The organism is Allobosea sp. LjRoot90, assembly GCF_964254315.1.
In the GTDB taxonomy this organism is placed as follows: Bacteria; Pseudomonadota; Alphaproteobacteria; order Rhizobiales; family Beijerinckiaceae; genus Allobosea.
The window spans coordinates 781,251-835,934 of the sequence record NZ_CAXUTF020000001.1 but is presented as its reverse complement, the minus strand read 5'-3'; the positions used below and the strand labels follow the sequence as shown (position 1 = coordinate 835,934).

Genomic DNA, 54,684 nt, shown 5'->3' with positions numbered 1-54,684 from the left:
GTCAGAACGTGTCGGGCGACAGGCATAACCCGCGAGGCATGTCGAGGCGAGGGTGGCGTCAGGCCGCAGCAAACAGATTGCCATGCGTGATGCGCAGCCGGATGCGCTCGCCGATCGCTGGGGCGACCTGGCTGGCGAGATCGACGTCGAGCCGCTTGGGCAACCCTTCGACGGCGACCTCGGCACGCCGCAGCGGCCCGTTGCGGCGCAAGTGCTCGACCACGCCCGGCAAGGCGAGCGGGGCGTCGTCGACGATGCGCAAATGCTGCGGCCGGACATAGAGCGAGGCTGGTCCGCCGAGATTCTGGCGCAGACCGCCGAGCACCGGCCGGTCCTGGAAGAAGGCCTGGCTGCCGACGACCTTGACTGGCAGATGATTGGCATCGCCGAGGAACTGGCAGATGAAGGGCGTCGCCGGATGGTCGTAGACATCGTCGGGCGAGCCGACCTGCTCGAGCCGGCCATCATGCAAGATCGCGACCCGGTCGGCCAGTTCCAGCGCCTCTTCCTGGTCATGCGTGACGAAGACGGTGGTGTGGCCAGTGCGCTGGTGCAATTGGCGCAGCCAGGAGCGCAGATCCTTGCGGACCTTGGCGTCCAGTGCGCCGAATGGTTCGTCGAGCAGCAGCACTTGCGGCTCTATCGCAAGTGCCCGGGCGAGCGCGATGCGTTGGCGCTGGCCGCCGGAAAGCTGGCTCGGATAGCGCTTCTCTAGGCCCGGCAGCTGGATGAGATCGAGCAGCTCGGAGACGCGCTTCGTGATCTCGGCCGGGCTCGGCCGCTCGGCGCGCGGCCGTGATTTCAGCCCAAAGGCGATGTTCTCGGCGACGCTCATCGTCTTGAACAGTGCATAATGCTGGAAGACGAAGCCGATCCGGCGTTCGCGCAGCGAAAGATCGCGGGTATCGGTCTCGCCGAAGAGCACGCGGCCGCGCTCGGCCTGCTCCAGGCCGGCTATGACGCGCAGCAGCGTCGTCTTGCCCGAGCCGGAGGGGCCAAGCAGGGCGACGAGCTCGCCAGGCTGGATGTCGAGCGAGACGCCCCGCAAGGCGGGGAAATTCTGGAAGCGCTTCTCGACGCTTTCAATGGTGACGGCGACCGACATGGGCTCTTCCACTCAGTGACGACGACTGGCGGCGATCGCATCAGCGAAACGCCATTCCAGGACGGTTTTCAGGACGAGCGTGACGAGGGCGAGGCCAGCCAGCAGCGAGGCTACGGCGAAGGCGGCGGCACCCATATACTCGTTGTAGAGAATCTCGACATGCAGCGGCATGGTGTTGGTCAGGCCGCGAATCCTGCCGGAGACGACGGCGACGGCGCCGAACTCGCCCATGGCGCGGGCGTTGCAGAGCAGGACGCCGTAGAACAGGCTCCATTTCACGTTCGGCAGCGTTACCGTCAGGAAGGTGCGCCAGCCCGAGGCGCCGAGCGTAAGCGCCGCCTCCTCGTCGGCCGAGCCGAGCGATTGCATGTGCGGGATGAGTTCGCGGGCAACGAAGGGGAAGGTGACGAAGATCGTCGCCAGCAGGATGCCCGGTACGGCGAAGATGATCTTGATGTCGTTCGCCGCGAGCCAGGGGCCGAAGTAGCCCTGGGCGCCGAAGAGCAGCACGAAGACCAGGCCCGAGATCACCGGCGAGACCGAGAAGGGCAGGTCGATGAAACTGATCAGCAGGCTCTTGCCGCGAAACTCGAACTTGGCGATCGCCCAGGCCGCCGCCAGTCCGAAGATGACGTTGAACGGCACCGCGACCGCCGCGACGAAGAGGGTCAGCCGGATCGCCGCCAGCGCATCGGGCTCGAGGATCGCCTCGCGGTAGGCGTGCCATCCACGCGCGCCCGCCTCGACGAAGACCGAGATCAAAGGCAGGAACAGAAACAGGCTGAGGAAGGCGAGCGAGACGGCGACCATCACGAACTGGACGAGGCGGGACTCGCCCGAGACGCGACGCGCCGCGCGGGCCGGAGCAAGATCCTCGATCTGATAGGGCAGGCTGGCCTCAGACATCGCCGAACCTCCGGCGGGCGCGAGCCTGGATCAGATTGACCAGCAGGATCAGCGCGAAGGAGAGCAGGAGCATGATCGTCGCGACCACGGCCGCGCCGGCATAGTCGAACTGCTCGAGCCGGATCACGATCAGGAGCGGCGCGATCTCGGAGACCATCGGCACGTTACCGGCGATGAAGATCACCGAGCCGTACTCGCCGACCGCGCGTGCGAAAGCGAGGACGAAGCCGGTCAGCAGAGCCGGCAGCACCGGCGGCAGCAGTACGTTGAAGACAGTGCGCCAACGACTGGCGCCGAGCAGCGCGGCGGCCTCTTCGATGTCGGCCGGCAGCTCTTCCAGCACCGGCTGGATCGTGCGGACGACGAAGGGCAGGCCGATGAAGATCAGCGCCACCATCACCCCGAGCGGCGTATAGGCGACCTTGATGTCATAGGGCGCGAGCAGCCCGCCGACCCAGCCATTGGGCGCATAGATCGCCGCCAGCGAGATGCCGGCGACCGCCGTCGGCAGGGCAAAGGGCAAATCGACCGCCGCATCGATCAGGCGCTTGCCGGGAAACTCGTAGCGGACGAGCACCCAAGCCAGGATCAGCCCGAACACCGCGTTGACCGCTGCTGCGAAGAGCGCACCCAGGAATGACAGCTTCAGCGCCGCCAGCGTGCGCGGCGAGGTCGCCACCGCCCAGATGTCGGCTGGACCGGCACTCGCCGCCTTGAGGAACAAGGCGGCGAGTGGAATCAGCACGATCAGCGACAGCGCCGTCACCGTGATGCCCAGTGCCAGGCCGAAGCCTGGCAGGATGCTGGGCTCGCGCCAGCGGGAGACCGTCGCCGTCATGGCTTACCGGGCCGGCTTGTAGAGCTGGTCGAAGGTGCCGCCATCGCCGAAATGAGCGGGCTGCGCCTTGGCCCAGCCACCAAAGCTCTCATCGATGGTGACGAGATCGACCTTCGGGAAGCGGGCGATATCCTTCGGATCGGCGGCTTCCGGATTGCGCGGGCGATAATAGTTCTTGGCGATGATCGCCTGGCCCTTCGGCGTATAGAGGAACTCGAGATAGGCCTGCGCCTCGGCGCGGGTGCCCTTGGCGTCGACATTGCCGTCGACAACAGTGACCGGCGGCTCGGCCAGGATCGAGAGCGAGGGCACGACGATGTCGAACTTGTCCTCGCCGAATTCCTTCAGCGCCAGGAACGCCTCATTTTCCCAGGACAGGAAGACGTCGCCGATGCCGCGCTGGGTGAAGGTCGTGGTGGCACCGCGCGCGCCGGTGTCGAGCACCGGAACATTGGCGAGCAGCTTGCCGATATAGTCGCGGACCTTGGCCTCGTCCTTGTTGAAGGCCTTCTCGGCATAGGCCCACGCAGCAAGATAGTTCCAGCGGGCGCCGCCCGAGGTCTTCGGATTCGGCGTGATGATCTGGACGCCGGGCTTCACCAGGTCGCCCCAGTCCTTGATCGCCTTCGGGTTGCCCTTGCGGACCAGGAAGACGATGGTCGAGGTATAGGGCGAGGAGTTCTGCGGCAGGCGCTTCTGCCAGTCGAGCGGCAGCTTTTTCGAGCGCTGCGCGACGGCATCGATGTCGCCAGCGAGCGCCAGTGTCAGCACGTCGGCGTTGAGGCCGTCGATCACGGTGCGGGCCTGTGCGCCGGAGCCGCCATGCGACTGCCGGATCGTGCTGATCTTCTTGGCGTTCTTGCCGTTCCAGTCGGCAATGAAGGCCGTGTTGATCTCGCGATAAAGCTCGCGGGTCGGGTCATAGGAAACGTTGAGCAGCTCGGTTTGCGCGCGGGCGCCGGTGACAACACCGAAGCACAGGGCGAAAGCTCCGAGCGTCAGGCCGGCTTGCAGCAGGCGGCGAAGTCTCTGTCGCGTCATCTCAGTGCTCCGTGCTGAACAGGTCCGGAAACCGTCGAAACGGTTCAAAACTGTTCTGAAAAACAAACAGAACGTACTGAATTGGCGGTCATCGCTCAACTGGTGGCGGCAGTAGAGCCCTTCCAAACTTTTCACGCCAGAGAGAAAACGCATCTCCTACGTTTTGGTTCGGATCAGCCTTGCGCCAATTTTCTGCTGGCGGCAGCCGGCAAGGCGGCACCCATCGCATGGCCGATCAGGACCAGAACCGGCCCCTTGCTCGGAAGCTCGCCAAGCCGCTCCGGCAGTTCCGCGATCGAGGTGGCGATCCGCGTCTCCGCTGGCGTTGTCGCGCCGAGAACGGCGATCGCCGGCGTCGCCGGATCGAGCCCGGCGGCGAGCGCCTTCTCCCGAAACAGGGCCAGCGTCGCCCGTGCCATATAGAGCGCCGTGGTCGCGGCAGGATCGGCGAGCGCCTTCCAGTCGAGATCCTGCGGCAGCTTGCCGTCGCGGGCATGGCCGGTGACGAATTGCAGCCGGCGGGCATGATCGCGATGGGTCAGCGACAGGCCGAGCGAGGCAGCCGCGCCCTGCGCTGCCGAGATGCCGGGCACGATCGCGACCGGAATGCCGGCGCGATGGCAGGCTTCGATCTCTTCGCCGGCGCGCCCGAAGATGCCGGGATCGCCGCCTTTCAGCCGCACGACATGCTTGCCCTGGCCGGCGAGCGATACGAGCATCGCGTTGATGTCGTCCTGCTTCACCGCAGGGCCATAGCCCTGCTTGCCGACCAGCATGCGCTTGGCCTCGCGCCGGGCAAGCTCGAGCACGCCGGCGGAGACGAGATCGTCATAGAGGATGATGTCGGCGCTCTGCAGCGCCCGGATCGCCTTCAGCGTCAGCAGCTCCGGATCACCCGGACCAGCGCCCACGAGCGTGACGCGGCCGTGCGGAGTGCCACCGCGCTCGATCTCGTCGAGCACGGCAGAGAGGCTGTCCCGGTCGCTCTCGTCGGGGCGGCGCTGCGGCTCGGCGAGGGCACGGCTGGTGAAGCGCTCCCAGAAATCGCGCCGGAGCGGGAAGGAGAGCTCGCGCGCCTTGACCAGCGGCCGCCAGTCATGCGCGGCCTGCGCCCAGGCCTTGAGGCCGGAAGGCAGCAACGCCTCGATCTTGGCCCGGATCGCCTGGCCGAAGACTGGAGCCGCGCCATCGGTCGAGATCGCCACCACGAGCGGCGAGCGGTTGACCACCGAGCCGAAGGCGAAGTCGCAGAACTCAGGCTTGTCGACGACGTTGACCGGCACACCGCTCTGCCGGGCTGCGGCTACGAAGGCCCGGGCTTCGTCGAGGGATTCGATGTCGGCAATGGCGAGCGCGGCGCCGTCGAGATCACCAGCCTGCCAGGCACGCGGCAGCACCGTCACCGTCCCGGCCGGCGGGTCGGCGGCGAGGCCGGCAAAAATCTCTGGGTTGTCGCCGGCAAGGATCAGCAGGTCACAGCCCGCCGCAGAGAGCAATTCGGCTTTCCAGAGCGCGCCCTCGCTCGCCCCCGCGAGCACGACCTTGCGCCCCTCCAGCTTGTGGAAGAGCGGCAGGGTCGCGAGCCGTTCGATCCGGCGTGGGGCGGTGGCTTCCGGGCGTCTTGCGCTCATCTTTGCGTCGCTGCGGCCTTCACGTCGGGTTGCGTCCGGGTGTCGCCCGCAGGTGGCATGAACAACCACAGACCGGCAAGCACCAGGATGATAAGCCGGAAGCAAAGATCGAACCAGCGCTCGCGCGGGCCGGGAGCGGAGTGGCTCAAGGCATCGTTCAACATGGCCTCCTCCCATTCATCGTCGCTATGGCGGTCGGCCGGCCGCCGCAGGCTGGGTTGGGCCGAACCGTGCATCGTCTCAGCTCGCCGCAGCATGTTTCAGCCGCGCCGAGCGGCGCCGGTCGAGGATGTTGCCGCTGTCGCCATAGCCGCGCTGATAGCCATGGCTGATCTGGCCGAGCGCCCGGGTCCATTGCTCGACCGGCTGGCGCGCGGCGCTCGCCTCGGGCAATTCGACCTCGTCGAAGCCGCAGGCGAGGGCATAGGCGAACTGGTCGACAATCAGCGGGCCGCTGGCGCGCAGCGTGCCGGTGAAGCCGTGGTTGCGGATCAACCGTGCCAGGCTGAAGCCGCGGCCATCGCCGAAGGACGGGAAGCTGATCGCGATCAGCGAGAGCTGCCGCATCAAGAGCTTGAGTTCCGGAATGCGGACGGTGTTGGGGATGATGACGCCGATGCGCTGGTCGCGCGTCTTCTGCGCCAGTGCCTCCGGCAATACCTCCCAGGCGACGAGCGCATGCGAGAGGTTGTCGATCGCGGCGCCTTCGCTGCGGGTCCAGAGCTCGGCCTTGGCGCCGTGACGATCAAGCAACGGCATGGCTGACCTCCTGGAAAGCCACCTTGAACGGCGCAAGCCCGATGCGGCGGACATTGTCGATGAAGCTCTCGCCCTGCTGGCGCTGGGCCAGGTAGACCGAGACGATGCGCTCGATCGCGTCCGGCACGTCCTCGGCCGCGAGACCGGGCCCAAGGATTTCGCCGATTGCCGCGTTCTCGGTCGCGTCGCCGCCAAGCGTGATCTGGTAGGATTCGATACCGCGCTTCTCGAGACCAAGAATGCCGATATGGCCGACATGGTGGTGGCCGCAGGCATTGATGCAACCGGAGATCTTGATGTTGAGCACACCGATCTCCTTCTGCCGCCCGGCATCGGCGAAACGCTGGGCCAAGGCCTGCGCGATCGGGATCGAGCGAGCCGTCGCCAGCGCGCAGTAGTCGAGGCCGGGGCAGGCGATGATGTCGGTGATCAGTCCGACATTGGCCGTAGCCAGTTCCGCTTCACCAAGGCGCCGCCAGACCGCGAACAGATCGGCCTGCTTCACCTGCGGCAGGACGAGGTTCTGCGCATGGGTGACGCGGATCTCGGACAGGGAGAACTCGTCCGCCAGGTCTGCGACGAGACGCATCTGCTCGCTCGTGGCGTCGCCGGGCGGCGCGCCGATCGGCTTCAGCGAGATCGTCAGCGCGGCATAGCCCGGCTGGCGGTGATCGGTGACATTGGTCTCGACCCAGCGGGCGAAATCGGGATTGCCGGCCTTCGCCGCCTCGAAGGCGCCGCTCGTCGCCGGCAGCGCCTCATAGGCCGGCGGTGCAAAATAGGCGGCGATGCGCGCGACCTCGGCCGGGTCGGCATTGACGGATGGGCCGTCGAGCCGGGCGAACTCCTCCTCGACACGGCGGGAGAACTCCTCGGTGCCGATCTCGTGGACGAGGATCTTGACCCTGGCCTTGTACTTGTTGTCGCGCCGGCCTTCGAGATTGTAGACCCGCATGATCGCCTCGAGATAGGCGAGCAGATCGGCCTTGGGCAGGAATTCGCGCACGACCTTGCCGATCATCGGGGTGCGGCCGAGGCCGCCGCCGACGATGACCTCGTAGCCGATCTCGTGCGTGTCCGGATGGCGCAGGATGCGCAGGCCGATATCATGCGCCTTGATCACGGCGCGGTCGTGCGCGGCACCGGTCACCGCGATCTTGAACTTGCGCGGCAGGTAGTCGAACTCGGGATGCAGGCTCGACCATTGCCGGATCAGTTCGGCGGTCGGACGCGGATCCTCGATCTCGTCCTGTGCCACGCCGGCGAAATGGTCGGCGGTGACATTGCGGATGCAGTTTCCCGAGGTCTGGATCGCATGCATCTCGACATCGGCGAGCAGGTCGAGAATGTCCGGAATGTCGCGCAGCTTCGGCCAGTTGAACTGGAGATTGGTGCGCGTGGTGAAATGGCCGTAGCCGCGGTCATAGCGCTCGCCGATCAGCGCGAGCTGGCGCATCTGCTTCGACGAGAGCGTGCCGTAGGGGACAGCGATCCGCAGCATATAGGCGTGCAGCTGCAGGTAGACGCCGTTCTTCAGGCGTAGCGGCTTGAACTCATCCTCGGTCAGCGAACCATCGAGCCGGCGGCCGACCTGGTCGCGGAACTGCGCGACCCGCTCACGGACGAAACGCTCGTCGAATTCATCGTAACGATACATGCGTCAGGCTCTCAGGAAAGCTTGGGCGAGCGGCAGTTCAGCCTGCTTGCCGAGGTCGCGCCGGATGCTGGGTCCGGTCGTCTTCATCCGCTCGCGGTAATGGCGCGGCACCGGCACGCCGTCCTCGATCGCGACATCGACGAGATAGGCGTCGACGACATGCTGCGCGCCGAGCTCGGCGGTGGCGAAGGCGTCGAGGCGGTCGGCCGTCGCCTCGTCATGGCCGATCAGCGCGGCACCAGGATCGCGGGACCAGCGCAAGGCTTCGGGCTCGCCGGTGGCGAAGACGACATCGCCATCCAGCAGGTCGTTGGCCAGCAGGATCACCGGCAGGGCAGGGCGCTTGGCGGCAGCCATGAATGATGCTCGCTACGTTCGCTATTCCGAACGTTTTACATAAGGCAGCGGCCTCTAAGCATCAATTCACGTCAGGTAGTGTGATTTTTCTTATTCCCGTTCCAAAAGAGGAAATCTCTCTTCGCGCTGCTGCAGCTAGGCGCCCGACCGGGAAAATCCTGCTGCAAACAACTCAGGACCGCAGACGCCGAACATGTGTCCGATCGCGCGCCTCCTTGAAAAGGCGTGGGTCGTCCCGGGCGGCCGCAGAGAGATCCGGGATGACGGGTGAGCTAGCAAGCTTATCCCTCCTCCCTCAGACCAATCCGCCCAGCCGATAGCCCACGCCCGCCTCGGTCTCGATCAGCTTCGGCTCGGCGGGATCGTCCTCGAGCTTCTGCCTGAGCTGGCCGACGAAGACGCGCAGGTACTGCACGTCGTGCTCATGCGCCGGGCCCCAGACGGCGGTGAGGATCTGCTTATGGGTCAGCACCCGGCCATTCCCGCCGGCCAAGCTGGCGAGCAGATCGTACTCCTTGGGCGAGAGCTTCACCGGAACACCCGCCTTGCTGATCCGGCGGTTGACCAGGTCGATCTCGACGTCGCCGACCTGCAGTGCTGGTTCGGAGCCCTGGCGTTCGAGCCGATGCCGCAGCGCGACACGCAGGCGCGCCAGCAACTCGCCGACGCCGAAGGGCTTTTCGACATAGTCGTCGGCACCGGCGTCGAGCGCGTCGATCTTCTCGGTCTCGCGGTCGCGGGCCGAGAGGATGATCACTGGGCCGTCATAGAAGGCCCGCGCCCTGGCGAGTGCCTCCTTGCCGTCCATGTCGGGCAGGCCAAGATCGAGTACGACGGCATCCGGCGGCTTGCGAGCGATCTCGCGCAGGCCGCTGGTGGCATCGTCGGCCCGGATCGGCTCGTAGCCGGCGGCATCGAGCGCCGGGCCGAGGAAGCGGTGGATCTGCGGCTCGTCATCGATGACGAGGATGCGCGGGCGAAAGGCGGTCATGGCTTGCTCTCTCCGCCTGCGGCGTCCTTGCGCAGGCTGATCAGGATACGGGTGCCGCCCTTGCTGCCGTCGGGGCGGTCTTGGATCGGGCTGGCAGCGGCGATGCGCCCGCCCATCGCCTCGACGAAACCCTTGGCGATGGCGAGGCCGAGGCCGGCGCCCTTGCCGCGCTCGCCGCCGCGATCGATCGATTCCTCAAGGCGCCGGAACTTCTCGAAGACGCGCTCCAGCTCGGCGGTCGGGATGCCACGGCCTTCGTCCTCGATCGAGATCACGACATTGCCACGATCCTCATAGGCGGCCGCCTCGATCAGTGCGCCGTCCTCGCTATAGGCGATGGCGTTTTCGAGGATGTTGACCAGCACCTGCTCCAGCAGCCCGGGATCGGCCCTGACAAGGGAGAGCTCTGCCGGAAAATCACGAAGGACCCGCCGTTGGCCGAGCCGGCGCGAGACGCGCGCAAGCGCCGCCGCGATCACGTCGCGGACATCGATCCAGTCGCGCCGCGCCACCAGCGCACCGCCTTCGAGTCTGGTCATGTCGAGCAGGTCGCCGACATAGCGGTTCAGCCGCTCGGCCTCCTCGCGGATCGAGAGCAGGAGGTCGTCGCGCACGGCCGGCTTCATGCCATCGCCATACTCGATCAGCGTCGTCGCCGAGCCGAGCACGGTGGCGAGCGGCGTGCGCAGATCATGGCTGACCGAGTTGAGCAGGGCCGAGCGCAGGCGGTCGCTGCGGCTCAGCGCCTCGGCGTCGACGGCAGCGGCGGCGAGCTCGGCTCGCTCGATCGCGATCGCGCCCTGATCAAGTAAAGCGAGCGCAAAACGCTCGTTCTCGGCCGTTGCCAGTGCCTTGGGCTCGAAGCCGACTACGCCGGACCGGGCCCGCACGCCCTGCAACGGTCGGAAGGTCCAGGCAACGTTCGGCAAGGTGCCGGTGCCGGCGCCTGCCGGCTCGCCGCGGTTCCAGGTCCAACGCGCCGCCGTCATGTCGGCGGTCGTGAGCGCTTCGAGCTCGGGCGCACCGGCGCTCGGGGCGATCTCGCCATCGATCGGCAGCAGCACGACGATCTTGCCGGAGGTCGCCGCCGAGACCTGCTCGGCCAGGATCGAGGCGACATCCTCGCGGCGCGCCGCAGCCGAGAGCCGGCGGCTGGCGGCGAGCAAAGCGGTGATCGCTGAAGCGCGCCGCGCCGTCGCCCGGGCCTGGTCGCGGATCCTCCCGGTCAGGCCGCCTGTCGTCAGCGCCACCGCGAAAAAGACGAGGAAAGTCAGCACATCGGCCGGGTGGCCGATCCAGAAGGACAGACGCGGCTCGAGAAAGAAGAAGTTATAGGCGAGGGCGGCGAGCGCGGCCGCCGTCACCGCCGGCCAGAGGCCGAAGGCAAGGCCGGCGCCGAGCACGCTGACCATGAACAGCATCGCGAGATTGACGTTCTCGACCCGCTTCTCGATCAGCTCGGCTAGGCCGATCACGACTCCGACCATGGCGCTCGCGCCGAGATGGGCGAACCAGTTGAACCGGGCGCGCGTCGCGCTCGCGACGACCGGCTGAACCGGCCCGCTCGTGACCTCTGTGATGATGTGCAGGGCGGCGCCGTTCTGCGCCTTCAGCAGCTCGGGGGCGAGAGAGGGGCGGAACCATGCGCGCCAGCCCTTGCGATGCGACTTGCCGACGACGATCTGGGTGACGTTGTTCCGGCGGGCATAGTCGAGCACGGCGCCGACGAGATCGTCGCCATTCAGCACAACACTGGCGCCGCCCAGTTGCTCGGCCAGCTTCAGTGCTTCCGCCAGATGCGCGCCGCGGGCGGAATCCGCGTCCGCCCGGTTCGGCCGCTCGACATGGGCGACCGTCCAGGGCGCATCCATCATCATGTCGGAGAGACGCCGCCCGGCCCGGATCAGGGACCCGGCCATGGCGTCGGGGCCGATCAGAACCAGGATTCGTTCGCCTGCCGCCCAAGGGCCTTCGACGCCGGCCCGTTTCATCGCCTGGCTGAGCTGGTCGTCGACCGTCTGGGCGGCGCGGCGCAACGCCAGCTCGCGCAGCGCCGTCAGGTTCTCCGGCTTGAAGAAATTGCCGGCGGCGAGCCGAGCGGTCTCGGGAACGTAGACCTTGCCTTCCTCCATGCGCTGGCGCAGCTCGGTCGGCGTGATGTCGATCAGCTCGATCTCGTCGGCTCGGCTGAGCGCACTGTCCGGCACGGTCTCGCGCTGGCGCACGCCGGTGATCTTCCAGACGACGTCGACCAGGCTTTCCAGGTGCTGGACGTTCAGCGTCGTCCAGACGTCGACCCCGGACTCGAGCAATTCCGCGACATCCTGCCAGCGCTTCGGATGGCGGCTGCCCGGCGCGTTGGAGTGGGCGTACTCATCGACCAGCAGCAGCTTCGGCTTCAGCGCGAGCGCGGCATCGAGGTCGAACTCCATCATCAGCCGGCCGCGATGCTCGAGCGGCCGGCGCGCCATCACCTCGAGCCCGTCGAGCAGGCCTTCCGTCTCTTGGCGGCCATGCGTCTCGACCACGCCGACCAGGACCTCGCCATGCTCCTCCTGGGCGCGCCGCGCCTGGGTCAGCATCTCGTAGGTCTTGCCGACGCCCGGCGCCATGCCGAGAAATATCTTCAGCCGGCCGCGCTTGCCGCGGCCGGCTGAAGCAAGCAGGGCGTCGGGGTCGGGCCGCCCTGCCTCGCGGAACTGGGATTCGTCGTTCGCCATCGATCCTAACGTTGCGGCCGCGGCCAGCGCACGTCGAGTGCCAAATTGACGGCGAGCACATTGACGCGCGGCTCACCGAGCAGGCCGAAGGTCGAGCCTTCGGTGTTCGCGGCGATCACAGCCAGGACCTCGTTCGGCTGAACCTTGCGGGCAGCGGCGATGCGCGCAACCTGTCGTGCCGCATTGGCCGGCGAGACATGCGGGTCGAGCCCCGAGCCGGAGGTGGTGACGGCGTCCACCGGAATCGGCGCCGGGCTCTCGGCGCGCAGCGCCTCGGCATCGGTCTTGATGCGGGCTGCGAGATCCTCGTTCAGCGGCCCGAGATTGGAGCCGGAGGAGCCGGCGGCATCGTAGCCGTCCTTGCCGGCAGCCGAGGGGCGGGGGCGCAGATAGGCCTCGTCCTTGAAGTTCTGCCCGATCCAGCGCGAGCCGACGATCTCGCCGGAGGCATTGCGGATCAGCGAGCCGCCGGCCTGGGCCGGGAACAGCGCCTGCGCCAGCCCGGTGACGCCGAGCGGATATGCCAGGCCGAGCAGGAGGCTGAAGAGAGCCATCGAGACGATGGCAGGGCGAAGATTGGCGATCATGACATGTGTCCTGTTCAAGCCTTCAGGCGAGCCCAAGGGCCGAGACGATGAGATCGATCAGCTTGATGCCGACGAAGGGCGCGATCAGCCCGCCGATGCCGTAGACGGTGAGGTTGCGCGAGAGCAGCTTGGCCGCGCCGATGGCCCGGTAGCGCACGCCGCGCAGCGCCAGCGGGATCAGCGCGACGATGACCAACGCATTGAAGATCACCGCCGAGAGGATCGCGCTCTGCGGGCTCGACAGGCCCATGATGTTGAGCGCACCCAGAGCCGGCAGCGAGACGACGAAGAGCGCCGGGATGATGGCGAAGTACTTCGCGACGTCGTTGGCGATCGAGAAGGTTGTGAGCGCGCCGCGGGTGATCAGCAATTGCTTGCCGACCTCGACGATCTCCAGGACCTTGGTCGGGTCGCTGTCGAGATCGACCATGTTGCCGGCCTCGCGCGCCGCCTGCGCGCCGGTCTGCATGGCGACGCCGACATCGGCCTGGGCAAGCGCGGGGGCGTCGTTGGCGCCGTCGCCGCACATGGCGACGAGACGGCCCTTGGCCTGCTCGGTGCGGATGATCCGCAGCTTGTCCTCCGGCGTCGCCTCGGCGAGGAAGTCGTCGACGCCGGCCTCGGAGGCGATCGCCGCCGCTGTGACCGGGTTGTCGCCGGTGATCATCACCGTCCGCACGCCCATGCGACGCAGGTCGGCGAAGCGCTCCTTGACGCCCGGCTTGACTACGTCCTTGAGATGGATGACGCCGACCAGCGCGCCGTTCTCGCTGACGGCGAGTGGCGTGCCGCCCGAACGGGCGATGCCGTCGACCGCCTGGCGCAGTTCCGCCGGCACCTGGTTGTCGCCAAGGTCGAGCGTCCTGATCACGGCGTCGACCGCGCCCTTGCGCCAGGATTTGCCGTCAAGGTCGAGGCCCGACTGGCGGGTGGTGGCGCTGAACGGGATCGCGGTCGCTCCAGCCGGAATCTCGGCGGTGATACCCTGGTTGCGGGCGAGCTCGACGATCGAGCGGCCCTCCGGGGTCTCGTCGGCGAGCGAGGCCATCAGCGCCGCGCGCAGCGCCGCATCCGGACGCATACCGGGAACCGGGATCACCTCGACCGCCATGCGGTTGCCGAAGGTGATCGTGCCGGTCTTGTCGAGCAGCAGCGTATCGACGTCGCCGGCGGCCTCGACGGCCCTGCCTGAGGTCGCCAAGACGTTCACTTTCAGAAGCCGGTCCATGCCAGCGATGCCGACGGCGCTGAGCAGGCCGCCGATCGTGGTCGGGATCAGCGTGATGAAGAGCGCACCCAGCACCATCGGATCGAGCGATACGCCGGAGAAGGCGCCGAGCCCGGTCAGGGTGACGACCGCGATCAGGAAGACCAGGGTCAGGCCGGCGAGCAGCACGGCGAGCGCCAGCTCGTTCGGCGTCTTGCGCCGGTCGGCGCCCTCGACCATCGCGATCATGCGGTCGAGGAAGGACGAGCCCGGCCGCGAGGTAACCCTGATCTTGAGCCAGTCGGAGACGACCGTGGTGCCGCCGGTGACGGCCGAGCGGTCGCCACCGCTCTCGCGGATCACAGGGGCGGACTCGCCGGTGATCGCGGCCTCGTTGACCGAGGCGACACCCTCGATGATCTCGCCGTCGGCGGGGATGACGTCGCCGGCCTCGACCAGGACGATGTCATCAGGTGCGAGTTCATGAGCCGGCGTCGGGATCATCGCATTGCGCGAGGCGTCGATGATCAGCTTGGCCTTGGTGGTGACGCGGGTGGCGCGCAGGGAATCCGCTGCCGCTTTGCCGCGTCCTTCGGCGATGGCCTCGGCGAAGTTGGCGAAGACCACGGTGAGCCAGAGCCAGATTGCGATCTGGATCGGGAAGGCCGCGGGCTGGCTATTGGCGATCGCGACAACGGCAGAGACGGTGGCGAGCGCAGCCACCACCTCGGTCGCGAGGATGACCGGGTTCCCGGTCAGTTTGCGCGGGTCGAGCTTGCCGAAGGCGCTTTTCAGTGCCGTCAGGACGATGGCTTGGTTGAAGGCGCTGGATTTAGCGAGTGAGACACTCATCGAACGAGTTCCTTTGTCGGCTCAGCGAGAGGCCGCAAGCACCTGGAAGTGCTCGACGATTGGCCCAAGTGCGAGCGCGGGGAAGAATTGCAGACCACCCAGGATCAGGATGATGCCGATGAGCAGGCCGACGAAGAGCGGCGAGTCGCTCGGCAGCGTTCCGGCGGTCGGCTTCAGCTTCGGCTTGGCGGCAATGGCGCCGGCCAGGGCGATCACCGGGATCATGTAGGCGAAGCGGCCGAGCAGCATGGCGATGCCGAGCGTGGTGTTCCACCAGGGCGCGTTGGCGGTGAGGCCGGCAAAGGCCGAGCCGTTGTTCCCTGCCGCCGACGAATAGGCGTAGAGGATCTCGGTGAGCCCGCGCGGCCCCTTGTTGAGCAAGCCCTCGAGCGCGACCGGCAGCACCGCAGCAATGGCCGAGAAGCCGAGGATGGCGAGCGGCAGGATCAGCACCGCCAGCATGGCGAACTTGATCTCGCGGCTCTCGACCTTCTTGCCGAGATATTCCGGCGTGCGCCCGACCATCAGGCCAGCGACGAAGACCGCGAGCAACGCCATCACCACCATGCCGTAGAGGCCGGAGCCGACACCGCCGGGCAGGATCTCGCCGAGCTGCATCAGGAACATCGCGACGCCGCCGCCGAGCGGCATGAACGAGCCATGCATCGCGTTGACCGAGCCGTTCGAAGCGCCGGTGGTCTGCGCCGCCCAGACGGAAGAAGCGGCGGCGCCGAAGCGCACCTCCTTGCCTTCCATGTTGGCGGGCGCGTCGGTGATGCCGGCCGCGATCATGGCAGGCTGCGGCGTCAATGTCTCGGAGGAGTAGATCGCGGAAGCGCCGAGGCCGACGAGGATCACCATCGCGGCGAGCAGGGCGCGCGCCTCCTTGCGGGCGCCGGCGACACGCCCGAAGGCAATGACGGTGCCGAAGGCGAGCGCGTTCAGCGACACGACCTCGATCAGGTTGGTCAGCGGTGTCGGGTTCTCGAGCGGATGCGCCGAGTTGACGTTGAACAGGCCACCGCCATTGGTGCCCCACTGCTTGATCGCCTCCTGGCTGGCGACCGGGAAGAGCGCGATGATCTGGTCGGCGCCCTCGAGCGTCTTGGCGGTGACGTTGGCGATGAGGCTCTGCGGCACGCCGGCGGCGACGAGCACGAGCGCGGTCACGATCGAGACCGGCAGCAGCACGTAAAGGGTGCTGCGGGTCAGATCGACCCAGAAATTGCCGAGCGTTTCGCCGCGATCGGCGGCGAAGGCACGCGCTACGGCAGCAGCGACGGCTAAGCCGGCGCCGGCCGAGACGAAGTTCTGCACCGTCAGGCCCAGCATCTGGCTGAGGCTGCTCATCGTCGTCTCGCCGCCATAGGACTGCCAGTTCGTGTTGGTGACGAAGCTGACGGCGGTGTTGAAGGCCAGATGCGGCGACAGGCCGTCGAAGCCCTGCGGGTTCAGCGGCAACTGCCCTTGCAACCGCAGGAGGGCATAGAGCAGCACGAAACCGGCCGCGCTGAAGGCGAGCACGGCCCCGGCATAGCCGAGCCAGTTCTGCCCCTTGTTCCGGTCGACGCCGAGCGCGGCGTAGAAGCCGGTCTCGACCGGCTTCAGCACGAGGTCGAGCGGCGTGCGCTCACCCGCCCAGACGCGCGCCATATAAATGCCGAGTGGCCAGCCTACGGCCACCGTCACTGCGATCGTGAAAACGATCTCTGCCCAGCCCCGCCAGTCCATGCGAGGTCTCCTTTTTCTTGTTGTGTCAGAAGCGGTCGGGGCGCAGCAGCGCGGCAACCATGTAAATCGCGAGCCCGAGGGCTGCGGCGGCGTAGAGCAAGGTCAGGCCCATGACGGTCAGACCTTGCGCAGCAGCGCTGCGTACCAGCCGAAGAGCGCGAAGGCCCCGGCTCCGAGCGCGAGAAAGACGATATCGGCCATGACAGATCTCCAGCCTGGTTCAGACCGGAGATGTGGTGCCGCACCTGCTAAGCGGTCGAGCGTGAAGGGCAGGCCGGGGCATAAGGGCCGCATAAAGATGCCTGCCTCCGAAAGAAGCAGGCGATCGCCGCGCGCAGAATGCGCGCCAGACGATTGGCCCAGCGGTCAAGTCATCGGGGAGATTTTAAAAGGCGCCTCAGCTCGACGCTTCGAGGCCGGCCGTCGTGATGAAGGCGGCGAGGGCGAGGCCTGCCCAGAAGAAATCATTGAGGACACCCTGCAGGGGCACGGCCCCCATGGTCACGGTTGAAAGGCCTCCGGCCAGGAACAGCGCCGAGGCCGCAACAAGGGTGTTCATGATGTCCTCCCGCATTTTTGGCTCGAACGCGGCGGGGATGATTCCGTTCCCCCGATTCGCGGCGGCATCAAATGACTTGTGTTGATAGGATCATCGCATCGCTACAATGTCCGTGATGTGACGGGTAGCTTCGGAGAAAGCCGCGATGACGCACCGTTTGACTGGCGCCTGTCATTGCGGCGCGATCGGCGTCGAACTCATGCTGCCGCGACCGCCGGAGGAGGAGGTCATCGGCGCCTGCCAGTGCTCGTTCTGCCGCAAGCACAATGCCCGGACGCTCTCGGATCCCGGAGCGCGTGCCCGCATCGTCGTTCACGAGCCGGCTCAGCTCCAGCGTTACCGGTTCGGCCTTACCGCCTCCGACGTCGTTCTCTGCCGCCGTTGCGGTGTCTATGTCGCCATGCTGATGACCGAGGATGACAAGGCCTGGACGACCATCAGCATCGACACGCTCGACGAGCGCGCCCGTTTCACCAAACCGGCCGAGCCCCGGGATTTCAGCGGCGAAGCGCTGGAGGGACGGCGCGAGCGCCGCAAGGCGCGCTGGATACCGACCGAGCTCGTCGGCTGGCCGGAGGAGGGCAGCTAGAGCATTTTCGAGCGAAGTGGACACCGGTTCGCGTGAAGAAAATGCGTTAAAACAAAAACTTAGAGAAGTTTCGCGATTCGGAGAAACGCGGAACTTCTCAAGGTCACTCGGGCGCGCAAACCCGCCGGAGCGCCTGCCATTCTGCGTCGGTGAGGATCGGCGGCCCTATCGCCACGGGCACAGCCTGCTTCATCCGCGCCAGTCTTTCGCTGCTAATCGGATGGCTGTCGAGGATGGTGGTCCGATCGCCTTTTCCGGTGAGGCGGACCAGAAATTCACCGAGTGGCGCCGGCGACCGGCCGAGCCGCGTCATCGCCCTGATCGCGAAGTCGTCGGCGGCCGTCTCGGCCTCGCGTGAATAGGAAGCGTCGAGCAATGTGCGCGAGGCGAAGATCACCGCACCGCTACCGGTGATGTCGCCGAAGAGCAGCCCGAACAGGAAGGAGGTGCCACCGGTCCTGATGACGCTGCGCAGCCCATCGCGATGCTCGGCATGGCCGATCTCATGCGCAATCACCCCGGCGACCTCATCCGGATCACGCGCCCGGCTGAGCAACCCTTCGAACAGATAGATCCGTCCGCCCGGCAAGGCGACAGCGTTCGGGATGGGCGAGGAGAGCACCTGCGCTTCTAGCGGGATGGCGCTGCCGCCGGCCGTTTTCAGTGCCTCGACCATCTTGGTGAAGGCCCGCTGCCCCTCGGCGCCCGTGCAGCTTTTACCGCCCATCAGCGCCCGCACCTGCTTGTCGACAGCGTCACCGAGGCGCTGTTCGACCGAGGCTGGAACGATCACAGCGAGCCGGTCGGCGACCAGCGGGATGCCGTAGAGCGTCATCAAGACGATGGATGCGGCAGCAGCGAGCGACCAGGCGACGATCCGCAGCGCCTGACCGCCGCCGCGGCCGTGATCGAGCATGGTGCAGCGCGCAGTGAGCAGGCGCTGCGCAGCCTCGTCCTCGATCTCCAGCCGGGCCTGCGTCGCTGATGATACCGATGTCAGCCGCAAACCGCGGGCGCCATCGACGCGACGGATGTCGTCATAGCGCCACGTCGCCAACACGATACCGTGGTCGAGGATGTCGAGTTGGGCGCCGAGGCGCAACTCGACCTGCCGCCTGCGGCTGGAGATCCCGTCATAATAGACAGCCGGATGGGCACCATCGCCGGTCGAGCTCATCGCAGGGAGGACTCCGCGCTCAGAAGCCGGCGACATCCAGCCCGTCGGCAAGGCCTTCGCCGACAGCGCCGACAACCTCACCCTGGCCAGCGACATCGTCGGCAGCCGTCAGATTGTGGACCACGGTGCTCTGCGCGACGAGAGCCCAGACATCGCGATTGAGATAGATTCGTAGGATCGTGCCGAACGCCAGGGCCATCAGCAGATAGCCAAGGACGCTGCCGACCAGGAAGGCCGGATGCTGGGACACCATCAGCATGCGCTGCTGTGTGGTTCCCCCGATCGAGAACCCTGTGCCGACGAACTCGAACATTCCAGCCATCCAGACGGAGAACAGGAGAGCAAGCAGGATCGACCAGCCGATGACCGCCCAGTAGCGTCCGAACAAAGCCTCGGTTTCGAGTTCCGACTCGCAGCGAACCTCGCCAAAGCGCAGCCCCGAAACCCACCAGCGCCACTCGATCGCTTTGAAGGCTGCGTAGACGAAGGGCGCGGCGATGATGAGGATGATCGCAGACAGGGCCAAAAACCAAAGGGGAATGAAGCCGAATACGGCCGTCGAATTGGTCTGCGACAAGAGAACGGGCGAGGCCATACCGGTTACCAGCACGAATGCCGTCACTAGTGCGACCAACCAAAGTTGCCACGCCTGCTTGAACAAGCCGCCGCCGGTGCCCTCGAAGCGCCCTTGCAGGCTGCCATAGGCGGTGTGGCGCATCTTGAAGCGTTCGAGCGCGGCCAGCCGCCAGGGCAAAGCGAGCCCAAGCGAGACGATGACCAGCAGCCACCACAGCCCGGAGCGCCAGCTATAGCTCCAGCCGGAGCCGCCCATGGAAAAGCGCAGGCCGCGCCAGAGCGTGCGGGTCAGGCGGTAGCGGCGCGCCCGATAGCGCGCGAACTCGGTGAACAGATAGAAGAACACGAAGAGAGGGACGCTGGCGAAGGCCTGCCATCTCTCGGCTTCGAGACCGATCAGGAAGTAGACCAGATAAACCGGCACAAGGATCGCCAGCGCGATCAGGAAGCCGATCAGCAGCTCCTTCGCCCGCCCGGTATATTCGGCGGGATCGCCGCCGACTGAGGTGTGCGACCAGAGATGCCGGCGGATATCGGTCGCGAGCCAGAAGCGATAGAAGCCGAAAGTGACGAGTTCCAGCAGCGCACCGCGCGTCACCAGTTTGCGGAAAACCGGGCGGTCGCCCGAAAACGAGATCTGGTCCGCCGGTGGCACCGGGTTAGCGACAGCTTGATGCATGGCCCCAGCAGCTCCGGCGACAGAATCGGGCCGCTTGGCGAGCCCCCCGCCGATCACTTTCACCGACGACGTTGGGGCATGCAACCATAAGTTATATCAGGTTGTGACCTGAACCCCAGACCCTTGCGCGAGGTTGCAATCGCTATCAGGCGCTCGGCGGCATCAAAGCGAGCAGCCGTTCTCGCACCGCATCGGAGAACGGCCGCGACTTGCGCGTCGCCTCGTCCATCTGGACCATCACCGTGATCGCGTTGGCGACGCAGTGCTCGCCCTGGAAGATCGCCTGCTCGAGCCGGACGGAACTGCGACCGACCGAGTCGACGCGGGTGCCGATCTCGACTTCGCCGGGCCAGAGCAGCTCGGCGCGGAAATCCATCTCCAACCGGGCGATGACGAAGGCCGTTCCCGGCTCGACCAGCTGGCGGGCGCGATCATAGATCAGCTCGACCCGCCCGGTTTCCAGGAAGGTCGAGAACACCGCGTTGTTGATATGCCCCTGGCGATCGGTGTCGCCATAGCGGAGCTTGTCCTGCGCCCGCAGCGGAAAATCGGTGATGACGAGATCGTCCGGCATGGCGGGCCCTGTTCTGCAACAGGACCTTCAAACGCGATCGCCGCCGGCAAGGCAAGGCAAGGACCGTTCAGGAGGCTCAGGCCAGGACGTCGCCATAGTCGGGATGGCGCCGCGCCCAGGCGGCGACGAAGGAGCAGCGCGGCACGACGCGCCGTCCACTGGCGCGCGCGATCCGGAAGATGCCTTCGGCCAATTGCGAGCCGAGGCCGCGCCCATTGAAGGCCGGCGGCACCTCGGTATGGGTCACGACGATCCTGTCGCCATCGCTGCGATAGATCGCGAAGGCCTGTCCGCCGGGAAAGTCGAGCTCGAACCGTCCGGCCTCCGGCCGTTCGAGCACTTGAATCTGGTCGGTTTCGATCTGCTGCGTCATGACTGTTCCCCGCGGGCGCCAGCCACGGGGCACGGCGTCGCCTCAACCATGATGTGGGAGGCGCGCCGCTGTTTGTCGCCGGTTGCGATCATGCCGGCAGGGAATGGCAGGACTGCGGGGAGCAACAGCCCTGCAAGACGTGGGTCAGGACAACAATTCCTGCTCGCGCCGGCGCGCCCGCTCGACCTTGAGCTCGTCCTCCGCGCCAGTGTCCACGACCTCTTCGGTGCGGTTGCGGAAGTTCCAGATCTCCTTCGCGGCTTCCCAGTGCTCGTGATCGCGGCCTTCCGGCTGCCCTTGCTCCATCCAGAGCGCGTAGGCGATCTTGCGGATCTCGCGCTCCTCCTTGCCAAGATGGCTCATCTCGTCCTCCTGGTTCCGTTGCAGTCGGCGAGGAAACGACGGAACGCCAGGCAGCGTTCCGCGCCTCCGGCTCAATCTGTCACGGCAATGTGGCTGTTGCGTGAGCCCATCGGAGGCAGCTTTCGGCTCCTTTGGGGAACCCATGCCCTCTGCGCACGCCGCCTGCGATCAGAGGCGGGCGAGCCGATCCTCTGCGCCGCCGTCCAGCAGGAGCCGGATGATCCGCAGCGCCCGCATAAGGTCCTCCCGCGAGGGAGCGCCCATGCACAGCCGCACCCCTGCCGCGCGATCATTCTCGTCGACCATGACGGCTGCCGGCGGCGTGACCATCACGCCTCGCGCCGCAGCGCCCTGGGCGAGGCTCGCCGCATCGGCGAGCGACATCGGCAGCCAGAGATGGAACCCGGCGCCGGACGCGGGCAGGATTCTGCTCTCCAGAACCGCGAGCGCCATGGCCGCGCGCTCCGCCGCCTCGCGACAGATTGCTTCGCCGACAGCACGCGCAGTGCCGTCCCTGATCCAGCGCTCCATGATGGCGCACATCAACGGCGAGGCCATCGACGACGTCGCCTGCAGATAGTCCTGTGCCGCCTGCATTGCGAAGGGCGGTACGGCGAGGGCGCCGATACGCAGCCCCGGGCTCAGGATCTTGGAGAAGCCGGCGATGTAGAAGGTTCGCTCCGGCGCCAACTCGGCAAGGGCGGGCAGCCCGGCGGGCGTAAACAGCGAATAGACGTCGTCCTCGATGATGGAGGCGTCGTGGGCGCGGCAGACGGCGACGATCTCCTGCCGTCGCGCCAGCCCCATGGTGGCGCCGGTCGGATTGTGCAGGGTCGGGGTGAGGTAAACCACGCGGCGGTCGCCCGAATGCGCGGAGAAGACCGCATCGAGAGCATCCGGCCGTAAGCCTTCGGCGTCGAGAGCGACAGCCTTGAGGGCTTGCAGGTTCTGGCGAGCGGCGAGAATGGCGCCCGGATAGGTGAGTGCCTCGGTGAACACCGCGCCGCCGATTCCGGCCGCAGCGGCGAGGGCGACAGCGAGGGCATGCTGCGCCCCATTGGTGAGGAGCAGGCGATCGGCAGCGATGCGGAACCGGTGCTGCGCAAGCCAGTGTGCCATCGCCTCGCGGTGCTCGATGCTTCCCGCCGGTGGCCGGTATCGTCCGAAGCTGTCGGCATCCATCTGCCTGGCGAGTGCGGCGAGCGTCGTCGAGAGAACGCCGTCGCCGAGCATCTGCGGCGGCGTATTGACCGAGAGATCGATGATCTCGCTTGGGTTCGGTTCCGTGCCGGCGACGAACATCCCGCGCCCGCGCACGCCACGCACGAGGCCGCGCTTTTCGAGCAGCGCATAGGCTTTGGTGACAGTGCCGAGCCCGATGCCCAGCCGATAGGCGAGATCACGATGGGCCGGCATCCGCGCGCCAACCGGAACGCGACCATCGGCGAGATCCTCCTCCAAAGCGTGAACGAGGCGCTCGTGCGTGAGGCCAGGCTCGTCGGAGAGGCGCGGAGACCAGGGGGAGGCGAGGCGCATGCGGGAAACCCAAAAGCGTCACGTGACACTATTCTAGTTTCCTACAAAGTGTCACATCGATAGGGTCGCGGCAATCGCAATCACAAGTGCTGCCATGACCCTCGATTTGATGCTGGCCTTCCTGACCTACGCCTTCGTGACCTCGGTAACACCGGGACCGAACAACACGATGGTGCTCGCCTCGGGGGTCAACCACGGCTTCAGCCGGACCATCCCGCATGTCCTTGGAATCAGCTCCGGCTTTGCGGTGATGGTGCTCGCCGTCGGCTTCGGCATCGGACGGCTGTTCATCGCCGCGCCATGGCTCTACGAGGCACTGCGCTGGATCGGTGCGGCCTATCTGTTGTGGCTCGCCTGGAAGATCGCGATGGCGGGCGCCATGGACGACAAGACCGCGACCAGCAAGCCGATGAGCTTCTGGCAGGCGGCGGCCTTCCAATGGGTCAATCCGAAAGCCTGGATCATGGCGATCGGCGCGATCGCGACCTACACGCCGGCGAATGGCGGATTGGGTACGATCGTGATCGTCGCGACCCTCTTTGCCCTGGTCAATGCGCCGACCGTGGCGATCTGGGCAGCCTTCGGGACGACGCTACGCCGCTGGCTGACCGATGCGCGCTATGTCCGCATCTTCAACATCACCATGGCGGTGCTGCTGGTGTTGTCTCTGCAACCGCTGCTCTGGGGCGGCATACACTGAGAAGCGCGGGCAAGGGCAGGGCCGTGCAATCGGCGCTGCCCTCGTTGTTCTGAAGCGGCCTTCAGGCGGCCTTAGCTAGCGCCGGGGCGATAGCGAAAGACGCAGCCGTCTTGGCCTTGACCTCGTCGAGCGTGACGCCAGGCGCGAGCTCGAGCAGCGTCAGGCCACCCTTCACCTTGTCGCATGCCAGCACGCAGAGATCGGTGATGATGAGGTCGACGACGCCGGCGCCGGTCAGCGGCAGGGTGCAGCGCTCCAGCACCTTGGATTCGCCGGCCTTGTTGGCGTGGTCCATCACGACGATGACCTTCTTGACGCCGGCGACGAGGTCCATCGCGCCGCCCATGCCCTTCACCATCTTGCCGGGAATGGTCCAGTTGGCGATGTCGCCATTGGCGGCCACTTCCATGGCGCCGAGGATGGTGAGGTCGATATGGCCGCCGCGGATCATCGCGAAGCTGTCGGCCGAGGAGAAGTAGCTGGAGCTCGGCAGCGAGGTGATCGTCTGCTTGCCGGCATTGATCAGGTCGGGATCGGCCTCGCCCTCATAGGGGAAGGGACCGATGCCGAGCAGGCCGTTTTCCGACTGCAGCGTCACGTCGACGCCATCGGGAATGTAGTTCGCTACCAGCGTCGGGATGCCGATGCCGAGATTGACGTAGAAGCCGTCCTGCAGCTCCTTGGCGGCGCGGGCAGCCACCTCTTCACGGGTCCAGGCCATCAGGCTGCCTCCCTCTTGCGCTCGGTGAGCTTCTCGATCTTCTTCTCGTTGATCGTGCTCTTGATGATGCGGTCGACATAGATGCCGGGCGTGTGGATCGCCTCCGGATCGAGAGAACCGACAGGCACGATCTCCTCGACTTCGGCGACGGTCACCTTGCCGGCAGTCGCCATGTTCGGGTTGAAATTGCGCGCCGTGCGCCGATAGACGAGGTTGCCGGCGGTATCGGCCTTCCAGGCCTTAACGATGGCGACATCGGCCCTGAGCCAGGTCTCGCGGACATAGAGCTGCCCCTCGAACTCCTCGACCGGCTTGCCCTCGGCGACTACGGTGCCGACGCCGGTCTTGGTGTAGAAGGCCGCAATGCCGGCGCCGCCGGCGCGGATGCGCTCTGCCAGCGTGCCCTGCGGGTTGAGTTCGAGTTCCAGCTCGCCGGACAGATACTGCTGCTCGAACAGCTTGTTCTCGCCCACGTACGAGGCGATCATCTTCTTGATCTGCCGCGTCTCCAGCAGCATCCACAGGCCAAAGCCATCGGCGCCGGCATTGTTGGAGATCACCGTCAGGTTCTTCACGCCCGAAGCGCGGACCTCCGGAATCAGGCTCTCGGGATTGCCCGACAGGCCAAAGCCGCCCGACATGATCGTCATCCCGTCGAACAGCAACCCATCCAGGGCCGCCGCCGGGCTGTCATAAACCTTCTGCGTCATCCGTCCCTCGTCGCTCGAGCCAGCTTGAGCGGGCTCATCCGTCACTCGTTCTGCCCGAACGGAGACGATCGGTCGACCCCGCTCAATGCCGCTGTGGTGGAGCATCAATACCGGGCGTCTCGCGCTGCGTCGATGCCGCCGCCAAGGCAGCGCCCATGCTGGGCGGCGCTCGTTATGTCGATGCGCCGTCAGCCGGCCGAAAGCGCTGGGCGACCCCTTCGGCGATCACGCTCAGGCGTGCAAGATCGACCCCCGTCACGATCCCCTTGGCTGCAAAATGCGCGACGAGCAGCTCGGTCGCAAGATTGCCGGCGGCACCGGGGGCATAAGGGCAGCCGCCGAGACCGCCGACCGAACCGTCGAAGACGCGCAGGCCTAGCTGCCAAGCCGCGTCGACATTGGCGATGGCCCGGCCGGAGGTATCGTGGAAATGCCCGGCCAGCATGGTGGCCGGCGCCCGCCGTAGCGCCGCCTCGACCATGGCGGCCGTCCGCTCCGGCGTGCCACGGCCGAGCGTGTCGGAAAGCGCGATCTCGTCGCAGCCGAGTTCGAGCAGTTCGGCGGAAACTGCCGCCACCGCCCCGGGAGCGATCTCGCCCTCATAGGGACAGTCGAGCACACAGGAGACATAGCCCCTGACCGTCACGCCAGCACGTTCCGCCAGCGCCATCACTGGCCGGAAGCGCGCAATGCTCTCGGCGATCGAGCAATTGGTGTTCTTCTGGCAGAAGCTCTCGGATGCGGCGGTGAACACGGCCAGCGCCTGCGCGCCGGCGGCGAGCGCTGCTTCCGCGCCCTTCTCATTGGGGACGAGTGCCGAGAAGACCACGCCCGGTCGGCGGGGAACGCCACGCATTACCGCCTCGTGGTCGGCCATTTGCGGCACCCAGCGCGGTGAGACGAAGGCGGTGGCCTCGATCCGCGCCAGGCCGGCATCGGCAAGTTCGGCGATCAAAGCGAGCTTGTCCGGCGTCGCAACCTCGGCCTTCTCGTTCTGCAACCCATCGCGCGGGCCGACCTCGACGATGACGATGCGGTCTGCGGACATGGTCAGGCGCCGAGATAGGCCGAGCGGACGCGCTCGTCGCGCAGCAGCTCGGCGCCAGTGCCTTCAAGCGTGATCGTGCCGGTCTCGATGACATAGGCGCGGTCGGCAACGGCGAGCGCCTGATTGGCCATCTGCTCGACCAAAAGGATCGTCATCCCGTCCTCGCGCAGCCGGCGGATCACGGAAAAGACCTCGCGCACGATCAATGGCGCCAGCCCGAGCGAGGGCTCGTCGAGCAGCAGGAGCTTCGGTCGCGCCATCAGGGCGCGGGCAATCGCCAGCATCTGCTGCTCGCCGCCCGACAGCGTGCCGGCGAGCTGGTCCTGCCGCTCGGCGAGCCGCGGGAAGATGCCGAAATAGCGCTCGATATCGCTGGCGATGCCATCCTCGTCTCTGCGCGCATAAGCGCCGAGCACGAGATTGTCGCGCACGCTCTGGTCGCCGAAGACCATGCGTCCCTCCGGTGAGTGGCCGATGCCGAGTCGCACGCACTCGTGGCCCCTGATGCCGGTGGTATCGCGACCCTCGAAGCGGATCGAGCCGCCGGCGACTTTCACCAGGCCGCCAATCGCCCGCATCAGCGTCGACTTGCCGGCGCCGTTGCCGCCGATCAGCGTGACGACCTCGCCTTGCCCGACCTGCAGCGAGATGCCCTTCAGCGCCTCGACTGCGCCATAGCGGACCTTGAGACCTTCGATCGCGAGCATGGTCATGCGGCGTCTCCGGTCGCGGCGGCGTCGTCCTCGGCGCCGAGATAGGCGGTGATGACCTTGGGGTCCCGTCGGATCGCCTCCGGCCGCCCTTCCGCGATCAGCGCGCCATAGTCGAGCACCAACACATGCTGCGAGATGCCCATGACCAGATCCATGTGGTGCTCGATCAGCAGCACGGTGACGCCGGCCTGCTGGATGCGGCGGATGACCTCGCCGAGCTCATGCGTTTCCTGCGGATTGAGGCCGGCGGCCGGCTCGTCGAGCAGGAGCAGTTTCGGCTGCGAGGCGAGGGCACGTGCGATCTCAAGCCGTCGCTGCAGGCCGTAAGGCAGGCTCTTTGCCGGCTCATAAGACCGCTCACCGAGGCCTAGATCGGCGAGCAGCGCCAGCGCATCAGCCCGCGCCGTGGCCTCCGCACGCCGGCTCGACGGCAGGCCGAGCAGCGAGGCGGCAAAGCCGGTTTCGACATGCCGGTGCGCGCCGAGCAGGACATTGTCGAGCGCCGAGAGCTCGCCGAACAGCTTCAGGTTCTGGAAGGTCCGCGCAATCCCGAGCGCTGCGACGCGATGCGCCGGGAGGCCGACCGTCTCGCGCCCCTCGAAGCGGATCGAGCCGCCATCGGGCGCGACATGGCCGGAGAGCAGGTTGAGCAGCGTCGTCTTGCCGGCGCCATTCGGGCCGATCAGCGCATGGACCTTGCCGGCGGTGATCGCGAAGGAGACGTTGCGGACCGGCACGATGCCGCCATAGGCCTTGTAGAGATCCTTCACGATCAGGATTTCGCCGCCAGCTGGCGCGGCCGAAGCTGCTGATAAGGCGCTGTGGCCGGCGACGCCCGGCAGGGCAGGGGCGGCCTGTCGCAAGCGCGCCGCAAGACCAGACACTGCGCCGGCGATGCCGTTCGGCATCAGGTAGAGCGAGAACAGCAACAGCGCGCCGTAAGTAAAGTGCTGCAGGGCAGGCCAGCGCGCCAGCCAGGCGTCGAGCAGGGTCAGGATCACCGCGCCGAAGAACGGTCCGTAGAGCGAGCCCGAGCCGCCGAAGATCACCACCACCAAGAGGAAGATCGAGAGGTTGAAAGTGATGAAGTCGGAATTGAAATACTGGTTCTGCTGCGCCACCACGGCGCCGGCGAGCGCGCAGGTCACAGCCGAGATGACGAAAGCCAGCGTCTTGGCCCGCACCACCGAAATACCGACCGACTGCGCCGCCGGCTCCGCCATCTGCACCGCCAGGAAGGCACGGCCATAGCGGCCGGCAAGCAGCGAGCGCAGCATCAGATGGGTCGCGATACAGAGTGCCCCGACGAACCAGACCCAGTGCAGGTTGGTGAAGCTCGTGCCGGCGAGCGAGGGCGGGTTGATGCCGTAGAAGCCGGCCTGTCCCTTGAAGACGTCGGTCCATTCCGTGGCGATCTTCTCGACGACGATGCCGAAGCCAATCGTCACCATGGCGAGGCTCGGCCCCGAGACGCGCACTGACGGCATCGCGATGACCAGGCCGAAGACTGCGCCGAAGCCGCAGGCCAGCACCAGCGAGAGCCAGGGGCTCAGCCCCCATTCGATATTGGCGATCGCCGCCGTATAGGCGCCGACCGCGAAGAGCCCGGCATGGCCGAGCGACTTCTGGCCGGCATAGCCGACGAGCACGTTGAGTCCGGCGGCGGCGAGATAGTTGACCCCGATCGTGAACAGGATCTGCAGGTAGAAATCGTTGAAGCCGAGATAGGGCACAAGCGCGAACGCTGCGACCAGCACCGCCACCCCAATGGCGTGGGCGAGCGCGGGCATCAGATCTTCTCCACGCTGCGCGCGCCCATCAGCCCGCTCGGCCGGACCACCAGCACGATGATGATCAGCAGGAAGATGGTGATCTCGCGCATTTCGGCGCGCCAGAGCCCGACCAGCGCCTCGACCACCCCAAGCAGGAAGCCGCCGAGCATGCAGCCGCGCGGGCTGGTCAAGCCGCCGACAATCGCGGCCGAGAACGCCTTCAATGCGACGCCGAGCCCGATGAAGACCGAGGCCGTGGTGATCGGCGCGATCAGGATGCCTGCGAGCCCTGCCAATGCAGACGAGATCACGAAGGCAGCGATCACGATCGACTCGACATTGATACCGACGATCGCCGCCGCTTGCGGGTTGAAGGCAACGGCCCGCAGCGCCTTGCCGAAGCGTGTCTTGCGCAGGACGATGTCGAGCCCGACCATGACCGCGACCGCGACGACCGCGATCAGCACCTCCTGCGGCCGGATGCCGGCGCCGGCGATGCGCCAGACATCGCTGCCGAGCGGCGAGGGCACCGCGATCGAGGCCGGGCCCCAGATCGCCAGTGCGGTGTTCTGCATGATGATGCCGAAGCCGATCGTGCTCAGCACCCAGTTCAGTCCACCAGCACCAACGAACGGCTTGATCGCGCAATAGTAGAGCGCGATGCCGATAGCGCCGACCACGACGACGCTGGCGACCGTCGCCAGCGCATAGGCCGTCATCGTCATCTCGGCTTGGGTGAGGTTCCCGAAATGCGGCTTGCCCGCCGCCAGCAGCAAGAGCGAGACGCCGACCAGACTGCCCGGCACGAGGAAGGCGCCCTGGCCGAAATTGAAGGTCTTGGTCGTGGCGTAGGTGATGTTGAAGCCGAGCGCGATCAATCCGTAGATCGCGCCCAGCGCCAGACCGCTGGCCAGAGCCTGAAGGAATGCCGTCATCGTCTCTCCGCGGGCCTGCTGTATCGACGCCGAACCCCGTGATCTGACATCGCGTCGTCATCCCGGGTGAGTGCAGCTCGACCCGGGATCCATGCCGGAACAGTTCAGGCACGGATCCCGGCTCTGCGCTACGCTCCGGCCGGGATGACCAGTCTGCTTCTTTCGCTGGTCTTCAGCGCTTCAGATCGGTCGCCGTCAGCCCCTTGACCACCGGGTCGTCGAGCTTGACCACGCGCCCATCCTTCCACTGCGCGAGATGGAAGTCGGCGACGCCGAGCGCCTCGTGCTGCTCCTTGCTGAAGGGCTTCTCGTACTTCTTGATGATGCCCTGCACCGCGCCGAGGTTCTCGAGCGCCTGCTGCAGCTTCGGGCCGTCCGTGCCATCGGCCTGCTTGATCGCGGCGGCGATCAGCATCACCGCGTCATAGCCCTGCGCCGCCGAGACGAAGGCCGGCATGTTCGGGTGCTTGGCGACGAGGCGCTTGTGAAGTGCCGCGGCGCGGTCGCTGGCGTCCTCGGTGGTCGACGCCGCGAAGATCGTCTTCTCGGCGAGCTTGGGCCCGGCGATGTTGACCAGCGGCGTGTTGATCGAGCCCCAGGTCGAGAGCAGGCCGGGATAGTAGTCCATCTTCTCCATGCTCTTCAGCACCTGCGCGGTCGCATCCGCCAGCGAGCCGGTGATGATCATGTCGGCGCCGGCCGCCTTCAGCTTGGCGAGCTGCGAGGTCATGTCGGTGTCCTTCGGCCCGAACTTCTCGATGCCGACCGGCTTGATGCCGTGCAGGGTCAGGATCTCCAGCAGGTCCTTGGTCGCGGCCTGGCCGTAACCCGTGGTGTCGGCGATGATCGCGACGTTCTTGGTCTTCGAGGCCTTGACCGCGTAGGCGGCGAGCAAAGCAAGCTGCTCGCGATCGACCATGGAGACACGGAAGATGTAGTTCTGCGGCTCCTTGGCGTAGCGGGCGGTGATGTCGGTCGCGGTCGCGACATGCGAGATCACCGGCACCTTCTTCTGCTGCGGGATATGCAGCCAGGCGAGCGCGTTGCCGGAATTGGTCGGGCCGACCACGGCGGCGACCTTCTCGTTGTCGATCAGCTCGTTCATGTTCTGGATCGACTTCGGCGGCGCACCGGCATCGTCGCGGACCACGCCGACGAGCTTGCGGCCGAGGACGCCGCCCTGCGCGTTGAGATCCTCGATCGCCGCCTGAAAGCCGTAGAGGCCGGAGAGGCCGAGTTCGGCTGCGCCGGAAGCGGACTGGTCGGCATTGTAGCCGATCTTGATCTCGTTCTGCGCGAGAGCCGGTAGCGATAGCGCCATGCCGGTCGAGACCAGCAGGGCACTGAGCGTGCGGCGGGTGATGCGATTGTCCATGAACGTTCCTCCGGTTGTCGTCCGCTTGATGCGGTTCTGTGGTGGTGTTGAAAAGGGGGCAGGGTCAGACTTTGCGTCGCTCGGCGATGAGTTCGCGCGCCCGGTCGACGCGGACATCGTGGGTGCGGGCGAGCTCGGCGGCAATCGCCTCGACCTCGGCGCCCTCGGCCCCGGCGACGATGGCGATGTTGCGGGCATGCAGCGCCATATGGCCGCGCTGGATGCCCTCGGTCGCCAGCGCCCGCAGCGCCGCCATGTTCTGGGCGAGCCCGACCGCGACGGTGACCTCGGCCAGCTCTTGCGCCGTCTGGACCCCGAGCAGGCGCAGCGACCATTGCGCCAGCGGATGCGTCTTGGTGGCGCCGCCGACCAGGCCGAGCGCCATGGGCAGCTCGATCGAGCCGACGAGATTGCCGTCGCGATCCTCTTCCCAGGTCGTCAGCGACGTGTAGCGGCCGCTGCGGGCGGCATAGGCATGGGCACCGGCCTCGATGGCGCGCCAGTCATTGCCGGTCGCGACCACGACCGGGTCGATGCCGTTCATGATGCCTTTGTTGTGGGTGGTGGCGCGGTAGGGGTCGATCGCGGCGAAGGTGTAGGCGTCGAGCATGCCGTCGATCATGCGCCGGCCCGAGAACTCCTTGGTCGCCAGCGCCGCCTCGGGGATGGTGACGCTGGCGCGCGCCAGCCGGAGATCGGCGAGGTTCGAGAGGATGCGCAAGCGCACCGTGCCACCGGTGATGCGTTCGACGATTGGCGCGACCGTCTCGGCCATAGTGTTGACCGTGTTGGCGCCCATCGCATCGCGCACGTCGACGAGGAGATGCATCACCACGATCGGCCCGCGCGGAGTCTGCGGGAAGACATGGACCTCGATGCCCTGGCAGCCGCCGCCGAGCGAGACCAGCACCTTGTCCCTGGCGTTGGCCGCGGCGACGATCTCAGCCTGTGCCGCCAGCAGCTTATGGCGCGCCCCTTCCGGATCACCGACACCGAGGAGCTGGACCTGCGCCCGCATGATCGGCCGGTCGCTCGAGGTGCGGAAACCGCCGGAGCCGCGCGCGATCCGCGCCATATAGGAAGCGGCGGCAACGACGGAGGGCTCCTCCACCGCCATCGGGATCAGGTAGTCCTTGCCGTTGACGGTGAAATTGGTGGCGATGCCGAGCGGCAATTCGAAGGTGCCGACGACGTTCTCGATCATGCCGTTGGCGAGGGCGAGTGGCAGCGCGCCCGGCTGCGCCAGCAAGGCGCGGTCGGCATCGGAGAGCCCGGCCGCCGCGACGACCTGGGACAGCCGCTCGGCGCAGCTCAGATTGCGATAGTTCTCGATGCGCGAGTTCACCCCACGCCCGGCGGCGCTCTGCGCCTCGGCCGTCGTCATGTCGTTTCCTCCCCAGCCGGGGTTTTCATGCGCCGTGCGATAGGCGGCGGCGCTTCTTCGGTTGACAAGCTCGGACAATCGCCGGAGAGCGGCAAGGCACAATTTCCGCAATGTCCCATTCTGTGTACCAGCCAAATGACTGGTACAGATGCGAGGCTTGATGGACGAGCAGGTCGACAGCAACCGGACCGGCGCGATCGTCGCCCGGATCGGCCGGATGATCGACGAGGGGCTGCTCCAGCCGGGGCGGCGCATGGCCTCGCTGCGGTTGGCGGCCGGCGAATACGGTGTCTCCAAGAACACCATGGTCGAGGTCTATGACCGGCTCGTCGCCGGCGGCCGCCTCGAGGCCCGCCGCGGCGCCGGCTTCTATGTCCGTGCCCCGGGACAGCGGCCGAGCGAGGCGCCGCCGCCGCATATGAGCGAGGCGATCGACATCGTCTCGCTGCTGCGCGAGCAGCTCTGCCAGGTCCATCCCGTGCGCGTCGGCGACGGTCGCCCGCCGCGCTCCTGGATGGAGGATTCAGAGCTCGGGCGACATCTGCGTGTGCGCTCTGGCAAGGGCGACCTGCCGATCGAGCACGGCTATGGCGATCCGGTCGGCTATGCGCCCTTGCGCACCCAGATCGAGCTGATGCTGGCCGAGCGCTCGATCCAGGTCTCGCCGGCGCAGATTCTGCTGACCTTCGGCGCCAACCATGCCCTCGACCTGATCATCCGCCAACTGCTACAGCCCGGCGACACCGTCCTGGTCGACAGCCCGGGCTACTATCCGCTCTTCGGCAAGCTGAAGCTCGCCCGCATCGAGATCGCCGGCGTCAGGCGCCTGCCGGACGGGCCGGATCTCGACGATCTCGCGGCCCAGATCGCGCGCCACCGGCCGAAGGCGTTCTTCACCCAGTCGCTGGCCCATAATCCGACCGGCGGCTCGATCGCCCTGCCGATCGCCCATCGCCTGCTGCAGCTCGCCGCCCAGCACGATCTCACCATCGTCGAGGACGATCCTTTCGCCGACGTGATGCCCGCGAGCGCGCCGCGGCTCGCCGCACTCGACCAGCTGGAACGCGTGATCTATCTCGGCACCTTCTCCAAGACGCTCTCGGCCAGCCTGCGGATCGGCTATGTCGCGGCGAGCCCAGCGCTCGCCCGTTCGCTCGGCGACATGAAGATGCTGACCGTGGTCAATTCGTCCGGCTATCTGGAGCGGCTGGTCAGCGACCTGATCGCCAGCGGTCAGTATCGCCACCACCTCAAGCGCCTGAAGGAACGCATCGGCAAGGCGACGCGCACTGCCTTCGGCGGTCTGGAGCGCCTCGGCCTGCCGGTCTTCACACGCCAGGGCGGCGGCTACTATCTCTGGGTCGGATTGCCGCCCGGCCTGGACGACCTCGCGCTCGCGCGCCGCGCTTCCGAGCAAGGCATCTTCATCGCGCCCGGCACGGTTTTCCTGCCGGAGCGGCACCAGCCAGAAGGCGACGAAAGAGCCGCCGGCATGCGGGTCAACGTCGCCTATGCCGACGACCCAGCCTTCCTGACCTTCCTTCAGGCGGAACTGGCGAACGCGACCTAGCATACCGGTTCGGAGGCACGGCCGCTCGCGACCGGTCAGTCGAGCTCGATCATGCTCCGGAGCTCGCCCCAGTCCTCGATACGCCGCAGCAGCGGGTCGAGATGGGGAACGCGATCGCCCGCAGCGGCGAACGGAATCACGTCCCGAACCAGCGTATGGAGCTTGCTTGTGACCGCTCCAAGCGGAGTGGCCCTCCTGATATCGATGGCCTGAGCCGCGACAAGCAGCTCGATCGTCGCGATCGAGCGGCACAGGCTTGCAACCTCCGCTGTCTTTCGCGCTGCCAGTCCCGCCATGCCGGCGCGGTCGAGATTGCCGTTGGAGTGGCTCGAGCTGGCGAGTTCATGGACGACCGGTGCGGTGGCCAACCTCGCCTCCGAGGTGATCGCCTTGTGGAACTGGGCGAGGCCGTTGAAGCCCGGCAGGCCGACGCCGTCCTCCTCGATCAGGCCGACGGTCAATCCGGACCAGAACGAATCGACCAGCTTGGCGACCCGCTCGGCCGATCCCGTGACCACAGGCGCGAAGGCGAGGCGCGCGATATCGAGCGCCATCGACAGCGAAACGGTGTCGAAATTGGCGACAGAGACCAGCGAGCGGTCCTCCAGCGAGACGATCGGATTGTTCTGGCTGGAGCGGAACTCGGTCTCGACCTGGCGATAAGCAAAACCGAGGCTGTCGGCGGCCGTGCCATGCAGCAATGGCAGCGAGCGGAAGCTCAAGGGGTCCTGAAGGTGCCGCGGTCCGCCCTTGGCGAAGAGATAGCTGCCGTCGAGATAGCGCCTGATCCGGCTTCCATGTCGCTTCAGCCCGGCAAAGGGACGCGAGCGCAGAGCGGCCTCCGAGACGATCGACGGGTTTGCTGCGAAGCCCTCCATGCTCAGCGCGGCGATCAGGCTCCAGAGGTCAAGGCTGCGCTGCAGATCCGCCATGACGAGCGCCGCTGTCCCGAGCGCGAGCGCGCTGGAATTGAGCAGCGCCAGCGCCTCGCCGGCCTGCAGCTCGAGATCGCCATAGAGCGCAAGCGCGAGGTCGGTGATCGGGGCCATGTCGCTCTGGCCCATAGAACCCCAGATATGGACGTCGATCTGCCGGTCGGCATTGATGGCCTCCGCGAGCCGCTCGGCCAGCAGCGGCCGCACGCCGAGGCGCCCGCTCGCCATCGAGTTGAGCAGGACGATCATCATCGCCCTGACGGCTTCGCGCGCGGCGAGGGGACCGTGCGCGACATTGTGGGTGAGCAGGAGGCGGCGATTGAACTCGCCGATGCGCTCCGGGGCGAGCGGCACGCCGGTCTTGGCGCCGACGCTGGTGGTGACACCGTAGACCTTGTCGCCGCGCGCGACAGCTTCGTCGACGATCGTGCGGGCCGCTGCCATCCGGTCGACGGCCTCCGGCGTGACGGTGACGGGCGCCTTCTGCCTGGAGACGCGGACGATCTCGTCGATCGTCAGGTCGAAACCGGTGATGCCCACATGGCTCATGGCAGATCCATCCTGTCGCTGTGCAGCCGGCGCGCCGGCAGGCCCGGCCGATCCTGTCAGTAAGGCGAAGCCGGGGCAGGGGGCGGAGCGTCGCATCAATTTCATCATGCGAAACACTGCGTGGGCGCCCGGCCGGGTTCTGTCATTCGACTAGTTTGACGCCGTCAAACGGACGGTGCGCATGGCAATCACCTATGATCTGGTCAAGGAAGTCACCGCCAATCTCTATGATTGGTCGCTGCGCCGTATCCCCGAATCCTCGAAAGCCGAATTCCGCAAGGCGCTCGCCACGGAAACCGAGCCGCAGGCCCGCCAGACGCTCGCCTTCATGCTCGACAGCGCCGAGCGGGCCGAGACCACCGGCAAGTTCCTGTGCTCCGATGCCGGCGTGCCGAGCTACTCGATCAAGATCGGTTCCGGCGCACGGATGGAGGGCGACATCCGCCAGGCCATCGTCGACGGCTTCGCCGAGCTCACCCGGACGATCCAGCCGCCGCTCCTGCGCTTCGTCACCAACCCGCTGACCAATGAGCGCAGCTTTCACGGCAAGGACATGCCGCTGGTCTCCTGGGACCTCGTCGGGGAGGGCGACTATCTCGACATCACCTGCGCCCCCAAGGCGCTGGGCGGCGGGCGCTGGGCCGCGGTCGAGATACTGGTCAGCCCGAGCCTCGACGAGATCGAGCGCTGCATCCTCGAGATCGTGCTGCGGGCCGGCGGTCAGCATTGCCCGCCGGTGGTGATCGGCGTCGGCATCGGCGGCACCTTCGACCATGCAGCCAAGCTCTCCAAGGACGCGACCTTGCGCCCCTTCGGCGAGCGCAATCCCGAGCCGATGGTCGCCGATATGGAGGAGCGCCTGACCCGCGCGGTCAACCAGATGGGCTTCGGGCCGATGGGCGTCGGCGGCTCGACCACGACCTTCGGTGTCCATGTCGAATATGCTTCCGGCCACGGTTTCACCCCGGTCGCGGTCTCGTTCAACTGCTGGATCAACCGGCGTACGCGGGCGCGGATCTACAATTCTGGCGTGGTGGAGCGGATCGAATGACGAGCTCCTCGTTGCCATGCCTGACCCTGCCGCTGACACCCGCAGCGGCGCGCTCGCTCAAGGTCGGTGACGTCGTGCTGCTCGACGGCGACGCGGTCGCGACCGTCGGCATGCCGACGCAGAAGCGCATGGTCTCGGAACTGGAGGCCGGCCGCGAACTGCCCCTATCCCTGCGCGACGGCGCCTTCTTCCACATGGGTGTGAGCTATGAGGATAGCGAAGGCCGGCCCGGCGCGGTCCATTACATCAACCCGACGACCTCGAGCCGCTTCAACCACCTGATGCCGACGCTGATCCGGGGCCTTGGCCTGACCGCGACCGGCGGCAAGGGCGGGCTCTCGCAGGAGAGCGTCGACGCGATGGCCGAGGTCGGCTGCGTCTATTTCTCCTTCGTCGGCGGCGCCTCCGCTTTGCTGAGCGAGGGTGTCGAGGCGGTGACGGATTGCGCCTGGCGCGACCTGATCATGCAGTTCCGCCTGAACCGGCTCCGACTCGGCGGTTTCGGGCCGGTAATCGTCGCAATCGATGCCCATGGCAACTCGATCTACGAGCGCCTGATGACTTCGGCTCGCGAACGCATGCCAGAAATCATGCGCTCGCTCCGTCCCACCGACAACGAGACCATCTGATGCAAGCGATCGAGATCACCAGGCCGGGCGGCCCCGAGGTGCTGGCCTTCTGCGAGCGGCCATTGCCAGCGCTCGGCGCCAGCGACGTGCTGATCCGTGTGCGGGCGGCAGGCGTGAATCGGCCCGATATCCAGCAGCGGCGCGGCCTCTATCCGCCGCCGCCCGGCGCGACCGATCTGCCCGGCCTCGACGTCTCCGGCGTGGTCGAGGCTGTTGGTGCCGACGTCGCCTGGCCGAAGGTCGGCGATGCGGTCTGCGCGCTCGCCAATGGCGGCGGCTATGCCGAATTCTGTGCGGTGCCGGCCCTGCAATGCATGCCCTTGCCGGACGGCTTCTCCTTCACGCAGGCCGCGGCGTTGCCGGAAGTGTTCTTCACCGCCTGGAATAACGTCATCTGGCTCGGCCGTCTGGCGGAGGGCGAGACCCTGCTGGTCCAGGGCGGCACCAGCGGCGTCGGCATGGCCGCGACCCAGATCGCCAAACACTTGCGCGCAGCCCGCGTGATCGCGACTGCCGGAACTGCCGAGAAGCGCGCGGTCTGCCTGGAGATCGGCTCCGATCTTGCCGTCGACTATCGCACCGACTGGGTAGCGGAGATCGAATCTGCGATCGGCAAGGAAAAGGTCGATGTCGTCCTCGACGCACAGGCCGGTCCCTATACCGAAAAGCAGCTGCAATTGCTCGCGCCGGACGGCCGCGTCGTGCTGATCGCCAGCCATCTCGGCCAGATGGCCGAAGTCAATGTCCGCAACATCGTCCGCCGGCGGCTCACCTTGACCGGCTCGACACTGAGGCCGCGCGATGCCGCCTATAAGGGACGGATCGCCGCCAAGCTGGTGGCGCAGATCTGGCCACTTCTGGCGAGCGGGGCGATCCGCAGCCATGTCTGCGCCAGCTTCGACTGGCGCGACGTCCGGGATGCGCACGCCCTGATGGATGCGGGCGACCAGGTCGGCAAGGTCGTCCTGACCGTGCCCGAATAGGGCTCGCGGGAGCCGACGCGAATAAAGAGCGCCACCCCAACGGATTCCGGGCTAGAAAGGCGGTTCGTGCTCGCTTAGCCGGATCCGCAAAGTGTTCTCCTTCGCGCCTGTCCAGTCTGTCCTCAAGGCGCTCCGGCTGCTGACCGAGGTCAATCGCTGCAGCGTCGCGACCGTCGGCGAATTGCACCGCCGCACCGGCATTCCGAAGCCGACGATCGTGCGCCTGCTCGAGACCCTGATCGGAGCCGGCTATGTGACGCGCGACGAGCGCATGCGCGGCTATCTCGTGACGTCACAGGTGGCGCATCTGAGCTCCGGCTTCCACGGCGCGCCGATGGTGATCGAGGCGGCCCGGCCCTGGGCGACGGCGCTGACGCGCCAGATCAAATGGCCCTGCGCCGTCTGCCTGCTCGATTACGACGCCGTGGTCGTGCGCTTCTCGACGATCCCTGACAGCCCGATCTCGCCTTTTCATGCGACGCTCGGCTATCGGCTGAATCTCGGTGGCCGGGCGCTGGGGCGCGCCTATCTCGCCTTCTGTCCCGACGAGGAGCGCGACGTGCTGCGCGCCGCGATGCGTAGCTCGGCCGAGCCCGAGAACAGCAGCCTCTCGGACGAGGATGTCGAGCGGATGATCGCGCAGGCGCGCTGGCGCGGCTACACCGAGCGCGATCCTGCCGCCGAACCGCGCAATTCTGCGACGATCGCGGTGCCGATCAAGCTCGGCGAACGGGTGCTCGCGACCTTCGGCGTCACCTTCTTCCGCGCCGCGGTCGCCAACCCCGAAGACAAGGCGCGGATCATCCATCCGCTGAAAAAGGCCGCTGCGAATATCGAGGCGCAGCTCGAAGCCCTCTCGCAATCCATGGGCGTTGCGTTTCAAGGCGAGAAATAGCCGCGCTTTCCCACGGGGCTACGCGCAGCCCGTGCCTAGTGTCCGGACAACAGCGTCAAAGCAATCTTGTCCGGAGGAAACCTCAGATGATGCGGCCGATCTCACGCCGTCGTTTCATGGCGTCTATGGCAGGCGCCAGTGTGCTGGCCGTCCAGGGGCGGGCCTTCGCCGATACCTGGCCGAGCCGGCCGGTCACCATCGTCGTGCCGTTCCCGGCGGGAGCCTCGACCGACGTGGTCGCCCGCCTGCTAGCGGAGAAGCTGCGCAGCGAGCTTGGCCAAGGCTTCGTCGTCGAGAACAAGATCGGCGCCGGCGGCAATATCGCGGCGACCGGCGTCGTCCGGGCGGCGCCGGACGGCTATACGCTGTTCCTCTCGACCTCAGGGCCGCTTGCGACCAACAAGCTGCTCTACAAGAGCCTGTCCTTCGACCCGCTCGCCGATTTTGCGCCGATCGCGCTGGTAGGCGATGTCCAGGGCATCGTCGCGGTCCATCCCTCGCTGCCGGTTTCGTCCTTCGCCGAGCTCGTCGCCTACGGCAAGGCCAATCCGGGCAAGCTGACCTTCGGCAGTCCCGGCTTCGGGCTGATGGGGCATGTCACGGGCGAGTTGATCCAGCGCAAGGCCGGCTTCCAGATGGCACATGTGCCTTATCGCGGCTCGGCGCCGCTCTCGAACGACCTGCTGGCGGGCACGGTCAACGTCGCTATCGACTTCCTGCCGAGCTACATCCCGCACGTCAAAAGCGGCGGCATCCGTGCCCTTGCCGTCACCAGCGATCAGCGCGCGCCGCAAGTGCCGGAGGTACCTACCCTGGCCGAGGCCGGGCTGCCGGGGGTGAACGCGACGAGCTGGTTCGCGCTGGTCGGTCCGAAGGGGCTGCCCGACGCGATCACGGCGCGTGCCGCCGCCGTCGTTCGCGCCTATGTCGAGAGCGCCGAAGCGCGCGAGAAGCTCGCCACGATCGGCGTGCGCGCGCTCAGCGGCGATGCCGCGGCCGTGCGGGCCGCTCAGACGCAGGAAGTGGCGAAATGGGCCGATGTCGTGCGGGCTGCGGCGATCTCGCTGGATTGAATAGAAAAGTTGCCAAGCAAGCGCCTGGCCGAAGGTTCGTCCGGGCCAGGCTTTTCCTCTCCATTGGCTAGGGGTTCAAGTTGCCCGACGTGGCGAATGTCGCCATTGGGTCGGAAGCGGACCTACCGGGCAGGGCCCTCTTTTGCTGGTATCAGGTTGGGAAATTGGCGCTCTAGAGGGTGCATCACCTCGGCGAACACAACGCCCATCACATCTCCAACCGCCCTCCTGAACTGGCGGCGCAGAGCCTCGTCCTCGATCATATCTACGGTTTGCCCCAAGTTTACGAGCAGTGGATCGAGGGCAAGCGCGCCATCGTAGATCTTCCTTGCGGTCTCTTCATCCACGGGCGCAGCGCTCCTGAGCGTGGGCAGCCGACTTCTGTCTAGGCCTCATTCTCGACCATATGGATACCCCGGTCGCTGAGCCAGCCCGAGACTATCTCGATCTGAGCCGATGTGTATTCCTCGCTTGGTATAACGGCGTTGAATTCGCTGTATGTCATCTGGCCTCGGCGCTCTGCTCCCGTGACAGCCGTATGAAACTCGGGTCCAAGACCGTCGCACCATGCATGGCTTACAGGCATCTACAATCCTCCCGGCGGGTCGCCAAGCATACGACGTTGCTGGCAAAAAGGTCCGCAACGGGTCGTGAGGCGACTGTCCGCGTAGATTTCTGGCCTCTCCTATTAGGCCGCTTCCAACCCGAGCAGCTCCGCCGCATGCCCGCCGGTCAGCCGCTTGATCTCGGCCTCCGTGAACTGCAGGTCGAGCAGGTGGCCGACGACCTCGCGATAGCCCTCGATCGGGCGCGGCGAGCCGGTGAGACCGAGGTCCGAGCACAGCACGGTATTCTCGACGCCTGCGACCTCGATCACGCGCCGGAGCTCCGGCGGCTCGAACTTCTTCGATTTGCCCTCGACGAACATGCAGATCGAATGCTCCATCACCGCGCCGAGCGAGACGAGGTCGCGGATTTCCGCATCGCTGCAATTGTTGACCATGTAGGTCGGGTGGTTGACGAGGAGCTTCACGACGCCGCGCGCCTTCGCCTCCTCGAACACGGCGAAGAGCTCGGGTGTCGAGAGATGCCCGCCGGCCAGGATGATGTCGCCGGCCGCGATCAGGTCGAGGATGAGCTTGACGTCGTCGGTGAGCTTGCCGTCGGCTCCGAACGGCGTCAGCGGGATCGGATCGAGCATCTTCTGCGCGGTCTTCGGGAAGGTCTTCACCGCCCCGGAGGCGAGCACGTCGATATGGTTCTTGGCCGAGAGCGTCGGCATCCAGACGATCCTGCCGCCTAGCTTGATGGCGTGATCGACCGCATGCGGATTGAAGCCGCCGGATGCGTTGTTGAGTGCGATGCCGGAGAACAGCCTGACGCCGGTATCTGGCACGAGCTTCTCGAGCAGCATCGCGTGGGCGGTGCCGAGATAGAAATGGTCCTTGTAGACGACGGCGCGGAACTTCGCCGCGGCGGCGTCCAGCATCGCCTCGTGATGGTCGAGGATGCGCGGCATCGCGGCCGGGCCGCTATGGCAATGCAGGTCGACGGCGCCGACCAGAAGATCGGCGATCTGCCGGCTGCGCGCGTCGGCGTTCTGGGCGGTGGAGGTCATGTCGGAAGCCCTCAGGCGGTTTCGCCGGGCATCGGATAATCCGCGGCGTTGATGACCCAGCCGGGCTTCTGCGAGAAGTCGAGGCGAGGCGGCGAGAAGATGTCGATCATCTGGTTCAGCCCGGGCAGGACCGAGCGCGAGGTGTGGATCGAGGGCGGCGGGATCACGGTCAGCGACGGCGCGGCCATCAATTCGTGCTCGTCCTCGCGCCAGATTCGCATGTCGGGCGTCCACGGCCAGCGGATGTCGTGGATGTAGCCGCCGTCGATCACCAGCGAGCCCTGCTCGAAATCATCATGGTGATGCGGCGAGAGCGCGGTGACGTCGCGCAGCCCATGTCGCGGATCGAGGATGTTCACCATCAGCGTGGTGCAGCGGAAGATGCGGCCGAAACGGCCTTCGCCGGCACCGGCATCGAGGCTGTAGGCGCGGATTTTGAAGCCGCCTGATGGTTCCGGCCAAGGCGCCAGCAGCGCGACATTGGCATGGGGCTGCGCATAGGACGCGGCATTGGAGCAGGCAGCTGCGAGATCGGCGGCGACGCTGGAGAAGATCCGGATGACGCGGCCAGCGCCCTTGAGGGCGATGCGCGAGGCGCCCGGTGGCACAAAGACGATCGAGCCGCCCGCGACCTCGACCGTTTCGGCTCCGGCCGTGACGGTTGCTCCCAGCTCCTTCTCCGGCATGATCAGACAGTATTCGTCCGGCTGCGTCGCGCGCGCTAGCACGGCACCGGGTTTCACGTCGGAATAGGCGGTGATGAAATTCTGGCCGCGCGCCAGCCAGGTGCGTTCGGTCTCGTTCGCCTGCTGCGGCTCCTGCGCGTAGAAACGGGCATAGTCGGCGCCGGCATAGGCCTTGACCGGCGCGGCTTTCGCCGCTGCGGGCGACGACAGCTTCGAGCGCGGATCGCTGGAGGGATAGCTCACGGGTCCGTTTCTCCTATCGGGCGCCTGGGTTCTCGACCCGGCTTCTGGCGGTCTGCATCTGCGCCAGCGCCTCGCTCGCGGCCTTGCGCAGGAAGCCCTGGTCCGAGGACAGGATGAAGGCGCTGGCGCCGCGCTCGGCAAAGGCGGCGGATTCCTCGCCATTGTCGGTCATCACACAGACCGGCTTGCCGGCCTGCTTCGCCGCACGGAGGATCGCATCGACCGCATCGCGGACCGCGGGTGCATCGCGGGTGGGGGCGCCGAAGGCGACGGTGAGGTCACCGCGGCCGATGAAGACGGCATCCAGCCCCTCGACAGCGAGGATGGCGTCAATCTGATCGAGCGCCGATGGATCCTCGATCATGGCGATCGTCGCCACCGCCGCATCGGCCGCATCGACGAGGTCCCACATCTTGCTGCCGCCATAGCGGCCGGCACGGGTGACGCCAGAGAAGCCGCGCTTGCCGCCGCGATAGCGGCAGGCGGCGACGAGCGCCTCCGCATCCGCCACGGTCGCGACATGCGGGGCGAGGATGCCGACCGCGCCGCAATCGAGCGAGGCCTGGATCGCATCGCTCGTCAGCGTCGGGACGCGGACGACGCCGGCGATACGGGCCGCCCGTGCCGCCAGCAGCACGAGATCGGTCGTGCCACGGTCGAACGGAGCGTGCTCCTGATCGACGACGATGAAGTCGAAGCCGCTATTGCCGAGGATCTCGGTGGCGTGCGGGCTCGGCGTCTTGACGAAGCTCCCCGCCAGGAAGTCGCCACTGACGAGGCGATGGCGGAAGCTGGTGAGGGCGGGGGGCTGCATGAATACGCCATACCGATTTCGATGATCGGATGATGGCACTGCCGCTTCCGGATATGCCCGGAAGTCGTCGCGTTTCACATCTCGAAATCAGTGGAAGCGCGCCTGCCCCTGCGGCAGAAAGCCATCAGGATCATCATCATGGGGTTTGACGAGGAAACGTCGGATACGAACCTCCCAAGAAAGGGCCATCCGAATGATGACACGCCTGTTGATGACCGCCGGCCTCGCGGCCGCCTGCGCCATGCCCGCCTCCGCCGGTACCCTGGAAACCGTCAGGAACCGTGGCGAGATGATCTGCGGCGTCAGCCCGGGCGTCGCCGGCTTCTCGGTGCCCGATGAGGCCGGGCGCTGGGGCGGCTTCGACGTCGACATCTGCCGGGCCGTGGCCGCCGCCGTCTTCGCCGATGCCAACAAGGTCCGCTATACCCCGCTCAGCCCGAAGGACCGCTTCGTCAGCCTGCAGAGCGGCGAGATCGACCTTCTCTCCCGCCAGGCGACCTGGACGCTGTCGCGCGATACTCAGATGGGTCTGCGCTATGTCGGCGTCGGTTATTATGACGGCCAGGGTTTCATGGTCCGCAAGGCGCTCAACATCAAATCGGCGAAGGAGCTCAACGGCGCCTCCGTCTGCGTGCCGACGGGCACGACCACCGAGCTCAACATCGCCGACTATTTCCGTGGCAACGGCATGAAGTACGAAGGCGTCGCCTTCGAGGCCGGCGACCAGACCGCCAAGGCCTTCGAATCCGGCCGCTGCGACGTCTTCAGCAACGACGTTTCGGCGCTCTCGGCCTATCGGCTGAAGCTGGTCAACCCGACGGAATATGTGATCCTGCCTGAGCTGATCTCGAAGGAGCCGCTCGGCCCGGTCGTGCGCCAGGGCGATGAGACCTGGACCAGCATCGTGCGCTGGTCGCTCTATGCCATGCTCGTCGCCGAGGAGCTCGGCGTCACCGCGAGCAATGCCGACGAGATGAAGCGCACCGGCTCTCCGGAAGTGCAGCGCCTGCTCGGCGGTTCGGGGAATCTCGGCGAATCGATGGGGCTGAAGCCGGATTGGGCTCTGCAGATCGTCAAGCAGGTCGGCAACTACGGCGAGGTCTTCGAGCGCAATGTCGGCTCGGGCTCGAAGCTCGGCATCGCGCGCGGCCTCAACAAGCTCTGGACCGAAGGCGGCCTGCAATACGCGCCGCCGGTGCGCTGATGACGACGTCCGGCCGCTATCCCGCCGAGGCGCTGCGAGCCTTCGCGGCCGCCTTGCTCGAGGCGGCCGGAGCGCCGCCCGACAATGCCGCACTCGTGGCCGAGGCCCTCGTCGATGCCGATATCGAGGGCCTGGCCTCGCATGGCCTGCTGCAATTGCCGATGTATCTGGAGCGGATCGAGCGGAAATCCGTCGATCCGGCAGCCAGCGGCGAGATCGTCCTCGACACGGGTGCGCGCCTGACGATGGATGCCCGGAACGGGCTCGGCCATGTCATTGCCGAGCGGGCCTGCGACATCGCGATCGCCCGCGGCGCCGAGCACGGCGTCGCGATCGTGGCCGTCCGCAACGCTTTCCATTTCGGCGCGGCGGGGCGCTTTGCCCGCAAGATCGCGCTCGCCGGCCAGATCGGCATCGTCATGGCCAATACGCGCCCGATTCTGCCGGCGCCCGGCGGCGCCGAGTCGGTCGTCGGCAACAACCCGCTGGCGATCGCCGTCCCGACCGGCGCCGAGCCCATCGTCCTCGACCTCGCCATGAGCGCCGGTGCGATGGGCAAGGTCAGGCTGGCGGCGAGCAAGGGCGAGCCCATTCCCGAAGGCTGGGCCCAGACGGCCGAAGGGCTGCCGACCCGCGACGCGGCCGAGGCGATCAAGGGCGTGCTCCTGCCGGCGGCGGGAGCAAAGGGCTTCGGCCTTGCCGTGATGATCGATCTTCTCGCCGGCGGCCTCTCGGGCGGCGGCATCGGCAGCGAGGTGCAGCCGCTCTACGGCGATCTCTCCAGGCCTTATGGCAGCGCCAACCTGTTCATGGCGATCGAGATCGAGGGCATGCGGCCGCTCGCCGAGTTTGAGACCGCTGCAGCGACGTTCACGGACCGCATCAGGCAGTCGAGGCCGGTCCCCGGCGCGGCTCCCATCCGCCTGCCCGGCGACCGCGCGGCAGAGGCGCGAAGCCGTTTCGACGGACTGTGCCCTCTCGCAGAGCCAACATTGGCCGCGCTTCGGAGCAGCGCCGGCCGCCTCGGCATTGCGATCCCGCTCGCCCTCGCCGAATGACGCGGGCCGATCAGGGCACGATGCGAATTGAATGGAACACGCGCTTCGGTCGGCCGACCGGCCGGAAGGTCCCCCATCGGGCCGTGAGCGAAGCGAACTGGCGTGAGATAAAAGAACTGGCGGAAGGGGTGGGATTCGAACCCACGGTGGGCTTGCACCCACGGCGGTTTTCAAGACCGCTGCCTTAAACCACTCGGCCACCCTTCCGGTGGCCTGTCATTGCCGTCCCCGGTCGATTTTTGCAAGCCGCAGCTGGATCGATTGCAGCCGTCTTGATCAGAATTCGAAAAAATATCTATGATTTCAATAGTTTGAGCTTCTCGATTTCTTCAGCTGCGGCCTGTTTCGGCAAGCGAGATCAAGCGTGGCGCAGCTGTCACGCTCCCCTGAAAAATGGCGCTGGGAAGGTGGCGGATTGACAGTTGCCGCATTTCCGACACCTTTATGCCCGCCCAAAGGCCGGGCTGGGCTCCGTTAACGGTGGCGCGTACGCGCTTCCGCCGCTTAACGCTCCCTTAATAGAACTGATCGAAAACTGCGACCTTGCCACGATGGTGGCTTGGCTGTCGCTGCGTTTTCGACGCGACGAACGGGACTGCGGCATGATGCGAGGCACGAGCGCACCGGCGGTGATCACCTCTGTGGCCGATTCCGGCGACGCCCCGCGCGCTTCTTCCTCCCTCGCTACGGCGACCCGCCTCGGCTGCGTCGCGCTCGCCGGCATTTTCCTGGCGAACTGCGCCAACGACCAGGTCGCCCGCCGCGGCAAATCGAAAGAGATCGGCGCCTTCCCGTCTTCGAAATACGGCCCCGCCAGTGCACGCGTGGTGGAGGAGGGGCAGCCGGTGCCGAAAGGTGGCGGCCGCGAGCTGATCGGCCGCAGCTACACCGTCGCCGGCAAGCGCTACACGCCCTATGAGAAGCCGGTCGGCTTCACCGCAGTTGGTACCGCCTCCTGGTATGGCGAGGCTTTCCACGGCCGCCGCACTGCCAACGGCGAAGTCTATGATCGCATGAGCATCAGCGCCGCACATCCAACCATGCCGCTGCCGGCCTATGCCCGCGTCACCAACGTCACCAACAGCCGCTCGATCATCGTGCGCGTCAACGATCGCGGCCCGTTCCATGGCGGCCGCGTCATGGACGTCTCGCAGAAGACCGCCGATGCGCTCGCCTTCCGCCATCTCGGCACGGCACGCGTCAAGATCGAGTATCTCGGCCAGGCCTCGCTCGGCGGCTCGGACGACCAGATGCTGCTCGCCTCTTTGCGCACCGATGGCTCGCCGGCCTCGATCCCGGGCCAGAGCAGCCGCACCATGATCGCGAGCGCCGCGCAGCAGGTCGATCTCGGCCACTCCACCGGACCGGACCTCGACGACGAACCCGCAAGGCCGGCTCCCGCGCCTGTCCGGGCCGAGCCGGCTCCCGTCATGTCTCAACCGGTCGTGCAGGCCTACGCCCCCGAGCAGCCGCGCACGATCGCAGCGCAGAGCCCGATCATCGCCAGCACCGCATCGGCGGATGGCGTGCCGATGCGTGGTGTCCGCCTGCCGCCCTCCCGGCCTTTCGACCTCGACACCATCGCCAATGCCGGCAAGCCGGTCCCAGTGCTGCGTCCGGTTCCGGTGCTGCGTCCGTCGACCGTGAGCGCGCCGCTGCCGGTGCCGCGCACCAGCGTCGCGAGCATGTACGCGGCCCCCGAGAAGACGCAGGGTGCCCGCCTGGCCAAGGGACATCCGCTTTCCGGCGGCCTGAAGCTGCAGTCGCAGCAGCCGCTAGCCCGGAATTGATCCTGCTCCGGGCTTGACCGCCCGGCGCCGCGCATCATCTGATCTCGATATGACGCAAGGTCGATCAGGGATGGCGCGTGGCTCTTTTCCGTGGGTTCTGCGCGGAATTCTCGCTTTGCTCGCCATGCTGCTCGCATTCGCGCCGGGTTTCGCCCGCGGGCAGGCGTTTCAGTCGGCTGCTCCCTATGCGCTCTTGCTCGATTCTGCGAGCGGCGCCGTGCTCTACGAGAAGGCCGCCGACGAGCTGATGGTGCCCGCGAGCATGGCCAAGCTCGCCACCGTCTTGGTCGCCTTCCAAGAGATCGCCGCCGGCAAGATGACACTGGAGACCGAGATTTCGATCTCGGAGAACGCCTGGCGCAAGGGCGGCGGCGTCTCCGGCGGCTCGACCATGTTCGCCCTCGTCAATAGCCGGGTGAAGCTTGGCGACATCCTGCAGGGCCTGATCGTGCAGTCGGGCAACGACGCCGCGATCGCGCTGGCCGAGGCTGTGGCCGGCGACGAGGCCAGCTTCGCCAGGGTGATGACCGAGCGGGTCCACGCGCTCGGCCTGCCGAAGTCGCAGTTCCGCAACGCGACCGGCATGGCCGATCCTCAGCAGAAAGTGACGGCCCGCGAGCTCGCCTTCCTGTCCGATCACATCATCAAGACTTATCCGGAACTCTACAGGATCTTCGGCCAGCGCGACTTCACCTGGAACAAGATCAAGCAGAGCAACCGCAATCCGCTGCTCGCCATGGATATCGGCGCCGATGGGCTCAAGACCGGCAATATCGACGAGACCGGCTACGGTCTCGTCGGCTCGGCGGTACAGAAGGGCCAGCGGCTGATCGTCGTCGTCAACGGGCTGAAGAATGCGCGTGACCGCGCCAGCGAGGCCCGCAAGCTGCTCGAATGGGGCTTCCGCTCCTTCGAACAGAAGCAGGTCTTCGCCGAGGGCGAGACTGTCGGCGAGGCCAGCGTCTTCGGTGGCGAAAAGGGCCGCGTCGCTCTCAGGGCCAAGGGCCCGGTCAACCTGCTGGTGCCGCGCGGCAGCAGCGAACGCCTCGCCGCCCGCATCGTCTATCGCGGTCCCCTGCAGGCGCCGGTGGCGGAAGGGGCCGAGGTCGCGCGCCTGCTGGTCACGCGCGGCGAGATCAAGACGCTCGAGATCCCGCTCTATGCCGCCGAGACCGTGCCGGTCGGCAGCCTGCAGCGGCGTGCCCTCGACGCGCTGATGGAGGCTGCGACCGGCTGGGTCCGCAAGGCCTTCAAGCGGAGCTGAGCGTGGCCAAGACCAGGACAAGGGCGAAAGCGCGGCCCGCTGGGCATTTCATCACGCTCGAAGGCGGGGAGGGGGCCGGCAAGTCGACCCTCGCCAAGGCGCTCGCGGCGCGGCTCGAGGTGCTGGGCCTTACCGTAGAACTGACGCGCGAGCCCGGCGGCTCGCCCAAGGCCGAGCGCATCCGCGAAGCCCTGCTCGCCGGCAAGATCAAGCCCTATGGCGCCTTCGCCGAGGCGTTGATGTTCCAGGCCGCCCGCATCGACCATGTCGACAGCCGGATCAAGCCGGCTTTGGCGCGCGGCGCCTGGGTGATCTGCGACCGCTTCATCGATTCGACCCGCGTCTATCAGGGCACGCTCGGCGAGATCGACAGGGACAAGCTCGCCGCGCTGGAAGCTGTCGCCATCGCCGGGCTGATGCCGGAGCTGACCTTCATCCTCGACCTTGCGCCCGAGACCGGCCTGGCCCGCGCCGCTCGCCGCCGCAAGCCAGGCGAGGCCACGGATCGTTTCGAGAGCGAAACGATCGCTTTCCACCGCCGCCTGCGCCAGGGCTTTCTCGACATCGCCGCGGCGGAACCGCAGCGCTGCATCGTGCTCGATGCCAGCCTCACGCCGGAGGTATTGGCGGATACGGCGTGGGAGGCGCTTTCCAGCCGGCTGCCCTTGCCGCAGATTGCGCCGGCATGATCGAATCGAGCAACGACCCCGACCGCCTGCCGAACGCGCCGCATCCGCGCGAGACGCTGGCGCTTATCGGCCACCATAGCCAGGAAGAGGCCTTCCTGACGGCGCTGCGCTCCGGCCGCATGCACCATGCCTGGCTGCTCGGCGGCCCGGAAGGCATCGGCAAGGCGAGCTTCGCCTATCGCGCCGCCCGCTTCATGCTCGGCGAAGGCGATCCCGTGCGTCGCGCGGAAGCTGGCCGTGACCTCGCCATGCCGGAAACGGACAGCGCCACCCGTAAGATCGCGGCGCAGTCCCATCCGGACCTGCACCTCCTGCGCCGCATCGCCAAGCCCGACGGCAAGAGCTTCACCAGCAACATTCCGGTCGATCTGGTGCGCCGGATCATCGACCGCTTCGGCTCCAGCGCGGGCGAGGGCGGTTGGCGTGTGGCGATCGTCGATTCGGCCGAGGACCTCGACCGTCCCGGCGCCAATGCCCTGCTGAAGCTGCTCGAGGAGCCGCCGCCGCGCTGCCTCTTCCTGATCGTCGCCCATGCACCCGGCCGCGTGCTGCCGACGATCCGCTCGCGCTGCCGGCTGCTCGCCTTCGAGCCGCTGGGTGAAGGCGATGTCGCGCAGGCGGGAGCGATCGCGCTGGAGCGGATGCGCCTACCCTATGACGCCTCCGCCCTCGGGCGCGCCGCATCCTTGTCCGAGGGCTCGGTGAAGCGGGCGCTGACCTATGTCGACCCGGAGACGCTGGCGCTGGTCGAGGCGGTGAGGGCGCGGCTCGACGCATTGCCCGCGATCGACCTCACGGCGCTGCTGGCGCTCGGCGAGGATGTCGCGGGCAGGGCGGGCGAGGCCGATTTCGCCGTCATGATCGAGACCGTGCAGGGCTGGCTCGGCGCCCATCTGCATGCGCATGCCGCTGCCGGCCCGGCCCGGCTTGCGCCACTTGCGGAGGTGTGGGAGAGACTTGCACGCGCCGCGAACGAGGTCGAAACCTATAATCTCGATCGCCGCCCCCTCGTCATGTCGCTGTTTCACGATCTGTCGGAGGCGGTTTCCCGCTCGCGCGCGGCCTGAAACCAGTTGATACCGGACAGACCATGGCCTCGGCCCCGAAGTTCTACCTGACGACCGCGATCCACTACACCAACGGCCCGCCGCATATCGGCCACGCCTATGAGATGGTGGCAGCGGATGCGATTGCCCGCTTCAAGCGCCTCGACGGCTACGACGTCTTCGCCATGACCGGCACCGACGAGCACGGCCAGAAGGTGCAGCGCACCGCTGCGCAGAACGGGGTCTCGCCGAAGGACTTCGTCGACGGCATCGCCACGCGCTTCGAGGAGATGGAGCAGCGGCTCGGCTGTTCCTTCGACCGCTTCATCCGCACCACCGATGCCGACCACCTGCCGTCGACGCAGGAACTCTGGCGCCGGATGGAGGCCAATGGCGACATCTATCTCGCCAAATATTCCGGCTGGTACTCGGTCCGGGACGAGGCCTTCTATGGCGAGGAAGAGACGACCCTTCAGCCCGATGGCACGCGCCTCGGCGGGCAGGGCACGCCGGTCGAATGGGTCGAAGAGGAGAGCTATTTCTTCCGCCTCAAATCCTATCAGGACAAGCTGCTCGCGCTCTATCGCGACGTGCCGGACTTCGTCTCGCCGGAGACGCGCCGCAACGAGATCGTCTCCTTCGTCCAGGGTGGGCTCGAGGATCTCTCGATCAGCCGCACCACCTTCGACTGGGGCCTGCCGGTACCGGGCGATCCGAAGCATGTGATGTATGTCTGGGTCGACGCGCTCAACAACTACGTCACCGGCTGCGGCTTTCCGAATGAGAATGATCCGCGCTGGCATTACTGGCCGGCCGATGTCCACATCATCGGCAAGGACATCGTGCGCTTCCACACGGTCTACTGGCCGGCCTTCCTGATGTCGGCGGGGCTGCCGCTGCCGAAGCGCGTCTTCGGCCACGGATTCTTGCTCTCCAAGGGCGAGAAGATGTCGAAATCGCTCGGCAATGTCGTCGACCCGTTCGGGCTCGCGGACATCTACGGCGTCGACCAGCTGCGCTATTTCTTCCTGCGCGAGGTCTCCTTCGGCCAGGACGGCAACTACAGCCATGACGCGATCGTCGGGCGCATCAACGCCGATCTCGCCAACGACCTCGGCAATCTGGCGCAGCGCTCGCTGTCGATGATAGCCAAGAACTGCGAGGGCAGGGTGCCGCCGGCTGGAGCGCTGACGGAAGCCGATCGTGCCATGCTCGCGCAGGCCGACGGGCTGCTGACGAAGACGCGCGCCGCCATGCAGGATTTCGCCCTGCACGTCGTGCTGGCGGACATCTGGGCCGTGGTCGCCGAGACCAACCGCTATTTCGCCAATAACGAGCCGTGGAAGCTCTCCAAGAGCGATCCGGCCCGGCGCGATACGGTTCTCTACGTCACGATCGAGACGATCCGGCAGATTGCGGTCCTGGTCCAGCCGGTGATGCCTGAGGCCATGGCCAAGCTGCTCGATTTGCTGGCGGCTCCAGCCGAGGCGCGCGACTTTGCGGCTCTCGGCGAGGCCGGCCGCCTTGCCCCGGGCACCGCTCTGCTGGCGCCGAGCGCGGTCTTCCCGCGCTATGTCGAGCCTGAAGGCGGCGAGGCGGCCTGATGCTGATCGACACCCATTGCCATCTCGATTTCCCGGATTTCGCCGAGGATATCGGAGCCTATGTCGGCCGCGCCGAGGCGGCTGGCGTCGGCCGGATGGTGACGATCTCGACCCGCGTCGCGCGCTTTGCGACCTATGCGGCGCTGGCCGAGCGTTTCCCATCGGTCTGGTGCACGGTCGGCACGCATCCACACGGCGCCCATGAGGAACTCGACGTCACGGTCGAGCAGCTGGTCGAGCTGGCGCGCCATCCGCGCTGCGTCGCCATCGGCGAGGCCGGGCTCGACTATCACTACGACAAGAGCCCGCGCGAGGCGCAGGAGCAAGGCCTGCGCACGCACATCGCCGCGGCGCGCGAGACGCAGCTGCCGCTGGTGATCCACTCGCGCGAGGCCGACGAGGACATGGCGGCGATCCTGCGGGAGGAAATGGGGAAGGGCGCCTTCCCTGCCATCCTGCACTGCTTTACCGCTGGCGAGATGCTCGCCCGCACCGGTGTCGAACTCGGCTGCTACATCTCCTTCTCGGGCATCCTGACCTTCAAGACCTCCGAGGCGCTGCGCGCGATAGCCCGCGACATTCCGCTGGAACATCTGTTGGTCGAGACCGACGCGCCCTACCTTGCCCCGACGCCTTATCGCGGCAAGCGCAACGAACCGTCCTATGTCGTTGAAACCGCGAAGGTTCTCGCTGACGTCAAGGGCGTATCCTTCGACGAGATCGCGCGGATCACCACGGAGAACGCGAGGCGCTGCTATTGGAAGATGGATCACGCTGCGCCCGTGGCGCAGGTCGCCTGAAACCGGCCGCGCCGCATGAGCCTGACCGTCACCATCCTCGGCTGCGGCTCATCCGGCGGCGTGCCGCGGCCAGGCTCCGGCTGGGGCGCCTGCGATCCGAACAATCCCAAGAACCGACGCCGCCGCTGCTCGCTTCTGGTCGAGCGCCGCGGGCGTGACGGCACGACGAGCGTGCTGATCGACACCACTCCGGATCTGCGCGAGCAATTGCTGTCGGCCGAGATCAACCGGCTCGACGCGACGCTGTTCAGCCACGACCATGCCGACCATACCCACGGCATCGACGATCTGCGCGCGCTCGTCCTGCATATGCGCAAGCGCATCCCGGTCCATGCCGACGCGGTGACCGGGGCGACACTGCGGGAGCGCTTCGCCTATCTGTTCGAGACGCCGCCCGGCAGCCTCTATCCGCCGATCCTCGATCTTGCGCCGCTCGCGGCCGGCGAGCCGCTGGCGATCGATGGTCCCGGCGGCGCGATCGAGACGCTGCCGTTCCGGCTCGAGCACGGCCCGAATTATGATGCGCTCGGCTTCCGCTTCGGCCGGCTCGGCTACGCACCGGATGTCAGCGCCATCCCGCCGGAAACGCTGGTGGCGATGAGCGGGCTCGACGTTCTGATCCTCGACTGCCTGCGTGAGGCGCCGCATCCCAGCCACTTCAATCTGGAGCAATCGCTGGAGGCGATCGCCCAGCTGAAGCCGCGTCGCGCGATCCTGACCAACCTCCATGTCGATCTGGATTATGCCAACCTGTACAAGCGCTTGCCGGCCAACATTGAACCGGCCTTTGACGGCATGATGATCGATATCTGAGCGTCGATCACGCTCACACGGCATTATCCGGGCATCAATTTAAGTTCCATAATATGTCTTATGCGAATCGGACTTGCCTCGGTTCCCGGGCATCCTGCCCCGCCTTGTACCTGGCTGACTGATCGACCGCTTCCGCCGAAACGAACCTCCCTGAGGTCCTCACGCCAACTGCCATCGGAGTTCCCTGGTTCAGCGTTGTCCATGTCCGCGGAAGGCGCTGCGGCGCTCTGCGCGTTCGACCGCAAACGTTTCCCCGATCACGGCCCGGGCGTCGCGCGCACCGAACGGTTGGTTGCAGGCCGAACAGGTCAGCGTGAGACCTGTCGCTTGCCCGCAGCCACAGTGGACCACCTCGATCGCTGGCTGGTCATTTGCGTCGAAGCCACCCCATCTCTCTCCCCACGACTTCAGTCCGAGCAGGATAGGATAGAGAGCGAGCCCCTTCTCCGTCAGGCGGTACTCATGCCTGGCCGGGCGGTCGCTGTAACGACGCCGGCAGATCACACCATCAGCTTCCAGCCGCTTGAGGCGGCTGGAGAGAAGATGGGACGACATGCCGGTCTGGGCCTGGAACTCCTCGAAGCGTCGCGTCGCCAGGAAGAGCTCGCGCAGGATGAGCATCGTCCAGCGGTCGCCGACGACGGCGAGCGCACGCGCGATCGGGCAAACCGTGCCGCCAACCTCGGACCAGCCCATATTGACTCCCTTCAAAAATTGAAGTGACATTGCCTGCAGAGGCTTGCTCAGACAAGAGGAAGGCCCATGCACATGAAAGATGGCGAGCCCACCCGGCCCCAGCTGCGATATCTCGAGGACTTCAAGGCCGGCGATCGCATTAGCTCTGGTAGCTTCGAGGTGACCGCGGAACTGATCCGATCCTTCGCCGAGCTCTACGATCCGCAGCCGATGCACATCGACGAGGAAGCAGCCCGCCAGACGATCTTCGGCGAGCTGGTCGGCAGCGGCTGGCAGACACTGGCGATCACCATGCGACTTCTGGTCGATGCGAGGTTGCTGGGCGGTACTCCGATCGTCGGCGCCGAATTCGCAAATCTGCGCTTCCACCGCCCCATACGCCCAGGCGACAGCCTCAAGGCGACCGCCGAGGTGCTGCAGACCCGCCCGTCGCGCAGCCGCAATGATCGCGGGTTCATGGATCTGCAGGTCACCACGACGAACCAACACGACGAGACGGTTCTGACAC

At 66.7% G+C, this 54,684-nt stretch carries 55 protein-coding genes and 1 tRNA gene (1 of these 56 cut by a window edge); 18 read left to right on the top strand and 38 right to left on the bottom strand.

The window, feature by feature from the left end; all coding sequences use genetic code 11:
- Window positions 1-58: 58 nt before the first annotated feature.
- The 16 genes from ACSQ3M_RS04030 to ACSQ3M_RS03955 form a co-directional block, all read right to left on the bottom strand.
- Window positions 59-1,105 (bottom strand): sulfate/molybdate ABC transporter ATP-binding protein, encoded by a 1,047-nt coding sequence (locus ACSQ3M_RS04030; protein ID WP_436148772.1) that lies wholly within the window; start codon window positions 1,103-1,105, stop codon window positions 59-61.
- A gap of 12 nt (window positions 1,106-1,117) precedes the next feature.
- The gene (cysW, locus tag ACSQ3M_RS04025) at window positions 1,118-2,011 is read right to left on the bottom strand and encodes a sulfate ABC transporter permease subunit CysW (RefSeq protein ID WP_436148771.1); all 894 of its coding nucleotides are present in this window, start codon (window positions 2,009-2,011) and stop codon (window positions 1,118-1,120) included.
- Window positions 2,004-2,849 (bottom strand): sulfate ABC transporter permease subunit CysT, encoded by an 846-nt coding sequence (cysT, locus tag ACSQ3M_RS04020; RefSeq protein ID WP_436148770.1) that lies wholly within the window; start codon window positions 2,847-2,849, stop codon window positions 2,004-2,006. The genes cysW and cysT overlap by 8 nt, the downstream gene beginning before the upstream one ends.
- Window positions 2,850-2,852: 3 nt before the next feature.
- Window positions 2,853-3,890 carry a sulfate ABC transporter substrate-binding protein gene (locus tag ACSQ3M_RS04015; RefSeq protein WP_436148769.1) on the bottom strand — a complete coding sequence of 346 codons (1,038 nt, stop codon included), beginning with the start codon at window positions 3,888-3,890 and terminating at the stop codon, window positions 2,853-2,855.
- 173 nt (window positions 3,891-4,063) lie between these two features.
- Window positions 4,064-5,521, bottom strand: a complete 1,458-nt coding sequence (cysG, locus tag ACSQ3M_RS04010; protein ID WP_436148768.1) for a siroheme synthase CysG — start codon at window positions 5,519-5,521, stop codon at window positions 4,064-4,066.
- The gene (locus ACSQ3M_RS04005) at window positions 5,518-5,757 is read right to left on the bottom strand and encodes a hypothetical protein (protein ID WP_436148767.1); all 240 of its coding nucleotides are present in this window, start codon (window positions 5,755-5,757) and stop codon (window positions 5,518-5,520) included. Before ACSQ3M_RS04005 ends, cysG begins: the two co-directional genes overlap by 4 nt.
- Before the next feature lie 4 nt (window positions 5,758-5,761).
- On the bottom strand, window positions 5,762-6,280 hold the full coding sequence (locus tag ACSQ3M_RS04000) for a DUF934 domain-containing protein (RefSeq protein ID WP_436148766.1): 519 nt from the start codon (window positions 6,278-6,280) through the stop codon (window positions 5,762-5,764).
- Window positions 6,267-7,937, bottom strand: coding sequence for a nitrite/sulfite reductase (locus ACSQ3M_RS03995; protein ID WP_436148765.1), 1,671 nt, complete (start codon window positions 7,935-7,937; stop codon window positions 6,267-6,269). Before ACSQ3M_RS03995 ends, ACSQ3M_RS04000 begins: the two co-directional genes overlap by 14 nt.
- A gap of 3 nt (window positions 7,938-7,940) precedes the next feature.
- Window positions 7,941-8,294 (bottom strand): DUF2849 domain-containing protein, encoded by a 354-nt coding sequence (locus ACSQ3M_RS03990; protein WP_436148764.1) that lies wholly within the window; start codon window positions 8,292-8,294, stop codon window positions 7,941-7,943.
- A 295-nt stretch (window positions 8,295-8,589) separates the two neighbouring features.
- Complete coding sequence (locus tag ACSQ3M_RS03985) at window positions 8,590-9,285, bottom strand: response regulator (RefSeq protein WP_436148763.1); 696 nt, start codon at window positions 9,283-9,285, stop codon at window positions 8,590-8,592.
- Complete coding sequence (locus tag ACSQ3M_RS03980; protein WP_436148762.1) at window positions 9,282-12,005, bottom strand: DUF4118 domain-containing protein; 2,724 nt, start codon at window positions 12,003-12,005, stop codon at window positions 9,282-9,284. Before ACSQ3M_RS03980 ends, ACSQ3M_RS03985 begins: the two co-directional genes overlap by 4 nt.
- Before the next feature lie 5 nt (window positions 12,006-12,010).
- A complete protein-coding gene (gene kdpC, locus ACSQ3M_RS03975; RefSeq protein WP_436148761.1) occupies window positions 12,011-12,592 on the bottom strand; it encodes a potassium-transporting ATPase subunit KdpC in 582 nt (193 codons plus the stop codon).
- 22 nt (window positions 12,593-12,614) lie between these two features.
- On the bottom strand, window positions 12,615-14,651 hold the full coding sequence (kdpB, locus tag ACSQ3M_RS03970) for a potassium-transporting ATPase subunit KdpB (RefSeq protein WP_436148760.1): 2,037 nt from the start codon (window positions 14,649-14,651) through the stop codon (window positions 12,615-12,617).
- A gap of 21 nt (window positions 14,652-14,672) precedes the next feature.
- Window positions 14,673-16,382 (bottom strand): potassium-transporting ATPase subunit KdpA, encoded by a 1,710-nt coding sequence (kdpA, locus tag ACSQ3M_RS03965; RefSeq protein WP_436148759.1) that lies wholly within the window; start codon window positions 16,380-16,382, stop codon window positions 14,673-14,675.
- A 25-nt stretch (window positions 16,383-16,407) separates the two neighbouring features.
- A complete protein-coding gene (gene kdpF / locus ACSQ3M_RS03960; RefSeq protein WP_126116082.1) occupies window positions 16,408-16,494 on the bottom strand; it encodes a K(+)-transporting ATPase subunit F in 87 nt (28 codons plus the stop codon).
- A 285-nt stretch (window positions 16,495-16,779) separates the two neighbouring features.
- Window positions 16,780-16,941: a hypothetical protein gene (locus ACSQ3M_RS03955; RefSeq protein ID WP_164547412.1), complete on the bottom strand. Its 162-nt coding sequence runs from the start codon at window positions 16,939-16,941 to the stop codon at window positions 16,780-16,782.
- 145 nt (window positions 16,942-17,086) lie between these two features.
- On the opposite strand from ACSQ3M_RS03955, the gene ACSQ3M_RS03950 reads away from it, so the two are divergent.
- Window positions 17,087-17,530: a GFA family protein gene (locus ACSQ3M_RS03950; protein WP_436148758.1), complete on the top strand. Its 444-nt coding sequence runs from the start codon at window positions 17,087-17,089 to the stop codon at window positions 17,528-17,530.
- A gap of 103 nt (window positions 17,531-17,633) precedes the next feature.
- On the opposite strand, the gene ACSQ3M_RS03945 is transcribed toward ACSQ3M_RS03950, so the two are convergent.
- From ACSQ3M_RS03945 to ACSQ3M_RS03920, 6 genes are all read right to left on the bottom strand, one after another.
- Window positions 17,634-18,707 carry a M48 family metallopeptidase gene (locus tag ACSQ3M_RS03945; RefSeq protein WP_436148757.1) on the bottom strand — a complete coding sequence of 358 codons (1,074 nt, stop codon included), beginning with the start codon at window positions 18,705-18,707 and terminating at the stop codon, window positions 17,634-17,636.
- Between the two features lie 19 nt (window positions 18,708-18,726).
- On the bottom strand, window positions 18,727-19,962 hold the full coding sequence (locus ACSQ3M_RS03940) for a DUF898 family protein (protein ID WP_436148756.1): 1,236 nt from the start codon (window positions 19,960-19,962) through the stop codon (window positions 18,727-18,729).
- A 145-nt stretch (window positions 19,963-20,107) separates the two neighbouring features.
- Window positions 20,108-20,536, bottom strand: a complete 429-nt coding sequence (locus ACSQ3M_RS03935) for an acyl-CoA thioesterase (protein WP_436148755.1) — start codon at window positions 20,534-20,536, stop codon at window positions 20,108-20,110.
- Window positions 20,537-20,612: 76 nt separating this feature from the next.
- A complete protein-coding gene (locus ACSQ3M_RS03930; protein ID WP_436148754.1) occupies window positions 20,613-20,909 on the bottom strand; it encodes a GNAT family N-acetyltransferase in 297 nt (98 codons plus the stop codon).
- A gap of 144 nt (window positions 20,910-21,053) precedes the next feature.
- A complete protein-coding gene (locus ACSQ3M_RS03925) occupies window positions 21,054-21,272 on the bottom strand; it encodes a DUF2934 domain-containing protein (RefSeq protein ID WP_436148753.1) in 219 nt (72 codons plus the stop codon).
- Window positions 21,273-21,440: 168 nt separating this feature from the next.
- The gene (locus tag ACSQ3M_RS03920) at window positions 21,441-22,808 is read right to left on the bottom strand and encodes a PLP-dependent aminotransferase family protein (RefSeq protein WP_436148752.1); all 1,368 of its coding nucleotides are present in this window, start codon (window positions 22,806-22,808) and stop codon (window positions 21,441-21,443) included.
- A gap of 94 nt (window positions 22,809-22,902) precedes the next feature.
- Here ACSQ3M_RS03920 and ACSQ3M_RS03915 point away from each other — a divergent pair, with 94 nt between their 5' ends.
- A complete protein-coding gene (locus tag ACSQ3M_RS03915; protein WP_436148751.1) occupies window positions 22,903-23,508 on the top strand; it encodes a LysE family translocator in 606 nt (201 codons plus the stop codon).
- Window positions 23,509-23,569: 61 nt separating this feature from the next.
- On the opposite strand, the gene ACSQ3M_RS03910 is transcribed toward ACSQ3M_RS03915, so the two are convergent.
- From ACSQ3M_RS03910 to ACSQ3M_RS03875, 8 genes are all read right to left on the bottom strand, one after another.
- On the bottom strand, window positions 23,570-24,229 hold the full coding sequence (locus ACSQ3M_RS03910) for a 3-oxoacid CoA-transferase subunit B (protein WP_436148750.1): 660 nt from the start codon (window positions 24,227-24,229) through the stop codon (window positions 23,570-23,572).
- Window positions 24,229-24,939 carry a CoA transferase subunit A gene (locus tag ACSQ3M_RS03905; protein ID WP_436148749.1) on the bottom strand — a complete coding sequence of 237 codons (711 nt, stop codon included), beginning with the start codon at window positions 24,937-24,939 and terminating at the stop codon, window positions 24,229-24,231. Before ACSQ3M_RS03905 ends, ACSQ3M_RS03910 begins: the two co-directional genes overlap by 1 nt.
- 172 nt (window positions 24,940-25,111) lie before the next feature.
- Window positions 25,112-25,993, bottom strand: a complete 882-nt coding sequence (locus ACSQ3M_RS03900) for a hydroxymethylglutaryl-CoA lyase (RefSeq protein WP_436149286.1) — start codon at window positions 25,991-25,993, stop codon at window positions 25,112-25,114.
- On the bottom strand, window positions 25,990-26,694 hold the full coding sequence (locus ACSQ3M_RS03895; protein ID WP_436149285.1) for an ABC transporter ATP-binding protein: 705 nt from the start codon (window positions 26,692-26,694) through the stop codon (window positions 25,990-25,992). Before ACSQ3M_RS03895 ends, ACSQ3M_RS03900 begins: the two co-directional genes overlap by 4 nt.
- A gap of 2 nt (window positions 26,695-26,696) precedes the next feature.
- A complete protein-coding gene (locus ACSQ3M_RS03890; RefSeq protein WP_436148748.1) occupies window positions 26,697-28,490 on the bottom strand; it encodes a branched-chain amino acid ABC transporter ATP-binding protein/permease in 1,794 nt (597 codons plus the stop codon).
- Window positions 28,490-29,407 (bottom strand): branched-chain amino acid ABC transporter permease, encoded by a 918-nt coding sequence (locus tag ACSQ3M_RS03885; RefSeq protein ID WP_436148747.1) that lies wholly within the window; start codon window positions 29,405-29,407, stop codon window positions 28,490-28,492. Before ACSQ3M_RS03885 ends, ACSQ3M_RS03890 begins: the two co-directional genes overlap by 1 nt.
- 172 nt (window positions 29,408-29,579) lie before the next feature.
- Window positions 29,580-30,782 (bottom strand): ABC transporter substrate-binding protein, encoded by a 1,203-nt coding sequence (locus tag ACSQ3M_RS03880; RefSeq protein WP_436148746.1) that lies wholly within the window; start codon window positions 30,780-30,782, stop codon window positions 29,580-29,582.
- 64 nt (window positions 30,783-30,846) lie between these two features.
- The gene (locus tag ACSQ3M_RS03875; protein WP_436148745.1) at window positions 30,847-32,166 is read right to left on the bottom strand and encodes a hydroxymethylglutaryl-CoA reductase, degradative; all 1,320 of its coding nucleotides are present in this window, start codon (window positions 32,164-32,166) and stop codon (window positions 30,847-30,849) included.
- A gap of 160 nt (window positions 32,167-32,326) precedes the next feature.
- Here ACSQ3M_RS03875 and ACSQ3M_RS03870 point away from each other — a divergent pair, with 160 nt between their 5' ends.
- Window positions 32,327-33,736: a PLP-dependent aminotransferase family protein gene (locus tag ACSQ3M_RS03870; RefSeq protein ID WP_436148744.1), complete on the top strand. Its 1,410-nt coding sequence runs from the start codon at window positions 32,327-32,329 to the stop codon at window positions 33,734-33,736.
- Window positions 33,737-33,771: 35 nt separating this feature from the next.
- Here the strand turns inward: ACSQ3M_RS03870 and ACSQ3M_RS03865 are convergent, their stop codons facing one another.
- Entirely contained in the window at window positions 33,772-35,220 is a 1,449-nt protein-coding gene (locus ACSQ3M_RS03865) for an aromatic amino acid lyase (RefSeq protein WP_436148743.1), read from the bottom strand.
- Between the two features lie 181 nt (window positions 35,221-35,401).
- Here ACSQ3M_RS03865 and ACSQ3M_RS03860 point away from each other — a divergent pair, with 181 nt between their 5' ends.
- The 5 genes from ACSQ3M_RS03860 (at window position 35,402) to ACSQ3M_RS03840 (ending at window position 39,851) form a co-directional block, all read left to right on the top strand.
- The gene (locus ACSQ3M_RS03860) at window positions 35,402-36,271 is read left to right on the top strand and encodes a fumarate hydratase (protein WP_436148742.1); all 870 of its coding nucleotides are present in this window, start codon (window positions 35,402-35,404) and stop codon (window positions 36,269-36,271) included.
- Complete coding sequence (locus ACSQ3M_RS03855) at window positions 36,268-36,900, top strand: fumarate hydratase C-terminal domain-containing protein (protein WP_436148741.1); 633 nt, start codon at window positions 36,268-36,270, stop codon at window positions 36,898-36,900. The genes ACSQ3M_RS03860 and ACSQ3M_RS03855 overlap by 4 nt, the downstream gene beginning before the upstream one ends.
- Window positions 36,900-37,883 carry an NAD(P)H-quinone oxidoreductase gene (locus tag ACSQ3M_RS03850; protein WP_436148740.1) on the top strand — a complete coding sequence of 328 codons (984 nt, stop codon included), beginning with the start codon at window positions 36,900-36,902 and terminating at the stop codon, window positions 37,881-37,883. Before ACSQ3M_RS03855 ends, ACSQ3M_RS03850 begins: the two co-directional genes overlap by 1 nt.
- A gap of 91 nt (window positions 37,884-37,974) precedes the next feature.
- Entirely contained in the window at window positions 37,975-38,778 is an 804-nt protein-coding gene (locus tag ACSQ3M_RS03845; RefSeq protein ID WP_436148739.1) for a DNA-binding transcriptional regulator, read from the top strand.
- An 86-nt stretch (window positions 38,779-38,864) separates the two neighbouring features.
- Window positions 38,865-39,851, top strand: a complete 987-nt coding sequence (locus ACSQ3M_RS03840; RefSeq protein WP_436148738.1) for a Bug family tripartite tricarboxylate transporter substrate binding protein — start codon at window positions 38,865-38,867, stop codon at window positions 39,849-39,851.
- A gap of 122 nt (window positions 39,852-39,973) precedes the next feature.
- On the opposite strand, the gene ACSQ3M_RS03835 is transcribed toward ACSQ3M_RS03840, so the two are convergent.
- From ACSQ3M_RS03835 to ACSQ3M_RS03815, 5 genes are all read right to left on the bottom strand, one after another.
- Entirely contained in the window at window positions 39,974-40,198 is a 225-nt protein-coding gene (locus tag ACSQ3M_RS03835) for a hypothetical protein (RefSeq protein WP_436148737.1), read from the bottom strand.
- Between the two features lie 38 nt (window positions 40,199-40,236).
- Entirely contained in the window at window positions 40,237-40,437 is a 201-nt protein-coding gene (locus ACSQ3M_RS03830; RefSeq protein WP_436148736.1) for an RNA polymerase sigma factor region1.1 domain-containing protein, read from the bottom strand.
- Between the two features lie 102 nt (window positions 40,438-40,539).
- Window positions 40,540-41,469 (bottom strand): DUF6282 family protein, encoded by a 930-nt coding sequence (locus tag ACSQ3M_RS03825; RefSeq protein WP_436148735.1) that lies wholly within the window; start codon window positions 41,467-41,469, stop codon window positions 40,540-40,542.
- Window positions 41,470-41,480: 11 nt separating this feature from the next.
- The gene (locus ACSQ3M_RS03820) at window positions 41,481-42,398 is read right to left on the bottom strand and encodes a hypothetical protein (RefSeq protein ID WP_436148734.1); all 918 of its coding nucleotides are present in this window, start codon (window positions 42,396-42,398) and stop codon (window positions 41,481-41,483) included.
- Window positions 42,399-42,411: 13 nt separating this feature from the next.
- Window positions 42,412-43,212: an HpcH/HpaI aldolase family protein gene (locus ACSQ3M_RS03815; protein ID WP_436148733.1), complete on the bottom strand. Its 801-nt coding sequence runs from the start codon at window positions 43,210-43,212 to the stop codon at window positions 42,412-42,414.
- A gap of 196 nt (window positions 43,213-43,408) precedes the next feature.
- Between ACSQ3M_RS03815 and ACSQ3M_RS03810 the strand changes: the two genes are divergently transcribed.
- Both ACSQ3M_RS03810 and ACSQ3M_RS03805 read left to right on the top strand, forming a co-directional pair.
- Entirely contained in the window at window positions 43,409-44,416 is a 1,008-nt protein-coding gene (locus ACSQ3M_RS03810; protein ID WP_436149284.1) for an amino acid ABC transporter substrate-binding protein, read from the top strand.
- A complete protein-coding gene (locus ACSQ3M_RS03805) occupies window positions 44,416-45,474 on the top strand; it encodes an Ldh family oxidoreductase (RefSeq protein WP_436148732.1) in 1,059 nt (352 codons plus the stop codon). Before ACSQ3M_RS03810 ends, ACSQ3M_RS03805 begins: the two co-directional genes overlap by 1 nt.
- A gap of 117 nt (window positions 45,475-45,591) precedes the next feature.
- Here the strand turns inward: ACSQ3M_RS03805 and ACSQ3M_RS03800 are convergent.
- A tRNA-Ser gene (locus ACSQ3M_RS03800) sits at window positions 45,592-45,681 on the bottom strand.
- Window positions 45,682-46,076: 395 nt separating this feature from the next.
- Between ACSQ3M_RS03800 and ACSQ3M_RS03795 the strand changes: the two genes are divergently transcribed.
- The 7 genes from ACSQ3M_RS03795 (at window position 46,077) to ACSQ3M_RS03765 (ending at window position 53,480) form a co-directional block, all read left to right on the top strand.
- Window positions 46,077-47,264, top strand: coding sequence for a septal ring lytic transglycosylase RlpA family protein (locus ACSQ3M_RS03795; RefSeq protein ID WP_436148731.1), 1,188 nt, complete (start codon window positions 46,077-46,079; stop codon window positions 47,262-47,264).
- 70 nt (window positions 47,265-47,334) lie between these two features.
- The gene (locus ACSQ3M_RS03790; protein ID WP_436148730.1) at window positions 47,335-48,528 is read left to right on the top strand and encodes a D-alanyl-D-alanine carboxypeptidase family protein; all 1,194 of its coding nucleotides are present in this window, start codon (window positions 47,335-47,337) and stop codon (window positions 48,526-48,528) included.
- A 2-nt stretch (window positions 48,529-48,530) separates the two neighbouring features.
- Window positions 48,531-49,217: a dTMP kinase gene (gene tmk / locus ACSQ3M_RS03785; RefSeq protein WP_436148729.1), complete on the top strand. Its 687-nt coding sequence runs from the start codon at window positions 48,531-48,533 to the stop codon at window positions 49,215-49,217.
- Window positions 49,214-50,284: a DNA polymerase III subunit delta' gene (locus ACSQ3M_RS03780; RefSeq protein ID WP_436148728.1), complete on the top strand. Its 1,071-nt coding sequence runs from the start codon at window positions 49,214-49,216 to the stop codon at window positions 50,282-50,284. Before tmk ends, ACSQ3M_RS03780 begins: the two co-directional genes overlap by 4 nt.
- 23 nt (window positions 50,285-50,307) lie before the next feature.
- Complete coding sequence (gene metG / locus ACSQ3M_RS03775; RefSeq protein WP_436148727.1) at window positions 50,308-51,867, top strand: methionine--tRNA ligase; 1,560 nt, start codon at window positions 50,308-50,310, stop codon at window positions 51,865-51,867.
- Window positions 51,867-52,667, top strand: coding sequence for a TatD family hydrolase (locus tag ACSQ3M_RS03770; RefSeq protein ID WP_436148726.1), 801 nt, complete (start codon window positions 51,867-51,869; stop codon window positions 52,665-52,667). Before metG ends, ACSQ3M_RS03770 begins: the two co-directional genes overlap by 1 nt.
- 15 nt (window positions 52,668-52,682) lie before the next feature.
- Window positions 52,683-53,480, top strand: coding sequence for an MBL fold metallo-hydrolase (locus ACSQ3M_RS03765; protein WP_436148725.1), 798 nt, complete (start codon window positions 52,683-52,685; stop codon window positions 53,478-53,480).
- Window positions 53,481-53,669: 189 nt separating this feature from the next.
- Here ACSQ3M_RS03765 and ACSQ3M_RS03760 read toward each other — a convergent pair whose 3' ends face one another.
- Entirely contained in the window at window positions 53,670-54,176 is a 507-nt protein-coding gene (locus tag ACSQ3M_RS03760; RefSeq protein ID WP_436148724.1) for a winged helix-turn-helix transcriptional regulator, read from the bottom strand.
- A 72-nt stretch (window positions 54,177-54,248) separates the two neighbouring features.
- Between ACSQ3M_RS03760 and ACSQ3M_RS03755 the strand changes: the two genes are divergently transcribed.
- Window positions 54,249-54,684, top strand: partial view of a MaoC family dehydratase gene (locus tag ACSQ3M_RS03755; RefSeq protein WP_436148723.1) — the 5' portion only. 47 nt of this gene lie beyond the right edge of the window; the window shows 436 of its 483 coding nt (coding positions 1-436); it begins with the start codon at window positions 54,249-54,251; the stop codon falls past the right edge of the window.

What these genes read in the sequence shown, in the direction of transcription:
- kdpA (WP_436148759.1), bottom strand. Translation starts at nt 16,382, where the DNA reads ATGGACTGGCGGGGCTGGGCAGAGATCGTTTTCACGATCGCAGTGACG.
- ACSQ3M_RS03950 (WP_436148758.1), top strand. Translation starts at nt 17,087, where the DNA reads ATGACGCACCGTTTGACTGGCGCCTGTCATTGCGGCGCGATCGGCGTC.
- ACSQ3M_RS03985 (WP_436148763.1), bottom strand. Translation starts at nt 9,285, where the DNA reads ATGACCGCCTTTCGCCCGCGCATCCTCGTCATCGATGACGAGCCGCAG.
- ACSQ3M_RS04030 (WP_436148772.1), bottom strand. Translation starts at nt 1,105, where the DNA reads ATGTCGGTCGCCGTCACCATTGAAAGCGTCGAGAAGCGCTTCCAGAAT.
- ACSQ3M_RS03825 (WP_436148735.1), bottom strand. Translation starts at nt 41,469, where the DNA reads ATGACCTCCACCGCCCAGAACGCCGACGCGCGCAGCCGGCAGATCGCC.
- ACSQ3M_RS03865 (WP_436148743.1), bottom strand. Translation starts at nt 35,220, where the DNA reads ATGAGCCATGTGGGCATCACCGGTTTCGACCTGACGATCGACGAGATC.
- ACSQ3M_RS03915 (WP_436148751.1), top strand. Translation starts at nt 22,903, where the DNA reads ATGACCCTCGATTTGATGCTGGCCTTCCTGACCTACGCCTTCGTGACC.
- metG (WP_436148727.1), top strand. Translation starts at nt 50,308, where the DNA reads ATGGCCTCGGCCCCGAAGTTCTACCTGACGACCGCGATCCACTACACC.
- ACSQ3M_RS04000 (WP_436148766.1), bottom strand. Translation starts at nt 6,280, where the DNA reads ATGCCGTTGCTTGATCGTCACGGCGCCAAGGCCGAGCTCTGGACCCGC.
- ACSQ3M_RS03855 (WP_436148741.1), top strand. Translation starts at nt 36,268, where the DNA reads ATGACGAGCTCCTCGTTGCCATGCCTGACCCTGCCGCTGACACCCGCA.
- kdpF (WP_126116082.1), bottom strand. Translation starts at nt 16,494, where the DNA reads ATGGGCCTGACCTTGCTCTACGCCGCCGCAGCCCTCGGGCTCGCGATT.
- ACSQ3M_RS03945 (WP_436148757.1), bottom strand. Translation starts at nt 18,707, where the DNA reads ATGAGCTCGACCGGCGATGGTGCCCATCCGGCTGTCTATTATGACGGG.
- ACSQ3M_RS03885 (WP_436148747.1), bottom strand. Translation starts at nt 29,407, where the DNA reads ATGACGGCATTCCTTCAGGCTCTGGCCAGCGGTCTGGCGCTGGGCGCG.
- ACSQ3M_RS03935 (WP_436148755.1), bottom strand. Translation starts at nt 20,536, where the DNA reads ATGCCGGACGATCTCGTCATCACCGATTTTCCGCTGCGGGCGCAGGAC.
- ACSQ3M_RS03830 (WP_436148736.1), bottom strand. Translation starts at nt 40,437, where the DNA reads ATGCCTGTAAGCCATGCATGGTGCGACGGTCTTGGACCCGAGTTTCAT.
- ACSQ3M_RS03955 (WP_164547412.1), bottom strand. Translation starts at nt 16,941, where the DNA reads ATGAACACCCTTGTTGCGGCCTCGGCGCTGTTCCTGGCCGGAGGCCTT.
- ACSQ3M_RS03910 (WP_436148750.1), bottom strand. Translation starts at nt 24,229, where the DNA reads ATGGCCTGGACCCGTGAAGAGGTGGCTGCCCGCGCCGCCAAGGAGCTG.
- ACSQ3M_RS03890 (WP_436148748.1), bottom strand. Translation starts at nt 28,490, where the DNA reads ATGCCCGCGCTCGCCCACGCCATTGGGGTGGCGGTGCTGGTCGCAGCG.
- ACSQ3M_RS03980 (WP_436148762.1), bottom strand. Translation starts at nt 12,005, where the DNA reads ATGGCGAACGACGAATCCCAGTTCCGCGAGGCAGGGCGGCCCGACCCC.
- ACSQ3M_RS03860 (WP_436148742.1), top strand. Translation starts at nt 35,402, where the DNA reads ATGGCAATCACCTATGATCTGGTCAAGGAAGTCACCGCCAATCTCTAT.
- ACSQ3M_RS04005 (WP_436148767.1), bottom strand. Translation starts at nt 5,757, where the DNA reads ATGCACGGTTCGGCCCAACCCAGCCTGCGGCGGCCGGCCGACCGCCAT.
- ACSQ3M_RS03895 (WP_436149285.1), bottom strand. Translation starts at nt 26,694, where the DNA reads ATGCTCGCGATCGAAGGTCTCAAGGTCCGCTATGGCGCAGTCGAGGCG.
- ACSQ3M_RS03780 (WP_436148728.1), top strand. Translation starts at nt 49,214, where the DNA reads ATGATCGAATCGAGCAACGACCCCGACCGCCTGCCGAACGCGCCGCAT.
- ACSQ3M_RS03990 (WP_436148764.1), bottom strand. Translation starts at nt 8,294, where the DNA reads ATGGCTGCCGCCAAGCGCCCTGCCCTGCCGGTGATCCTGCTGGCCAAC.
- ACSQ3M_RS03840 (WP_436148738.1), top strand. Translation starts at nt 38,865, where the DNA reads ATGATGCGGCCGATCTCACGCCGTCGTTTCATGGCGTCTATGGCAGGC.
- ACSQ3M_RS03875 (WP_436148745.1), bottom strand. Translation starts at nt 32,166, where the DNA reads ATGACGACGGCCGAGGCGCAGAGCGCCGCCGGGCGTGGGGTGAACTCG.
- ACSQ3M_RS03925 (WP_436148753.1), bottom strand. Translation starts at nt 21,272, where the DNA reads ATGAGCCATCTTGGCAAGGAGGAGCGCGAGATCCGCAAGATCGCCTAC.
- ACSQ3M_RS03810 (WP_436149284.1), top strand. Translation starts at nt 43,409, where the DNA reads ATGACACGCCTGTTGATGACCGCCGGCCTCGCGGCCGCCTGCGCCATG.
- ACSQ3M_RS03790 (WP_436148730.1), top strand. Translation starts at nt 47,335, where the DNA reads ATGGCGCGTGGCTCTTTTCCGTGGGTTCTGCGCGGAATTCTCGCTTTG.
- cysT (WP_436148770.1), bottom strand. Translation starts at nt 2,849, where the DNA reads ATGACGGCGACGGTCTCCCGCTGGCGCGAGCCCAGCATCCTGCCAGGC.
- ACSQ3M_RS03765 (WP_436148725.1), top strand. Translation starts at nt 52,683, where the DNA reads ATGAGCCTGACCGTCACCATCCTCGGCTGCGGCTCATCCGGCGGCGTG.
- ACSQ3M_RS03920 (WP_436148752.1), bottom strand. Translation starts at nt 22,808, where the DNA reads ATGCGCCTCGCCTCCCCCTGGTCTCCGCGCCTCTCCGACGAGCCTGGC.
- ACSQ3M_RS03880 (WP_436148746.1), bottom strand. Translation starts at nt 30,782, where the DNA reads ATGGACAATCGCATCACCCGCCGCACGCTCAGTGCCCTGCTGGTCTCG.
- kdpC (WP_436148761.1), bottom strand. Translation starts at nt 12,592, where the DNA reads ATGATCGCCAATCTTCGCCCTGCCATCGTCTCGATGGCTCTCTTCAGC.
- ACSQ3M_RS03930 (WP_436148754.1), bottom strand. Translation starts at nt 20,909, where the DNA reads ATGACGCAGCAGATCGAAACCGACCAGATTCAAGTGCTCGAACGGCCG.
- ACSQ3M_RS03760 (WP_436148724.1), bottom strand. Translation starts at nt 54,176, where the DNA reads ATGGGCTGGTCCGAGGTTGGCGGCACGGTTTGCCCGATCGCGCGTGCG.
- ACSQ3M_RS03995 (WP_436148765.1), bottom strand. Translation starts at nt 7,937, where the DNA reads ATGTATCGTTACGATGAATTCGACGAGCGTTTCGTCCGTGAGCGGGTC.
- ACSQ3M_RS03870 (WP_436148744.1), top strand. Translation starts at nt 32,327, where the DNA reads ATGGACGAGCAGGTCGACAGCAACCGGACCGGCGCGATCGTCGCCCGG.
- ACSQ3M_RS03850 (WP_436148740.1), top strand. Translation starts at nt 36,900, where the DNA reads ATGCAAGCGATCGAGATCACCAGGCCGGGCGGCCCCGAGGTGCTGGCC.
- ACSQ3M_RS03815 (WP_436148733.1), bottom strand. Translation starts at nt 43,212, where the DNA reads ATGCAGCCCCCCGCCCTCACCAGCTTCCGCCATCGCCTCGTCAGTGGC.
- kdpB (WP_436148760.1), bottom strand. Translation starts at nt 14,651, where the DNA reads ATGAGTGTCTCACTCGCTAAATCCAGCGCCTTCAACCAAGCCATCGTC.
- ACSQ3M_RS03940 (WP_436148756.1), bottom strand. Translation starts at nt 19,962, where the DNA reads ATGCATCAAGCTGTCGCTAACCCGGTGCCACCGGCGGACCAGATCTCG.
- ACSQ3M_RS03770 (WP_436148726.1), top strand. Translation starts at nt 51,867, where the DNA reads ATGCTGATCGACACCCATTGCCATCTCGATTTCCCGGATTTCGCCGAG.
- ACSQ3M_RS04015 (WP_436148769.1), bottom strand. Translation starts at nt 3,890, where the DNA reads ATGACGCGACAGAGACTTCGCCGCCTGCTGCAAGCCGGCCTGACGCTC.
- ACSQ3M_RS03805 (WP_436148732.1), top strand. Translation starts at nt 44,416, where the DNA reads ATGACGACGTCCGGCCGCTATCCCGCCGAGGCGCTGCGAGCCTTCGCG.
- ACSQ3M_RS03905 (WP_436148749.1), bottom strand. Translation starts at nt 24,939, where the DNA reads ATGACGCAGAAGGTTTATGACAGCCCGGCGGCGGCCCTGGATGGGTTG.
- cysG (WP_436148768.1), bottom strand. Translation starts at nt 5,521, where the DNA reads ATGAGCGCAAGACGCCCGGAAGCCACCGCCCCACGCCGGATCGAACGG.
- ACSQ3M_RS03795 (WP_436148731.1), top strand. Translation starts at nt 46,077, where the DNA reads ATGATGCGAGGCACGAGCGCACCGGCGGTGATCACCTCTGTGGCCGAT.
- cysW (WP_436148771.1), bottom strand. Translation starts at nt 2,011, where the DNA reads ATGTCTGAGGCCAGCCTGCCCTATCAGATCGAGGATCTTGCTCCGGCC.